This is a genomic window from Aeromicrobium terrae, from assembly GCF_008039565.1.
Lineage (GTDB): Bacteria > Actinomycetota > Actinomycetes > Propionibacteriales > Nocardioidaceae > Aeromicrobium > Aeromicrobium terrae.
This window is the reverse complement of sequence record NZ_VDUX01000001.1, coordinates 560638-618308: the sequence shown is the minus strand read 5'-3', so window position 1 is coordinate 618308 and position 57671 is coordinate 560638. Positions and strand designations below refer to the sequence as shown.

Below are 57671 nucleotides of genomic sequence, written 5' to 3'. Positions count from 1 at the left end.
GGCGCCGACGGACGAGCGCTTCCAGCCGCCGAACGGCTGTCGCTGGACGATGGCCCCGGTGATGCCGCGGTTCACGTAGAGGTTGCCGGCCTCGACCCGCTCGATCCACTCGTTGACCTCGTCCGGGTCGAGGGAGTGGATGCCTGCGGTCAGGCCGAAGTCGGTGGCGTTCTGCCACTCGATCGCCTCGTCGAGGTTCTTGGCGTGCATCAGGCCGAGCACCGGGCCGAAGTACTCGGTCTGGTGGAACGCGCTGCCGGGCCGGACTCCGATGCGGATGCCCGGCGACCAGAGCCGTCCGGACGCGTCCAGCTTGCGCGGCTCCAGCAGCCAGCGGTCCTCCTCGCTCTCGTCGAGGACGGTGAGGGCCTCGAGCAGCTTCCCCTTGGGCGGCTCGATGACCGGTCCCATGGCGACCTCGGGGTCGTCGGGCCACCCGACGACGAGCGAGGACACGGCGTCGAGGAGCTGCCGCTCGAACCGCTCCGACCGGCCGACGGAGCCGACGAGGATGCCGAGGCTGGCGGCCGAGCACTTCTGCCCGGCGTGCCCGAACGCGCTCTTGGCGAGGTCGGCGACGGCGTGGTCGAGGTCGGCGCTCGGGGTGACGACGATGCCGTTCTTGCCGCTGGTCTCGGCGAGCAGCGGAAGGTCGTTGCGCCACGACCGGAACAGCTTGGCCGTCTCCCAGCCGCCGGTGAGGATGACGCGGTCGACGCCCGGGTGCGCGACGAGCGACTGGCTCAGCGCTCCCTCGGGCATGGAGACCAGGCGCAGCACGTCGCGCGGCACGCCGGCGCGCCACAGCGCCTCGATCATCACGGCGGCGCAGCGCGGGCTCTGCGGTGCCGGCTTGATGACGACGCCGCTGCCGGCCGCGAGGGCCGCCAGGACGGAGCCGGCCGGGATGGCGACCGGGAAGTTCCACGGGGGAGTGACGACGGTCAGGTGCGCCGGCTCGAAGACGGCACCGTCGACGACCTCGAGACGTCGGGCCGACTCGGCGTAGTAGTGCGCGAAGTCGATGGCCTCGCTGACCTCGACGTCGGCCTCGGCGATGGTCTTGCCGGTCTCGGCCGCCATGACGGAGACGAGCTCACCGCGCCGAGCGGCGATCGCCGCACCGGCCTGGTGGAGGATCCAGGCGCGGACGTCTGCCCCGCGGGCGGCCCACCGGGCGCCGGCCTCACGGGTCTGCCGGACGAGCGTCTCGAGGCTCGCCGGGCCATAGATGTGGCCCGCGTCGATGGTGTCCAGCCCGAGCTGGGTGTACGTGGACCGGGAGAGTGCGAGGCGGCCCCACTCGCGGTTGCCCTCGGTGGACGGGTCGGTGTCGGGAGTGTTGGCGAAGCCGTCGGTGTGCAGGGAGATGTGCTCGTTGCGACGGTCCTGCACGCGGTTCGGGGTGGGGACGGTGTCGTCGAGCGCCTTCACCGACGCCAGGAAGCGGCTCGCCTCGCGGTCGAACGCCTCCGGGGACTTGCCGAGGTCGAAGGCGACCGACATGAAGTTCTCGCTGCTGGCGTTCTCCTCGAGCCGCCGCACGAGGTAGGAGATCGCGACGTCGAACTCCTCTGGGTGCACGACCGGGGTGTAGAGAAGGAGCTCGCCGACCTCGTCGCGCACGGCCGAGATCGGACCGGAGTCCATGCCCAGGAGCATCTCGAAGTCGATGGCCTCGCGGACGCCGCGGTCGCCGGCGAGCAGCCAGGCGTAGGCGATGTCGAACAGGTTCTGGCCGGCCACGCCGATCCGCACTGCGTCGACGCGCTCAGGGGTGAGGGCCCAGCCGAGCACCCGCTTGTAGTTGGTGTCGGTCTCCTGCTTGGAGCCCCAGGTGGCGAGCGGCCAGCCGTGGACGGCCGCGTCGACGCGCTCCATGGCGAGGTTGGCGCCCTTGACCAGGCGCACCTTGATGGGCGCTCCGCCGCGGGCCCGGCGCTTGGCGGCCCACTCCTGCAGGGTCTGCATCGCGCCGAGCGCGTCGGGCAGATAGGCCTGCAGGACGATGCCGGCCTCGAGGTCGGGGTAGTCCTCGAGGACCCGGGTGAAGACGGCCACCGTCAGGTCGAGGTCGCGGTACTCCTCCATGTCGAGATTGACGAAGCCCCCCTCGTCGGCGGCGAGGGCGTACAGGGGCTGCAGCCGCTTGACCACCCGGTCGACGGTCTCGTCGAACGCCCACATGGACAGCTGGCTGGCGACGGCGGACACCTTGACCGAGACGTAGTCGACGTCGTCGCGTTCGAGCAGCCCGACGGTGCGGTCGCGGCGCCGCGACGCCTCACGCTCGCCGAGGACGGCCTCGCCGAGCAGGTTGATGTTCAGCCGGTCGCCCTTCTTGCGCAGCTTCTGGATGCTGCGGCCGAGCTGGGCCGGGCGGGCGTCGAGGACGAGGTGGCCGACCATGCCGCGCAGCCGCTTGCGTGCCGTGCGCACCACGAGGCCGGGCGTCAGGACGGAGGCGAGGGCGCCGAGCTTGAGCAGGAACCGCTGGCTGACCGGCAGGAACTTCGGCGTGTGCTTGGCGAGCCGGCGCAGGTTGCGGGCCGCGACGCGGTTGTCCTCCGGCCGCACCACCCGGTCGACGAAGCCGATGGTGAAGTCGAGTCCGTGCGGGTCCTGCAGGAGGTGTGCGAGGCGGCGCGCGGCGGGCTCGGTGCGGCGCCGCCCCTTGCGCGAGGGATCCGTCCAGGACCGGACGAGGTCGATGCTTCGTTCGGCGAGGGGAAGATCGGTCATGGCATGCCCCAGGTTAATGGTTGGTCGGCCCGAGCACGACGCTCCGGGCAGGCGGATCGGAGTGGTTGGCGGAGGGCGGGTTCGTGGGCCGGATGGTCCACGAGATCGCGGTGGCAACGAGGCCCGCGACGAGGGGGATCAGGAACGCCGTCGACGCGCCCTCGGCGTCGATGACCCGGCCCGCGACGGCCGCCCCGGGCGCCACGCCGACGGCCAGCCCGAGGGTGGTCCACGCCAGTCCCTCGGTCAGCCGCTGGGCGGGCACGTTGATCTCGACGAGACGCATCGCCTCGATCAGCGTGGGCGAGATCGCCGCGCCGGCGAGGAAGATCCCGACGGCCAGGGTGGCGACGTTCGGCAGGGCCGGCAGGGGAGCGAACAGCAGCCCGAGACCGAGCAGGCACCACCGGAATCGGTGCAGGGGATCGGCCGACCCGGGCAGTGCGCCGACGACGAGGCCGGCCAGGAGGCTGCCTGCCGCCCAGGCTGCCAGCACGAGACCGGTGGCCGAGGTGGCGTCCTTCTCGTCGCAGAACGCGACGACGATGACCTCGGTGGACCCGAACAGCACGCCGATGCCCAGCGTGACCGCGACGAGCGGTCCGACGACGTGCCAGCCCATCGGTGGGCGGCCGGTGCCGTCGTGGGCGACCGTGGGCGGCTCGGTGCGACGCTGCAGCGCCAGGCACCACGAGCCGACGACGGCTGCCGCGGTGGCGGCGGTGAGCCCGGCGACGTCGGCGACGTGGAGCGTCAGGACGGTGACGAGGATCGGGCCGACGATGAACACGACCTCGTCGAGCACCGCCTCGATGGCGAACGCGGTGCTGAGCAGCGAGCGGTCGGGGAGCGCGTGGGCCCACCGGGTGCGCACGAGGTTGCCCGTCTGCGGCGTGACCAGGCCGGCGGCGGCCGCGCACAGGTGCGGCCACGGGACGGCCCAGCCCTGGTGGATGGCGACGATCGTGAGCGTCATGCCGACGGCGTACGCCGCGCCGCCGGCCCAGAGCACCGGGGCCTGCCCGACCCGGTCGACCAGGCGTCCCTGAGCGGGCGCGAAGGCCGCCGCCGCCAGGATGTACGACGCGGACACGAGGCCGGCCCGTCCGTAGGAGCCGGACTGCTCCGCGACGAGGAGCACGATGCCCAAGGCGGTCATCGACAACGGGAGCCGGGCGACCACCGCGGAGGAGCTGAACGCCACGGCTCCGGGCGTGGAGAGAACACGTCGGTACTCGGACACCCCGGATCCCTCCCTGCCTCTCCTGACGGCACCCTACCCACCGCGTGAGACGATGCGCCCATGGATGTCAGCCCGTTCGACGCGCTGCTCCTGGTGTCGTTCGGTGGACCCGAGCATCCCGACCACGTCCTGCCGTTCCTGGAGAACGTCACCGCAGGTCGCGGCATCCCGCGCGAGCGGCTCGAGCAGGTCGGCGAGCACTACCACCTCTTCGGCGGACGATCGCCGATCAACGACCTGAACCGCGAGCTCATCGACGCCATCCGCAAGGACTTCGCCGACCACGGCATCGATCTGCCGATCTACTGGGGCAACCGGAACTGGGACCCGTACCTGCGCGACGCGATGCGGCAGATGGCGAACGACGGCGTGCGCAACGCCGCCTACCTCGTCACCAGTGCCTACTCCTCCTACTCCGGCTGCCGTCAGTACCGCGAGGACCTCTTCGACGCGCACGCCGGCCTCGACGAGGTCGGGCTCACCCGGCTACGCCTCTACTTCAACCACCCCGGCTTCGTGACGCCGTTCGTGGAGGCCACGGCCGCGGCGCTGGCCGAGGCGCCGGCCGGCACCCACGTCGTCTTCGTCACGCACTCGATCCCCACCGCGATGGACGCGGCGAGCGGCGGCCCGGGCGTGCACGCCTACCGGCAGCAGCACGAGGAGGTCGCCCGCCTGGTCGCCGAGGGCGCCGGCGCGCTGCGGTCGAGCCTGGTCTACTGCTCGAGGTCCGGCTCCCCGCACGTCCCGTGGCTCGAGCCCGACATCAACGACGAGCTGCGTGACCTCGCGGCGAGCGGCGTCCGGTCCGTGGTGGTCGTGCCGATCGGGTTCGTCTCCGACCACATGGAGGTCATCTACGACCTCGACACCGAGGCGGCGGCCACGGCCAAGGAGCTCGGCCTGCGGTACGACCGCGTCGACACCCCGGGCACGCACCCGGCGTTCGTCGAGATGGTGCGGGGTCTCGTGCTCGAGCGCGCGGCCGTCGAGCGCGGCGAGGGGCCCCTGCGGTCCGTCGTCGGAGAGATGCCGCCCAACCCGGACGTCTGCCCGATGGACTGCTGCGTCAACCTGCGGGCCCCGTTGCCCACCGTCCCGTGACCCCAGCACCCGACCTGGTCGACGCCGCCCTGCAGTCGCTGGCCCGCGAGGTCGGGCTGGAGGCCGCCCGTTTCGTCGCGGCGAGCCGTCCCGAGGGCCGGGTCCAGGTGGCCGCGACCAAGTCCAGCCCCACGGACGCCGTCACCGAGATCGACCGCGCCTGCGAGGCGCTGGTGCGCGAGCGGATCCTGGCAGCGCGGCCCGACGACGGCTTCGTCGGCGAGGAGGGCGACGACGTCCCCGGCGCGACCGGGGTGGAGTGGGTCGTCGACCCGATCGACGGCACGGTCAACTTCGTCTACGGCATCCCGGAGTACGCGGTGTCCATCGCGGCCCGCCGTGACGGACGCGTGGTGGCCGGGCACGTCGTCAACGTCGTCTCCGGCGAGGAGTGGGGCGCGGTGGCCGGCGCCGGCGCCTGGCGGCACGTCGGCGACGACCGCCGGATGCTGCGCGCGCCCGCGCCGGAGTCCGTCGCCCATGCCCTCGTCGGCACCGGGTTCCACTACCGGCGAGAGCTCCGGGAGAAGCAGGGCCCGGCCGTCGCCCGGCTGCTCCCGCACGTGCGCGACATCCGCCGCACCGGGTCGGCGGCGCTCAACCTCTGCTGGCTCGCCGAGGGCCGTCTCGACGTGTTCGTCGAGCAAGGTCTCGGCCCCTGGGACCTCGCCGCCGGCGGCCTCGTGGCGGCCGAGTCGGGCATGCTGCTCGCCGGCCTGACCGACGGGCCCGACGAGCGCCTCGTCATGGCCGCGCATCCCGCGATAGCAGAGGAATATTTCGCCCTCGTGCGTGCTTGTGGGTTCTGAGTGCCGAGCGCGGCGACCGGGTCCTTGACCCGTGTGGAACAATCGCGCCGGTTGATCCCACGAGTGTCACGAAGCAGGAGGGTCCATGGCGACCGACTACGACGCACCGCGCAAGACCGACGATGAGCAGTCCGAGGACTCCATCGAGGAGCTGAAGGCGCGTCGTCACGAGAAGAGCTCCGGCAAGGTCGACGAGGACGAGGTCGAGGCTGCCGAGAACTTCGAGCTGCCCGGCGCCGACCTGTCGCACGAGGAGCTGGCCGTCCAGGTCGTCCCGAAGAAGTCCGACGAGTTCACCTGCTCGTCATGCTTCCTGGTGCATCACCGCAGCCAGCTGGCGAGCGAGAAGAAGGGCGTGCTCATCTGCCGCGACTGCGCCGGCTGAGCTTCCTTCCAGCCTTCTTCACCGTCTGAGCCGACTCCTCGAGAGTCGGTTCCGTCGTCTTCAGGGGCTTCATGCCCGGGGGCAGGTGTCCGGTGGACTTGACGTAGTACGTGGCCGTGGAGCGACGCACCAGGACGCGGACGAGCTCGGCGAGCGCGCCGCCCACCACGGCCCAGGCAACGGCCTCCTTGACCTCGGTGTCGGGGTGCCGGTCGCTCGTGGGTGGCTTCTTGCCGGTGGCGACGCGCCAGGTGAGGGCGGAGACCTCGCGGGCGAGGAGCCCAGCCGCGATGGTGGAGCCGCGGTCCATCAGCTTCCAGGCGCCCTTGCTGCCGGGACTGCCTTTCACCTTCTTGGCCTTGCCGTCAGCCTTCTTCTTCGCCACGGTGCGCGTCTCCGTTCGTCGTCGATGCGTCTTCAGTGTGTCCCAACGCGTCGACGACCGCCTGTGGTCGGCGGCACGAGACGAGCCAGTAGGGCGTCGGGTCCGCGGGGTCGGTGACCTCGGCCAGGATGCCGCCGTCGACGTAGGGCCGGGTGCGCAGCCAGGCCCGGGCGTCGGCGTCCGGACCGAGGCGGTCACGGAACGCCCGGCGGTCGAGGGCGACGACGGTCCCGAGGTGCTCCGGAGGGAGCCGGGTGCCCGCGACGTCGAGCCCGTCCGGGCCGGCGATGATCGCCACCGAGCCGTAGGCCCAGACCAGTCCGGCGGCGACCGCGGTGCCGACGACCGCGGCCACGATGCCGATCGGCCACGTGGTGGCGACCAGCACGATCCAGCCGCACACGAGGCCGAACACGAGCGCCGTGACCCACCACGACGCCGGGGCCGTCAGCCGCTCCCGATAGGTGCTCACCACCCCAGACTGCCGCATCACCCGGCGGGCGGACCCGCCGGTATCGTCGCGCGCATGGTCGAGGTGAGCATCACGCGTCTGGATCCCGATCTGCCGCTGCCGACGTACGCACGACCCGGCGACGCGGGGGCGGACCTCGTGACCACGATCGACGTCACGCTGGCGCCGGGGGAGCGGGCGCTCGTGCCCACGGGCATCGCGATCGCCCTGCCCGAGGGCTACGCGGCGTTCGTCCACCCGCGCTCCGGGCTCGCCCTGCGCCACGGTCTGTCGGTCGTCAACACGCCGGGCACGATCGACGCCGGGTACCGCGGCGAGATCGCCGTCCTGCTGGTCAACCACGACCTGCACGAGTCGATCTCCTTGTCCCGCGGCGACCGCATCGCCCAGCTCGTCGTGCAACGTGTGGAGCAGGCTGCTTTCGTGGAGGTGGACGCCCTGCCGGAGTCCGTGCGCGGCACCGGCGGCTACGGGTCCACCGGACACACCGCTCACGAGGGGGCATGACCATGCGACGCCGTCGCCAGGACGAGGACAGCACCGACGCGGAGCCGGAGACCCCCCCGGCAGCCCCGTCCACGAACCTGCGAGCCGACGGCCCGTGGGACTCCACCGAGCGGTCCCCGGACGACGACCCCAGCTACCTCGACCTCGGCTCGCTCTGGGTGCGAGGCAACCCCGGCTTCTCCCTGCAGGTGCCCACCGACGACGCGGACGGGACGATGGGCTCGGTCGTGCTGGTCGCGGAGGAGTCGGGGCTGGAGCTGCGCGCGTTCGCCGACGCCCGGTCCGGCGGCCTGTGGGACGACGTCCGCGCGGACCTCGAGCTCGAGGCGATGCGCCTCGACGGCGAGTGCGAGCCGGCGGACGGTCCTTTCGGTCCGGAGCTGCGCGTCCGCATCCCCGTGACGCTGCCGGACGGCGAGGCCGGGTTCCAGCCCAGCCGCATCCTCGGCATCGAGGGGCCCCGCTGGATGCTGCGTGCCACGTTCCTCGGCCGCGAGGCGCTGGATCCCGACGACAACAGCCTGCTCATGCACGCGCTGCGCGACGTCATCGTGGTCCGCGGCGACGAGCCGATGGCCCCGCGAGAGGCCCTTCTGATCACGTTCGGAGAAGGGCTCGATGTGGTGGAGTCCACCCCACAGTGAGCCGTGCCGCGGCCTACACTTGAAGCATGTCAGGACTCTTCAGTCGGACCCTCGAAAAGCTCTCGTTGGAGCACCAGGAGGCCGACGAGCTCCAGGAGGACGCCGCCAAGGCCGGCTGTTCCCTGATCAAGGCGCAGCCCGACCGCTGCATGGCCACGGTGCACGGGACCCTGAGGTCCGTGACGCTGCGCCCGGTGGACGGCGTCACGGCGCTGGAGGCCGAGCTGTACGACGGGTCCGACACCATCACGCTGATCTGGCTGGGTCGCCGCACCATCGAGGGTGTGGACGCCGGACGTCGCCTCACGGCGCACGGCCGCATCGGCCGCCGGGGTTCGGAGCGCGTGCTCTACAACCCGGCGTACGAGCTCGAGGCATGACCTCCGACGACTCGAGTCGTCCCCGGCACCTGGGCCCCGAGTCCCCCGAGAGCATCTTCGACGACGACGAGGCGTCGGCGCATGAGGCGTCCGCCCACGAGACCGGCGGGGGTGCCGGGCCGCGGGCGGCTCATGACACCGTCGAGCACCTGATCCGGACGAAGCTGTCCGAGGCGCTCGGCGGACGGCGCGGCATCGTCGAGGGCGCGGTCCCCACGGTGCTGTTCACGCTCACGTACGTCATCACCCACGAGCTACGACCGTCGCTGATCCTCAGCATCGGCGTCACGGTGGTCCTGCTCGTGATCCGGCTGGTCCAGCGGACCACCGTGCAGTTCGTCCTCAACGCGCTGTTCGGCATCGGCATCGCGGCGGTGTTCGCGTCCCGCTCCGGCGAGGCCCGCGACGTCTTCCTGCCCGGCATCCTCTACAACGGCGCCTACGCGGCCGTGTTCGTGATCTCGATCCTGATCGGCTGGCCGCTGGTCGGCTTCATGATCGGCAGCATCACCGGCGACCCCACGGCGTGGCACCGCGACAAGGCGATGGTGCGCCTGTGCGCCCAGATGACGTGGCTGTTCGCGCTGCCCTGCGTGTTGCGGGTCCTCGTGCAGTACCCGCTCTACCTCGGCGACCACATCGCCCTGCTGGGCACCACCAAGATCGTCCTGGGCTGGCCGCTGCAGCTCGCCGCGTTCGCGGCCATGGCCTGGCTGCTCAGCCGCGACCGGACCCCGCTGGAGTCGGCGCCCTAGTCCTTGGGCGAGAGGAGCTGCCCGAGGTCGTCCTCCGCGTCCTCGGGGGAGACGAACAGCAGCTCGTCGCCGGCCTCGAGCGACCGGTCCTGGTCGGGCGTCTGGATCGCGTTGTCGCGCAGGATCGCGACGAGCACGACGTCCTGCGGCCACGGCACGTCGCGGACGCGCTGGCCGACGAACGGGGAGTGGTCCGGCATCGTCAGCTCGACCAGGTTGGTGTTGCTCTGGCGGAACGTGAACAGGCGGACGAGGTCGCCGACCGTGACCGCCTCCTCCACGAGCGCCGACATCAGGCGCGGCGTGGAGACGGAGACGTCGACGCCCCACGACTCGCTGAACAGCCACTCGTTGCTGGGGTGGTTGACGCGGCCGACGGTGCGGGGCACGGAGAACTCGGTCTTGGCCAGCAGGGAGATGACGAGGTTGGCCTTGTCGTCGCCGGTGGCGGCGATGACGACGTCGCACGTCTCGAGCTGGGCCTCCTCGAGCGACGACAGCTCGCACGCGTCGGCGAGCAGCCACTGCGCCTCCGGCACCGCCTCCGAGCGGATGGACGCCGGGGACTTGTCGATGAGCAGGACCTGGTGGCCGTTGTCGATGAGCTCGAGGGCGACGCTGCGGCCGACGGCGCCGGCTCCGGCGATGGCGACCCGCATCAGTCCTCCTCGGGGCCGGACGCGATCGCGGCGTGCACCCGCTCCGCGTCGGACTCGAGCATGAAGACGCTGAGGTAGTCGCCCTCCTGGATGACGGTGTCGCTGCGGGCGATCATCCCGGAGCCGAGACGGGTGAGGTACGCGACGCGGACGCCGGCCTCCTTCTCGAACCGGGACAGGTCCTGGCCGATCCAGGCGAACGGCGCGTAGATGTTGTCGAGGCGCAGCTGGCCCGACGGGTCGCGCCAGGCCGGCTCCGAGCCGGCCGGCAGAAGCCGCCGGAGCACCTGGTCGGCCGCCCACGGCACGGTGGCGACGGTGGGGACGCCCAGGCGCTCGTAGACCTCGGCGCGGCCGGGGTCGTAGATGCGGGCGACGATGTTGGACACGCCGAACTGCTCGCGCGCCACGCGGGCGGAGATGATGTTGGAGTTGTCGCCGCTGGAGACCGCCGCGAAGCCGTCGGCCTTCGGCAGACCGGCCCGTTCGAGGACGTCGCGGTCGAAGCCCATCCCGGTGACGGTGATGCCCTTGAACGACGGGCCGAGACGCCGGAAGGCGTCGGGATTGGAGTCGATGACGGCGGTGGTGTGACCCCGCTCCTCGAGGCTGCGCGTGAGCGTCGAACCCACCCGGCCGCAGCCCATGATCACGATGTGCACGGTGCGACGCTACACCGCCCCACGGGGCCCCATCAGCGGGTCTACGATCGTCGCCGTGGGCATCGTCGACGTGACCAAGCGTGCGCTCGTCGGGCGTAAGCTCCGCAGCTCCCAGCTGGAGGAGACGCTGCTCCCCAAGCGGGTCGCGCTGCCGGTGTTCGCGAGCGACGCGCTGTCGTCCGTGGCCTACGCGCCGGACGAGATCTTCCTGACCCTGTCGCTCGGCGGGCTGACCGCCTACCAGTTCAACTGGCGCATCGGTCTCGCCGTCGCGCTGGTGCTCCTGACGGTGGTCGCGTCCTACCGGCAGAACGTCCGGGCGTACCCGAGCGGCGGTGGCGACTACGAGGTCGCCACGGTCAACCTGGGCCGGAACGCCGGGCTCACGGTGGGCAGCGCCCTGCTCGTCGACTACGTGCTGACGGTCGCGGTGTCGATCTCGTCGGGCGTGCAGAACGCGACGTCCGCGATCCCCGCCCTCGAGGGGCACGAGGCCGCGGCCGCCTCCGGGCTCGTGATCCTGCTCATGGCGATGAACCTGCGCGGCACCAAGGAGTCCGGCACCGCGTTCGCCGTGCCCACGTACCTGTTCATGATCGCGATCCTTCTGATGGGCGTGTGGGGCTACGCGCGCTATGTCTTCGGCGACCTCCCGCAGACGGAGAGCGCGAAGTTCGACATCGCGGCCGAGTCGCCGTACGACGGCGCCCTCACCGGTATCGCGATGGTGTTCCTGCTGGCGCGCGCGTTCTCGTCGGGCTGCGCCGCCCTCACCGGCGTCGAGGCCATCAGCAACGGCGTGCCGGCGTTCCGGAAGCCGAAGAGCCAGAACGCGGCCACCACGCTGCTGCTGCTCGGCACGCTCGCGATCACGATGCTGATGAGCATGCTGGTGCTCGCCGACCTGATGCACCTGCGCTACGTCGAGGACCCGAGCCAGCTGCTGCTGAACGGCAAGCCGGTGGGCGACGGCTACGAACAGCAGACGGTGATCGGCCAGGTGGCCAAGGCGCTGTACCACGACGTCCCGCCGCTGTTCTACTTCACGATCGCCACCACCGGCGTCATCCTGATCCTCGCGGCGAACACCGCCTTCAACGGCTTCCCAGTGCTCGCCTCGATCCTGGCCCGCGACGGGTACCTGCCGCGCCAGCTCGACACCCGCGGCGACCGGCTCGCCTTCAGCAACGGCATCATCCTGCTGGCCGTCGGCGCCATCGTCCTGATCCAGGCGTTCGACGCCCAGGTCACCCGGCTGATCCAGCTGTACATCGTCGGCGTCTTCGTGTCGTTCGTGTTCAGCCAGGCCGGCATGATCCGCCACTGGAACCGCCTGCTCGCCGTGGAGGAGGACCACGGCGAGCGGCGGCGCATGTTCCGGTCGCGCGGCATCAACGCGTTCGGCCTCGTGATGACCGCCACCGTCCTGGTGATCGTGCTCATCACCAAGTTCCTCGTCGGCGCCTGGATCGCGATCCTGGCCATGGTCGTGATCTTCACGCTGATGAAGGGCATCGAGCGGCACTACCGGCTCATCGCCGAGGAGCTGGCGATCGACGACTCCGACATCATGCTGCCGTCGCGCGTCCACGCGATCGTCCTCGTGGGCAAGGTGCACAAGCCGACGATGCGGGCCCTCGCCTACGCGCGGGTCTCGCGCCCGAACACGCTCGAGGCGCTGTACGTCGAGTTCGACCCGGGGGAGTCGGCGGCGCTGCGGCAGCGCTGGGACGAGCTGGACATCCCGGTCCCGCTGAAGATCGTGTCGTCGCCGTACCGCGAGCTGGTGCGACCGGTGATCCGGTACGTCAAGGAGGTCCGCAAGAGCAGCCCGCGCGACGTGATCACCGTCTACATCCCGGAGTACGTCGTCGGCCGCTGGTGGGAGCAGCTGCTGCACAACCAGACCGCGCTGCGGCTCAAGGGACGCCTGTTGTTCATGCCGGGCGTGATGGTGACGAGCGTCCCGTACCAGCTGCAGTCGGCCGGCCGGGTCAAGCTGCGGCCGGAGCGACCGGCGCCCGGCGACGTCCGACGCGGGGTCCGAGGCCCCCGCAGCGGTGGCTGAGCTGCCGATCGTCGACGTCGGCCCCGTGGCCCATGGCGGCCACTGCGTGGCGCGGCTCGACGGTCAGGTCGTCTTCGTCCGGCACACGCTCCCCGGCGAGCGCGTGCGGATCCGGGTGACGGAGGAGTCGAAGCGGTTCCTGCGGGCCGACGCCGTCGAGGTCATCGAGGCCGCACCCGGTCGCGTCGACCCGCCGTGCCCGTACGCCGGCACCTGCGGCGGCTGCGACTTCCAGCACGTCGACCCGGCGGTGCAGCGCGAGCTGCTGGGCGACGTCGTGCGCGAGCAGCTGGCTCGTCTCGCCGGCATCACCTGGGACGGCGAGGTCGAGCGGGTCGGCGACGAGCTCGGGTGGCGCACCCGCATGACGTACGCGATCGACGGAGAGGGTCGCCCCGGGCTCCGCAAGCACCGGTCGCACGAGGTCGTGCCGGTCGAGCGGTGCCTCATCGCGCATCCCGGACTGCCCGACGTCCTGGACCGGCGCTGGCCCGGTCGAGAAGCCGTCGAGGTGGTGGTGTCGTCCCGTGGCGAGCAGCTGGTCGTGGGGGAGGAGAAGCGCTCCGCGGTCACCGAGGACGTGCACGGCGTGCCGTTCCGGGTCAGCGGGTCCGGGTTCTGGCAGGTCCACCCCGCGGCGGCGCAGACCTTGGTTGACGCCGTGATGCAGGGCGCGGAGGTGCGGCCCGGCGACCGCGTCGTCGACCTGTACGCGGGTGTGGGCCTGTTCACCGCGTTCCTCGCCGAGGCCGCCGGCCCCGACGGCGAGGTCGTCAGCGTCGAGGCCGACCCCGGTGGCTCGCGCGACGCACGACGCAACCTGCACGACCGCCCGACGGTCCGGCTGGTGGGCGAGACGGTGGAGCGGGCGTTCCGCTCCGGCCAGGTCGGGGAGCGCGCCGACGTCGTCGTGCTCGACCCACCGCGCACCGGGGCCAAGCGCGCCGTCGGCGACATCGTCAGCCTCGGCCCGCGCCGCGTCGTCTACGTGGCGTGCGACGCGGCGGCCCTGGCCCGCGACGTCGCCACGTTCGCCGAGTCCGGGTACCGGCTCGACTCGTTGCGGGCCTTCGCCCTGTTCCCCATGACGCACCACGTCGAGTGCGTCGCCGTCCTGACCGCCTATCAGGCCGACGTGGCGCTCTGACGGTCCAGCTGCTCCAGCCAGGTCGTCGTACCCAGCTCAGCCAGGACCGACCGCGCGTGGGAAAGCAGCCGCTCCGCCTCGTCGCTCCGGCCGAGCTGGTGCAGCCACAGGCCGAGGTCGGCCTCCGCCCGCGCCGTGTAGTGGCGTGATCCCCACTCGTCCAGCTCGGCGATCGCCTGACGGAGCAACCCCTCCACCGAGTCCGGGTCGGCGTCCCGGGCGAGCAGCGCCTGGAACCGACGGTGGTGGGCGCGCACCGAGAGCGGGACGGTGGTCCGGGTCGTCGCCGTCTCCACGACGCTCATGAGGTGCGCCAGGGTCTCCGTCGCCCCGAGCTCCATCGCGAGCTCGACCGCGACCGGCCAGGGGTGGACAAAGTCGTCCGCCGTGCCGGACGCGCCGTAGAACATGTCGGCCGACGCGACGGCGCGGTCGAGCGCCTCCTCCGGGCGACCCTGCGACAGGGCGGCCGTGCCCTCGGCGAAGAGCGTCCAGCCCTCGTCGAGGGGGTCGTCGCTCTGCGGGCGGTCGTCGGGGCCCCAGGGGAGCTCGACGGGTGCACCCCGGGCCGCGCCCAGGAAGCCGCGGATGGCGACCTCGATGGCGATCATCACGGCGAGGTGGCTGCCCTCGCGGTCCAGGCGCTCCTCGAGCTCGTCCCATCTACCCGAGGACAGGAGCGCGAGGTAAAGATTCACCAGCGCGAACTCCTTCCAGACCGCGACACCGGCCCGGTCGGCGACGTCCACCGCTTCGGTCCCCGCCTCGATCGCCCGCGGCAGGTTCATCGTCGTGTAGTAGCTGTTGAGGTTGAGCAGGCAGCGCGAGAGCACCCCGGGGATGTGCTCGGAGCGAGCGATGTCGGCGGCGGCGCTGGCCAGCACGGCCGACATCTCTCCGGCACCCAGGATGTTGTACCTGACGCCGAGCGCGTTGAGGACCTCGGCGATCTGCTCGCGGTCGCCGAGCTTGTCGGCGATCTGGAGCCGACGGTCGTACACGTCCGTCCGGTCCTGGCCGATCCGGCCGGCAGCCGACGACAGCACGCGGCCCAGCTCCTGGAGCGCCTCGTCGGCGTCGTTGCGCTCGACCAGCTCGTCCCACCGCGGGCTGACGATCGCGACGGCGGCGGCATTGTCGCCCGTCGTCGACAGCGCCTGTGCGTGGACCGAGGCGGCGACGGCTGCCGACCGCGGGTCGCCCAGGCCGTCGAACGTCTCCGTGGCCGCGATCGCGTGGGGGACGGCGGCCTCGTAGTCGCCCTTGTCCAGCAGCGCCGATGCGGCGGCGGAGTCGAGGCGGGCGCGCGTCGCCGGGTCCCCGGTGTGCTCCAGCGCGAGCAGCAGGTGGTTCGCGGCCTCGGTCATCGCGCCGAGGGAGCGGGCCCGGCTCGCGGCCCGCTCGAGGTGGGTGATCGCGAGGGCCTCCAGCTCGGCGGTGTCGGGCTCGGTGGGCAGCGCCTCGATCGCCTCGAGGTAGTGCTGGGCGATGATCGGCGCGAGCTCGCCGGCGGCGTCGTCGGCCGCCTCGGTCTGCCGGGCGACGGCGAGGTGGGTCGCCCGGCGGTCCCGACGTGACAGCGTTCCGTAGGCGACCTGCCGGATGACCGACTGGACGAACTGGAGCTGGCCGTACTCCGCACTGAAGCGGCTGACCATGCGGCTCAGGATCTGCTGGCGCAGGAGCCCGTCGAGCACGGCGTCGATGTCGTCGATCTCGGGGCAGAGCTCGGCGATCTCGTCTCGGGAGAAGACGTTGCCGATGACGCTCGCGCGGTCGACGAGGCGTCGCTGCTCGGGGTCGAGCGTGTCCAGGCGCGCCGCCACCAGTGCCTGCAGCGAGGCGGGGGCACCGATCGAGTCGAGGTCGAGCCCGTCCGGGTCCGCGAGCACGTACTGCCCGCCCCGTGGCACGACGAGGTCGCGGTCGATCAGCGAGCGGACGGTCTCGACGGCGAACAGCGGGATGCCCTCGGACCGCTCGACCAGCGTGGCGCGCGCGTCGTCAGGCAGCCCGACGACGAGGCCGTCGAGCAGGGCAGCCATGTCGGCGTCGCCCAGCGCCGGCAGGTGGCTGACCGTCGCCGCCCGGTTGGTGGCGAGCGTCGGGTTCGCGTCCAGCAGGCCCGGCCGGCTCAGGAGGACGACGAAGCACGGGAAGGTCCCGGTCGCGAGCAGGTGCTCGATGAACTGGAGGAGTCCGTCGTCGGCGTGGTGGGCGTCGTCGATGACGAGGACGACCGGGTTGCCCTCGCCGACCCGCTCGAGGAAGACGGTCCACGCGGCGAACAGGTCCTCACGCGGGAAGCTGCCGACCGAGCCGATGCCGAGCATGGCGCCGAGACGGGGACCGAGCCAGGCGCGCTCGTCGGCGTCCGGGACGAAGCGGTCGAGGCCCAGCTCCATCAGGTGGGAAGGGTCGAGGGTGGGGGAGTCCGGGTCGTCCTGGTCGGCCTCCGGCGCGAGGCTGCGCAGGCGGGCCCGCATCGCCTCGGCCAGCGCGAAGTAGGCGAGGCCCTCTCCGTAGGCGACGCAGCGGCCGGCGTGCCAGCGCACCGACATGCTCAGCCCGTCGACGTACTTCTCGAACTCCCAGGCGAGGCGCGACTTCCCGACCCCCGGCTCGCCGAGCATCAGGAGCAGGCTCGGCCGGCCGGACTCGTGCACGGCGTGGAACAGCTCCTTGACCAAGCGCAGCTCGCGCTCCCGGCCGACCAGCGGTGCCTCGAGCCCGTCGGCGCGCTGGGACCCGCCGACGCCGGCCACGACCGCACGGACCGACCACAGCGGGACGGGGTCGGCCTTGCCCTTGAGGGCGTGACTGCCGACGTCGAGGTAGCTGATCGCGGACGACGTGAGCAGGCGCGTGGTCTCGTCGACCCACACTTGACCGGCGTCGGCGACGGACTGGACGCGGGCGGCGGTGTTCACGGCGTCGCCGGCGACCATGCCCTGCTGCTCGGCGCCGATCGTGACGGCCACCTCGCCCGTCACGATGCCGACCCGCATGGCCAGGTCCGGGACGCCGATGTCGGCACCCACGGCCGAGACGGCGTTCACCAGCTCCAGGCCGGCGCGGACCGCGCGCTCGGCGTCGTCCTCGTGGGCCGTCGGGACGCCCCAGACGGCCATGACGGCGTCGCCGATGAACTTCTCCACCGTGCCGCCGTAGCGGTCGATGATGCGGCGGCACTCGTCGAAGTAGCGCGAGAGGAGCTCACGGGTCTCCTCCTGGTCGCGGGCCTCCGACAGCGTGGTGAAGCCGACCAGGTCGCCGAACAGCACGCTGGTGACGCGGCGGGAGGCGACGGGGGTCGGCACGGCGGCCGGTGCCGCAGCGGCTCCCTGGGCGGCGCCGCACGCGCTGCAGAACTGCGCACCGGGGACCAGGGTGGTGCCGCAGGACGAGCACGTCGGCTCGGCCAGGGCCGTCCCGCAGCTGAAGCAGAACCGGGCGCCGTCGGGCTGGGCCGCCGAGCAGCTGGGGCACGCGCTCATGGTCGGCCTCAGACCGCCAGCCGGCGGGACACGGTGCTCTCGGCGGCGGACCGGGCCTCGCCGTGGCCGGAGACGGCTGCGAGGAAGTCGTCGCGCGTGATGGTGCGGACGACGGTGTCGTCGACGGCGGTGATCGTGGCCGTCCTGGGCACGTCGCGCAGCAGGGCGATCTCGCCGAAGTACTCGCCCGGGCCCTCGCGCCGCAGCACACGGCCCTCCTGTGTGACCTCCACCAGGCCGGACTCGATGACGAAGAAGTCGTCGCCCGCGTCGCCCTCGCGCATGAGGACGGCCCCTGCGGAGAACTGCTGCTCGACCGCCCCACGCGCCAGCGAGTCCTGCGCGGCCGGCGACAGGGGAGCGAAGATGTCGACGCCTCGGATGAGCTCGAGCGCCGCCGGTGCGCGGAGCCTGACGTCGAGGGCGAGCAGCTTCGGAAGCATCAGCAGGGTCACGACGGCGACCGGCACGGAGATGACCATCAGGGCCCACTCGAGGCCCAGCCACTCGAGCAGTCCTGGCATCACGACCGCGCCGAGCGCCATCGCGGCGATGGCGGCGGACTCGAGGGCTCCGAACACCCGGCCGAGCACCTCGTCGGGCGCGAGGCGCTGCATGATCGTGTCGAGGTTGACGTCGACCATCGGGTTGCCGATGCCGACGAGCGCGATCGCGATGTAGCACGCAGCCGGGACAGACCAGGCCGAGACGAGCAGCAAGGGGAGCGACCAGAGCAGCACGCCCACCGCGAGGTCGCCGGCGAGGCGTTCCTTGGACGCTCGGCTGATCGCGTAGAAGCCGCCGAGGATGCAGCCGATCCCGAAGACCGAGTTGAGGTAGCCCACCCCGCTCTCGCCGGAGTCCAGCACCTCGGCGGCCATGGCCACCAGGATCACCATCAGGGCGCCGGCGACGATCGTCTGGACGCAGACGGCGATCGTCACCAGGAGCAGGCCGGAGTCGGAGCCGATCGTGCGGAACCCGGCCGCGGTCTCGCTCAGGAAGCTCGGTTCGTCGGCCTCCGGTTCCTCGGGCGAGGCCTCGGGCGCGTCGGCCTCCGGCGCGGCCGGCACCCGGACGCCGGCGACGAGCGCCATCGACCACAGGAACGTGGCGACCTCGACCAGGAACACACCTTGGACGGTGGTGAACTCGAGCAGCAGGCCGCCGAGCGCGGGTCCGGCGAAGAAGGCGAGCGAGTCGATCGTGCTGGCGGTGCCGTTGGCGGCCGTCAGCTCCTCGGGCCGCTCGGCCAGGCTCGGCAGGATGGCGCGCTGGGCCACGAGGAACGGCGACGCGAGCAACGACGTGAGGGTCGCCAGGACGTAGACGGGGGCGGCCGGGGCGTCGGCGTAAAGGAGGATCGCCGACCCGGTCACGAGCACCGCGCGGATCAGGTCCGCGAGGATCATCACGCGCTTGCGCGGCCACCGGTCGGCGAGCAGGGCGCCGAAGGGCGCGGTGACCGCCATCAACGTGTAGCGGATGGCCATCCAGATGCCGACCGCCGTGGCGCCGCCGGCCTGGTAGGCGAAGATCGCCACCGCGATGGCGTAGGCACCGTCGCCGATCGCCGAGCCGACGAACGCGAGCTGGATGCGGCGGATGTTGCGGTTCCGGAGGACGTGCCCGAGGGACGTCCGCAAGCCACCGGCGGCCTCGCCGGCCGCCGCGGAGGTCTCCTCCGCAGGTACGTCGTCGGTCACGCCGGCCATGGAGCAACCGTCCCGTCTCTCGTAGAGCCAGTCCGACGATATGCCCGGCCGCCAGCGGGTGTACCCCGAATCGCGGAGATGGGCGGCGCGGCCGCTTGTGTCCGGCTGACCCGCGCGACACAGTGAGGCATGCCCGGCTTCAGGACCGTCCGCGAGCTCCGTCGTGCGGCGCTGGGCCAGGACGCGCTGCTGTTCTGCCTGGCGTTCACGGTGGGCGCCGTCGCGTACGCCGTGGTGCGGGCCGTCTCCGAGGCCGTGGGCGACGGCGACCGGAGCGACTACTGGTCCATCAGCATGTCCGACGGCCTGATCCTCAGCGGGCTGGCCGTCGGCGAGCTGTTCGTGCTCTGGAACAACGGCTACCGGCAGGGAGTGCGTGGCCACAGCATCGGGAAGCACCGCTGCGGCATCGCGGTCGTCGACGTCGGTGACGGCGCCCCGACCGGTCCCGTCCGCGGACTGCTCCGTGGCCTGGTGATGGTGCTCCTGCTCGACCTCGCCGCGGCCGCCATCCCGATCGGCCTGCCCACCGTCCTGCGCGAGGGCACACCGGAGAGCTGGCACGTCGGGGGAGCGGCGTACGTCGCGCTCCTGGTGCTGGTCGTCCCGCTCCTGCTGCCCACCGACCGCGGGGTCGCGGACCGGCTCCTGCGCACCTCCGTGGTCCGGGCGGAAGGGCTCGACGCCACGACCCGTCCGGAGCGGCGTCGCGCGCTGGTCGTGCTCGATGCGCTCGGCGTCGCCGGCGTGCTCACCGTCGCCGCCACCTACGTCGCGTTCTACTGGCCGTTGCTCTGGCAGTTCCCGGACCTGATCTGACGCGATTCCTCTCGACATCATGTATCTTGATGTCAAGAGACTTTCCCGGCCACCGGTAAGGCGGACCTGATCTGGCGCGGAACATCGCCGCTCGGCAGGATGGGTCCGACAGCGCGAAGGAGATCCAGATGCCCGTCGACAGCTTCAACGCCAAGGACACCCTGCAGGTCGGGGACGACTCGTTCGACTTCTATCGGCTCGACAAGGTTACCGGCGACGGACTCGACGTCGACTCGCTCCCGTACAGCCTGAAGGTCCTGCTGGAGTGCCTGCTGCGCACCGAGGACGGCGCCGACATCACCAAGGCCGACATCGAGGCCCTCGCCGGCTGGGACGCGAACGCGGAGCCGAGCAAGGAGATCCAGTTCACGCCGGCGCGCGTGATCATGCAGGACTTCACCGGCGTGCCCTGCGTCGTCGACCTCGCCACGATGCGGGAGGCCATGGCAGACCTCGGCGGCGACGCGACCAAGATCAACCCGCTCGCGCCGGCCGAGATGGTCATCGACCACTCGGTCATCGCCGACGTGTTCGGCTCGCCCGAAGCGTTCCAGCGCAACGTCGAGATCGAGTACGAGCGCAACCACGAGCGCTACCAGTTCCTGCGCTGGGGCCAGGGCGCGTTCGACGACTTCAAGGTCGTGCCGCCCGGAACGGGCATCGTCCACCAGGTCAACATCGAGCACCTCGCCCGCGTCGTGTTCACCCGCGAGGCCGACCCTTCGACAGGCTCAGGCACCGAAAAGAGACTGGTCGCCTACCCGGACTCCTGCGTCGGCACCGACTCGCACACGACGATGGTCAACGGCCTGGGCGTCGTCGGCTGGGGCGTCGGCGGCATCGAGGCCGAGGCCGCGATGCTCGGCCAGCCGATCAGCATGCTGATCCCGCGGGTCGTGGGCTTCAAGCTGAGCGGCGAGCTGCCCGAGGGCGCCACCGCCACCGACCTCGTCCTGACGATCACCGAGATGCTCCGCGAGCACGGCGTCGTCGGCAAGTTCGTCGAGTTCTACGGCGACGGCGTGAGCGCCGTGCCGCTGGCCAACCGCGCCACGATCGGCAACATGAGCCCGGAGTACGGCTCCACCATCGCGGTCTTCCCGATCGACGAGGAGACCACCAAGTACATGAAGTTCACCGGCCGCAGCGAGGAGCAGATCGCGCTCGTCGAGGCCTACGCCAAGGCCCAGGGCCTGTGGCACGACCCGAGCCGCGAGCCGCGCTTCTCCGAGTACCTCGAGCTCGACCTCGGCCAGGTCGTCCCGTCCATCGCCGGCCCCAAGCGCCCGCAGGACCGTGTCTCGCTGTCCGACGCGAAGCAGTCGTTCCGCGGCGCGCTCACCAACTACGTCGAGCACGCCAACGAGCCGGTCTCCGGCGCCTACGACGAGGCCCTGGAGGAGTCGTTCCCCGCGTCCGACGCCCCGGCGGCCCACGACGGTGTCCACGGCCAGACGCCGGCGGTCGACTACCTCTCCTGCGCCCCCAAGGACGGCGGGCGCGCCAGCAACCCGCAGCACGTCACGCTCGAGGACGGCACGGAGTTCGAGCTCGACCACGGCGCCGTGACCATCGCGGCCATCACGTCGTGCACGAACACGTCGAACCCGTCGGTGATGATCGGCGCCGCCCTGCTGGCGAAGAACGCGGTCGAGAAGGGCCTCACCCGCAAGCCGTGGGTCAAGACCACGCTGGCGCCCGGCTCGAAGGTCGTCTCCGACTACTACGAGAAGTCCGGCCTGACGCCGTACCTCGACAAGCTCGGCTTCAACCTCGTCGGCTACGGCTGCACCACGTGCATCGGGAACTCCGGCCCGCTGATCCCCGAGGTCAGCGCGGCGGTCAACGAGGGCGACCTCGCCGTGGTGTCGGTGCTCTCCGGCAACCGCAACTTCGAGGGCCGCATCAACCCGGACATCAAGATGAACTACCTGGCGTCGCCGCCACTGGTCGTCGCGTACGCCCTCGCCGGCTCGATGGACGTCGACCTGCTGAACGAGCCGCTCGGCCAGGACCAGGACGGCAACGACGTCTTCATGAAGGACATCTGGCCGTCGCCGGCGGAGGTCGAGGACGTCATCGCCGCGTCGATGGACCCGGAGACGTTCACCAAGGAGTACGCCGACGTGTTCGCCGGCGGCGAGCAGTGGCAGGCGCTCGAGACGCCCGAGGGCGACACGTTCGCCTGGGACGAGAGCTCCACCTACGTCCGCAAGGCGCCGTACTTCGACGGCATGCAGCACGAGCCGGCGCCGGTCGAGGACGTCACCGGAGCCCGCGTGCTGCTGAAGCTGGGCGACTCCGTCACCACCGACCACATCTCCCCGGCCGGCGCCATCAAGAAGGACAGCCCGGCCGGCAAGTACCTCAGCGAGCACGGCGTCGAGTCGCGTGACTTCAACTCCTACGGCTCGCGCCGCGGCAACCACGAGGTGATGATCCGCGGCACGTTCGCCAACATCCGTCTGCGCAACCAGCTGGCCGAGGGCACTGAGGGCGGGTTCACCCGCGACCTCCTGGGTGACGGCGAGGTGACCACGGTGTTCGAGGCCTCGGAGAAGTACCTCGAGGCCGGTGTCCCGCTGGTCGTCCTGGCCGGCAAGGAGTACGGCTCCGGCTCGTCCCGCGACTGGGCCGCCAAGGGCACCGCGCTGCTGGGCGTCAAGGTCGTCATCGCCGAGTCGTACGAGCGCATCCACCGCTCGAACCTGATCGGCATGGGCGTGCTGCCGCTGCAGTTCCCCGAGGGCGAGAACGCCGAGTCGCTGGGCCTCACCGGCGAGGAGACGTTCGACGTCACGGGCATCACGGCGCTGAACGACGGCGAGACCCCGCGGACGGTGCACGTGAAGGCCGGCGACGTCGAGTTCGACGCGGTCGTCCGCATCGACACCCCCGGCGAGGCGAACTACTACCGCAACGGCGGCATCATGCCGTACGTGCTCCGCTCGCTGCTCTGAGCATCAGGCCGGTGGCGGCTGCGGCGCCGGCGGCACGACCGGGTCGGTCGGCGGGATCGTGAGGTCCGCCGACACCTCGGTGATGCCGTTCGCCGTGGGCGTGAGCGACGGCTCCACCCAACGGACGGCGATGATCGCCACGCCGACGAGGGAGGCGAGCAGGAGGCCGATCCAGGCCGACGCGAGGTGGTGGCCGACGAGGAAACCGGCCACGGGCGGCCCCGCGACGGACGCGAGCTGGAAGCCGGCCGACGTGACGGCGTTGTAGCGGCCGCGCAGGTGGTCCGGGGCCATGTCGTTGACCATGGCCGGGATGGTGGGCTGCAGCAGCGTCTCGCCGAGCGCGAACACGCCCGCCGCGGCCGACAGGAGCAGTGCGGCCAGGATCGTGCCGGGCACCAGCGACGTGCTGGCCAGGACCAGCCAGCACACGCCCCAGACCGCGCTCATGACGAGCACGACCCGCGTGCGGCGGTGGCCCTCGATGCGCTGCAGCACGACGAGCTGCAGGAGCACGATCACGAGCGTGTTGGTGGCGAACGACCACCCGAGCGCCCGCGTGGAGACCTCGCTGACGGCGCGCGCGTAGGCCGGGAGCCCGGCGTTGAGCTGTGCATACCCGACGAACGCGGACGCGAACGACAGGACCACGAGCGGCAGCACCGCGCGGTGGCGGAGCAGCGCGAGGTAGGACACGGAGGGCGTCGCGTGGTCGTGGTGGACGGTCACGGGGGCGCCCGCGTGGCGCAGCGGCCCGAGCATCAGCACCAGCGCCGGCAGGTAGCTGGCGGCCTCGACGACGTACATCGTCTGGAACGTGCTCACGCGGTCGACGTCGGCGAACAGTCCGCCGATGATGCCGCCGATGCCGATCCCGAGGTTCAGCAGGGCGAAGTTCATGCCGAAGTACCGCTGCCGGATGCCTGACGGCACCACGGACGCGACCATCGACTGCGACGCGGGCCAGGTGAGCCCGAAGCTCGCCCCGACGAGGGACAGACCGACGGCCGAGACGGGCACGGTGGTGGCGAACGCCATCACCAGCTCGCCGACGCACGCCATGGACAGGCAGAGCATCAGGGCGCGCCGCGGCCCGAACCGGTCGATCAGGATGCCTCCGGGCACGGTGATGAGGAACCCGGCGAGCGGCAGCAGCGACATCAGCAGGCCGACGGTGTCCAGCGCGAAGCCGCGGACCTCGTGCAGGTAGACCACCCAGAACGGCAGCACGAGGCCGGTGCCGATGCACTGCACGCCGACGACGGAGAGCAGGTACTTGCCCTCGCGCGGCAGATCGGTCCAGAACTCGCGCAGCGCGGGACGGTCGGTCGTGCTCACCGGACCATCTTCACGGGCGGCACCGACACATCCGTGGGCAGACCCACCCATGTCGCCGGGGCCCAGGATGGGTGGATCGCCCGATGTCGGGCGGGCGGCACCGTTCCTAGCGTCAGTGGCCTCATCCTCTGGAGGTCATCATGTCCGTCGAGCACGTCGAAACCCTGATCATCGGAGCCGGCCACGCAGGCCTGGCCACCGCGCACCACCTGCAGAAGAGCTCCCGCTCCTGCCTCGTCGTCGATGCGCACGAGCGCATCGGCGACGGCTGGCGTCACCAGTGGGACACGCTCAAGCTCTACAGCCCGGCGAAGTACGACGGGCTGCCCGGGATGCCGTTCCCGGCGCCGCCGTGGTCCTTCCCCGGCAAGGACGAGGTCGCTGCCTACCTGGAGGCGTACGCGCACCAGCTCGACGTCCCGGTGCGGCTCGGCACGCGGGTGGACCGGGTCGCCGCCCACGGCGACGGCTACGTCACGACCTGCGGGGACGACACGATCTTCTCCGACAACGTCGTCGTCGCGACAGGAACACTCGGCGGCACGCCGGCGATCCCCGACTTCGCCGACGAGCTCGACCCGATGATCATGCAGCTGCACTCCAGCACGTACCGCCGTCCGGCCCAGCTGCAGGACGGGCCGGTCCTCGTGGTCGGCGGGTCGCACTCCGGCGCCGACATCGCCTATGAGGTCGCGACGGACCATCGGACCATCCTGTGCGGTCGTGACCCCGGGCAGATCCCCGTGCGACTCGAGTCGCCGATGTTCAAGGTGGTCTTCCCGGCGCTGCTTTTCATGTTCGGGCACGTGCTGAGCCGCAGGACGCCGATCGGCCGCAAGGAGATGGACGAGGTCCGTCACCACGGGGGCCCGATGCTGCGCGTGAAGCGGTCGGACCTGCTCGACCGCGGGGTCGAGCGCGTGCACGAGCGCGTCGTGGGGGTCGAGGACGGGAAGCCGGTGCTCGCCGACGGCCGAGTCCTCGACGTCGCCAACGTCATCTGGTGCACGGGGTTCCGGCACGACCTCTCCTGGCTCGAGCCCGACGTCCTGCAGCCTGATGGCTGGCCCAGGGAGCTGCGCGGCGTCGTCGACGAGGCGCCCGGGCTCTACTTCTGCGGACTCGCGTTCCAGAGCTCGGGAGCTTCGATGTTCATCGCGGGCAAGGATCGCGACACCGGCTACGTGGCGAAGCGGATCGTCCAGCGGATGGCTGGGTCGCGCTCCGCGGCCAGGGTCGGTTGAGGCCGTTTCGGGCGTAACCTTCGCTCAGGAGGTTGCGGTGAACGTCGTCGACCAGCTCATCCGGGGACGGGAGGCCTACGGCCGCCAGGAGTGGCAGTCGGCCCGTGACCGGCTCGCCGCACCCGACCTCGGCGAGCTGGAGACGGACGACCTCAGGGCCCTGGCCACCGCGGCGTTCCTCGTCGGCGACACGGAGACGAGCATGCGTGCCCTCGAGCGCGCGTTCCATCGGCACGAGGAGGGGGACGAGCCTCTGGCCGCCGCACGGGACGCCCTGCTGCTGACGATGATCCTGGACGTGTCCGGCCACGCGGCTGCGAGCGGCGGATGGATGGCGCGGGCCACCCGGCTGCTCGAGGGGGAGCCGGACTGCGCCGAGCATGGCTTCCTCCAGATGAACGAGATGCTCCAGCACGTCTTCGGTGGTCGCCCCGCCGAGGCCGTCGAGCTGGCCGCGACGGTCGTGGAAGCCGGCCGCCGACACCGCGAGCCGGACCTCGTCGCGATGGGGCTCGTCGTCCAGGGGCGCATGGCGATCTACCAGAGCCGCGTCAAGGAGGGCCTCGCGCTGCTGGACGAGGCGATGCTCGGCGTGGTGTCGGGCGACGTCTCGCCGATCATGTCGGGACGCATCTACTGCACGATGATCGACGCGTGCCAGGAGCTCGACGACGTCCGGCGCATGACGGACTGGACACGTCTGCTCTCCACCTGGTGCGAGGCGCAGGAGGGCCTGGTGCCGTTCACCGGCCAGGCAGCCGTGCATCGCGCCCAGATCATGCGGTCGCAGGGTGCGTGGGAGGACGCCCTGGACGAGCTGGCCCTCGCCGAGGAGCGGTACACGGTGCAGGGGTTGGGCGGGTCGGCGCTCGGCGAGGTCGAGCTCGAGCGTGCCGGCCTGCTGCGGCTGCGCGGGGACCTCGACGACGCCGCCGCTGCGTACGCGGCCGCGGACGAGCTCGGCCACGACCCACAGCCCGGCCTGACGCTGCTGTGGCTCGCGCAGGGGCGCGTCGACGCCACGGTGGCAGCGGCCCGGCGGATGCTCGACGACTACCAAAACCCGGTGCGACGGAGCCAGGTGCTGCCCGTCGTCGTCCAGGTGTTCCTCGCGGCAGGTGACGTGGACGCAGCGTCGTCGGCCGCGGAGGAGCTCGAGCAGATCGCAGCGGCCTTCGGCTCGCCGATCGTCACGGCGTCCGCGGCGTACGCCAGGGGGTCCGTGTGTCTCGCCCAAGGGTCGGCACCGGACGGGCTGCCCCACCTCCGTGCTGCATGGCGGACCTGGCTGGACCTGGGCGCTCGGTACGAGGCGGCGTGGGCCCGCACGCGAATCGCGCAGGCCTTCCGGGCCATGGACGACGAGGACTCGGCCGCGGCCGAGCTCACCGTGGCCGGACGGATCTTCACCGAGCTGGGGGCCGAGCCAGCGCGACGCGAGGTGGAGCGCCTGCTCGGGACCACGCGGCCGGACGGCCTCACCGCACGGGAGATCGAGGTGCTGCGGCTGGTCGCGTCCGGCCGCTCGAACCCGCAGATCGCAGCGGAGCTGTTCCTCAGCGAGAAGACGGTCGCCCGGCACCTCAGCAACATCTTCGGAAAGACCGACGTCAAGTCGCGCACCGAGGCGGCGGCCTATGCGTTCCAGCACCAGCTCGTCTGAGGCCAGACCCCCGGCGCACCGACGTGAGCATCCCTACGCAGCCGCACGAGGCGGAAGATGGGTCGTCCTCCCGATGAGAGGACCGGTCTATCCTCCCTAGCGTCGACGCATGATGACGTCAGCACCGACCGTGGCCGGTTCGCTCGCGACCGTGGTGTTCGCGAGCGCGACCCTGCCGATGCTCCTGAAGGCCTACCGGAGCCGGGACCTGTCCTCGTACAGCACCGGCAACCTCGTGCTGGCGAACGTCGGCAACGCGCTCTACGCCGTCTACGTCTTCCACCTGCCGCCCGGCCCGCTGTGGGCGCTGCACGCGTTCAACGTCACGACGACCGGCCTGATGCTCTACTGGCGCCGGCGGTACGCGCGGCGGCCGGGCGAGCGGCCTCCGGAGCTCGTCCTCGTACGCTGAGTGTGTGACCATCCACTCCGAGCATCCGTTCGTGCCGCCGGAGGGCGACCGCGACCCGGTGCGGCGGCTCCGCGGCCGGCTGCCGGCCCCGGTCACGGTCTGGGCGGCCGGCACGGGCCGCGAGCGCCGCGGGCTCACGGTCTCGTCGGTCATCGTCGCCGCGGGGGATCCCGCGCGCGTGCTCGGGCTGGTCGACGAGGAGTCGCCGCTGTGGGACCCGCCGCCGACGACGGTCACCGTGAACGTCCTCGCCGCGGGGCACGAGTACCTGGCTGACGCGTTCGCCGGCACCGTCCCGTCGCCGGGCGGGCCGTTCACGCAGGGAGAGTGGAGCGACTCTGAGTGGGGTCCCGTGCTTGCCGGGTCCGCCGGGTGGATCGGCGTCCGGCTTGACCCCGAGCCGCCGCGCCACGTCGGCTGGGGACTTCTCCTCGAGGGCACGGTGGAGCACGTCGAGCCCGGGGGCGAGGAGGCCTTGGTGCACGTCCGCGGCAGGTACAAGCCCGGCCGTTAGACTGACGTGATGGGCGTGCTCGACTCGATCTCAGGACCCGCTGACCTGCGGCGGATGTCCGACGAGGAGCTGACCCAGCTCGCAGCGGAGATCCGTGAGCTGCTGATCTGCTCGGTGGCGGCCAACGGCGGCCACCTCGGCCCCAACCTCGGCGTCGTCGAGCTGGGCATCGCGATCCACCGCATCTTCGACTCCCCGCGCGACCGCATCGTCTGGGACACCGGGCACCAGGCCTACGTGCACAAGATGCTCACCGGGCGCGCCAACGACTTCGGCTCGCTCCGCAAGGAGGGCGGCCTCTCCGGCTACCCGAGCCGCGCGGAGTCCGAGCACGACTGGGTCGAGAACTCGCACGCGTCCACGAGCCTGTCGTACGCCGACGGCATGGCGAAGGCCAACCAGATCCTCGGCCGCGACGACCACGTCGTGGCGGTCATCGGCGACGGCGCACTCACCGGCGGCATGGCCTGGGAGGCGCTCAACAACATCGCCATGGGCGGCGACCGCCGTCTCGTCGTGATCGTGAACGACAACGGCCGGTCGTACACGCCCACCGTCGGGGGCCTCGCCAACCGGCTCACCGAGATCCGCACGAACCCCAAGTACGAGCCCGCCCTCAACGCCATCAAGGAGCGGCTGCAGCGGGGGCGCTTCGCCGGCCCGGCGGCGTACGACGCGCTGCACGCCATCAAGAAGGGCGTCAAGGACGCGCTGGCGCCGCAGGGCATGTTCGAGGACCTCGGCCTGAAGTACATCGGCCCGGTCGACGGCCACGACCGCCAGGCCATGGAGCACGCGCTCACCCAGGCGAAGCGGTTCGGAGGTCCGGTGCTGGTCCACGCCCTCACCACCAAGGGTCAGGGCTACGACATCGCCGTCGCCAACGAGAACGACCAGATGCACCAGGCCAACCCGTTCGACCGCGAGACCGGCGAGGCCACCAGCGTCGCGCCGGCCGGCTGGACGTCGGTCTTCCGCGACGAGATCGTGCGCATCGCCGACGAGCGGCCCGACGTCGTCGGCATCACCGCCGCCATGCTCTACCCGGTCGGGCTCGACGCGTTCGCCGACAAGTTCCCCGACCGCGTCTTCGACGTCGGCATCGCCGAGCAGCACGCCGTCACCAGCGCGGCCGGCATGGCGCTCGCCGGCCTGCACCCGGTCGTCGCCGTCTACGCCACGTTCCTCAACCGCGCCTTCGACCAGGTGCTCCTCGACGTCGCCCTGCACCGCTGCGGCGTCACGTTCGTGCTCGACCGCGCGGGCGTCACCGGCGACGACGGCCCCAGCCACAACGGCATGTGGGACATGTCGATGCTGCAGCTGGTCCCCGGCCTCCGGCTCGCCGCTCCGCGCGACGGCGCTCAGCTGCGTGAGCTGCTGCGCGAGGCGGTCGCGGTCGACGACGCGCCCACGGTCGTCCGGTTCGCGAAGGGCGCCGTCCCGGACGACGTCCCGGCGCTCGAGCGGCTGGGCGTCGCCGACGTGCTGTCCCGCGACGACGACTCCGACGTCTTCGTGCTGGCGGCCGGCTCGCTCGTCCGCGTGGCTCTCGAGGCCGCCGACATCGCTCGTCAGTCCGGCGCGCGCGTCACCGTGGTCGATCCCCGCTGGGTCAAGCCGTTCGACCCCGCCGTCGTCGAGCTCGCTGCCCGGCACCAGCTCGTCGTCACCGTCGAGGACAACGGCCGTCAGGGCGGGGTGGGAGCCGCGTTCACCCAGGCCCTGCGCGACGCGGGCAGCGACGTCCTCGTGAGCGTGCACGGCGTCGAGCAGGAGTTCCTCGACCACGCCAAGCGCGACGTGATCCTCGACCGTCTCGGTCTCACGCCGCAGGCGATCGCGGACGACATCGTCGCGCGGAGTGCACGGAACAAACCCGGCACGGCACGGCGTTGACCAGAATGTGAAGTGGCCATCACGACGTGAACGGGAGGAGCGGCCCATGAGCCAGAGCCCGGCCCAGGAGCTCGTGCTCATCCATGCCCTCGACGGCTTCCTCACCGCTGGTGCTGCACCCCGCCTCGCCGCCACGCAGCTCCGCAGCGGCCACGGCACCGTGATCAAGTCGTTCGACCTCGACGGTCTGTACGACTACCGCGCCCGCCGCCCGTTCATCACGTTCCAGAGCGACCACTACCAGGACTACGAGGAGCCGAAGCTCGACATCGTGCTCGAGAAGGACAACGCCGGCACCTCGTTCCTGCTCCTGGCCGGCCCCGAGCCCGACTTCGGGTGGGAGGGCTTCATCGACGAGGTCCAGGAGGTCGTGGAGGACCAGGGCGTGACCCTGACCCTCGGCCTCGGCGCCGTGCCGATGGGCGTACCGCACACCCGTCCGGCCATGATCACTACTCACGCCACGCGCCCGGAGCTCATCGACCGGAAGAACCTGTGGTCCGCCGAGGTCCGCGTGCCGTCCTCGGTGCAGTCGCTCCTGGAGTACCGGTTCGCCCAGCGCGGACTCGACGCCGCCGGCTACGTCGTGCACGTCCCGCACTACCTGGCCGCCGTCGACTACCCCACGGCCGCGGTCGCGCTGCTCGACGCCGTCGTCGACCGGCTCGGCCTGCAGCTCGACTACGAGCTGCTCCGCGAGTCCCAGGGCGAGGCACTCGCCGAGATCGAGCAGCAGATCGCCGCGCAGGACGGCGAGGGCGTCCTCTCCGGTCTCGAGGAGCAGTACGACGCCTTCACCCGCGGCGCCGCCCAGTCGCTGCTCGCCGACGACGACTCGATCCCCACGGGCGAGGAGCTCGCCGACCAGTTCGAGCAGTTCCTTGCGCGCCAGCGCAAGAACGACGACGGCTGACGAGAGAGTTCCGGCGCGCTGACGAGAGAGTTCCGGCGCGCTGACGAGAGAGTTCCGGCGCGCTGACGAGAGAGTTCCGGCGGCCCGACACGTCGGCACCCTCTCCTCACGCAGCCGGAATCCTCTCCTCGCCGGGCCGGAACTCTCTCCTCGCCGGGCCGGAACTCTCTCGTCAGCGTCGGTAGGGTGTGGGCGTGCCCGCGAACCTGACCGAGCTCGTCGACCTGCTGGACCTGGAGATGCTCGACGACGGGCTGTTCCGGGGTCGCCAGCCCGAGAACACCGGCTTCGTCCGCGTCTTCGGCGGCCAGGTGGCCGCGCAGGCTCTGGTGGCGGCTCAGCGCACGGTGCCCGAGGAGCGGCACGTGCACTCGCTGCACAGCTACTTCCTGCTCGGCGGCGACCTGAGCATCCCGATCATCTACGACGTCGAGAACGTCCGCGACGGTGGTTCCTTCACGACGCGACGGGTGGCCGCCCGCCAGCACGGCGCGATCATCTTCTACATGACCGTCTCGTTCCAGAAGGTCGAGGAGGGCTTCGAGCACCAGGACCCGATGCCCGACGTCCCGAGACCGGACGAGTGCGAGCCGATGGTCGACGTCATCCGGCGGCGCAGCGCCGAGGCGGCCGACTGGTGGGAGAAGGAGTGGTCGGCCATCGATGCGCGGATGACGCCGTCGGACGACCCGGCCACCCAACGCATCTGGTTTCGCCTCGTCGAGGGCCTGCCCGAGGATCGGCGCCTGCGCAACGCGGTGCTCACGTACTTCTCCGACCTCACGCTGCTCGGTCCGACGATGCGGCCGCACGACAAGGCCGTCGGATCACCCGACCTCCAGGTGGCGTCGCTCGACCACACCATCTGGTTCCATCGCCCGCCCGGCGAGGGGGAGTGGTTCCTCTACGACCAGCACTCCCCGTCGGCGTCGCGAGCCCGCGGCCTGGCGATCGGGCGCGTGTTCGGGGAGAACGGCGAGCTCGCCGCGACCATCGCCCAGGAGGGCCTGATCCGGCCGATCTCGCCGCAGTCCTAGGGGAGCGTGGGCAAAGTCAGCTCCGACGGGTACTGCGCCGACGTGTGGACCTTCATCACCGTCAGCGAGCCCAGCGCGAGCTTGAGGTTCGGCAGCAGGTGCGGGACGTCGAACGCCTGCACCGCGAGCCGCAGCCGGTGGCCCGGCCGGATGGTCGCCGCGGTGGGGAACACCTCGACGTCGATCGGGGCGACCTCACCACGGGCGAGCTTCTCCTGGGCGTCCCGGGTGAACGGATGGAACGGCTGGATGATCTTGCCGTTCAGGTAGCGGGTCCTCGACTCGTCCAACGCACGGTGCGAGATGACCTGCCAGCCACCGGTGAGGCGGCTCACCGTGCCGTCGGGCGCCACGTCCTCCACCGCGACCGACAGCATCCCGTCGCCGCTGTTGCTGGACGTGAACAGGTGCGCGTTGATCGGGCCCTGGATCTTCACGGGGGAGGTGACCGGCTCGGTCTCGAAGACGACGCCGAGCTTGTCGTTGACCTTGTTGTCCTTGAAGCAGGGGTTCCCGGGCGGGCCGAACTGCTTGAGGATGCCGGCGGTCCACTGGTTCAGGGAGCGCGTGCAGAGGCCCGCGACCGGGATCGGCAGAACGTTCGAGACGCCGTCCTGGGCCGCGCCCGTGGTGAGGGCGGCCGGCTTCGCGTTCGTCGCCGACCCGGAGAGCCGGAAGCTGGTGGCCTGCTGGTCGGTGATCCAGCCGGACGAGTGGCGCCACGTGTCGGGGCCCTGGTCGAAGTACGTGAGGTTGGGGATGTCGGAGTCGAGCGCCGGGTCGGGCACGCCCTTGATCCAGTGGTCGAACCAGCGCAGCTGGAGCTCGCTGAGCGTGCCGTAGCCGGCCTTCGCGATCTCCTTGCCGGCCGACGCCTGCAGGTGGTCCCACGGGCCGATGATCAGCTTGGCCGGGACGCCGCGCTGGCGGAGGTTCTCGAAGAGCAGGGGAGTGCCGCGCTGGAACAGGTCGTACTCGCCGCTGACGAAGAACGCCGGGACGTCGACCTGGTCGATGACGTTGATGAGGGAGCGCTCCGCGTAGAACGGGCCGTCGTAGTTCGGGTCGCCACCGACGACGGCGCGCAGGAGCAGTGGGAGGGTGAACGTGCCAGCCGAGCCGAGGTGGTCGAGCAGGGCGCCGAGCGCCGCGGCCGGGTCGGTCGGGGCGAACGCGGGCGGGATCAGGCCGGTGGCCGTGACGAGGCCGAGCCAGAGCGGGATGAACCCCACGTCGAGCTGGCCACCGGAGGCGACGACGTCGCGGTAGACGTCGGCGCCGGGCACCTGCGGGAAGATCGCCTTCAGCCCGGCCGGCTTGGCCGAGGCGGCCCAGAGCTGGCTGATGCCCATGTACGACGGGCCGGTCATACCGGTGAGGCCGTTGCTCCAGGGCTGGGAGTGCGCCCACTCCATGATCTCGCCGGCGTCCTGGTTCTCGCGGGCGCCGAAGGCCTTCCACTGCCCGCGCGAGGAACCGGTGCCGCGGGCGTCGACGTCGACCTGGATGTAGCCGCGCTTGACCAGGTAGCTCGGGCTTGCTCCGGCGAGGCCGCCGCCGCCCGTGGCGAGGACGGTCTTGTTGTACGCCGTGATGGTCACCAGGACCGGGAGCTTGGTCTCGATCGCCTTGCCGGACGCGTCGGCGGGCCGCTTGACGTCGGCTCGCAGCACGACGCCGTCGGACATCCGGATCGGGACGTCCTTCTGCGTGACGGTGCCGGGGTACTGCTCCGGACGCGGGGTCCACGTGGTCTCGGCGGTCGCCGGCGACGGGCCGACGAAGGCGAGCCCGCCGACCAGCAGGGCGAAGGCGAGCAGACGGGTCAGGTGGTGGCGCAGGTGCATGTCATCCCTCCACCGTCTGTAACGAGGAGTTACACGACCGGGTTACGCGCCGGGAGTGATACGGCCCACCAGGTGGACCCGCTCGCCGGACGTGACGCCGACGGTGGTGACGCCGCCGTTGGTGCGGCTGCCGAACGTCACCGTGCCGGGCAGCAGGATCGGCTTCTTGAACTCGACGTCGATCGTGAACGCCTTGGGCAGCCGGTTCTGCAGCGCGGCCAGCACGTGGGCCTTGGTCCACATGCCGTGGGCGATGTTGCGCGGGAACCCGAACGCCTTCGCGGTGAGCGGGTGGAGGTGGATCGGGTTCCGGTCGCCCGAGACGGCGCCGTAGCGACGGCCGAGGTCGCCGCCGAGCTTCCACTGGGCCGCGCCGCTGGGTGCCTCGACGCCCCCCAGGGGCGCTGGGGTCCGCTCGTCAGCACCACCCTTGCCCCGGGCGAGCAGCGTGGTGGTCTCCTCCCAGACGACCTCGCCGCCGACGGTGACCGTCGTGAGCAGGTCGACGAGCCGGCCCTTGGGGTGCGGGCGCAGGTCGGCGGCACGCACCGAGACGTCGAACGTCTCACCGACGCCGATCGGGCGGTGCTGGGTGATGCTGTTGCGCAGGTGCACGAGGCCCATCGGCGCGAACGGGAACGCGGTGTCGGTCATCAGCGCCATGTGCAGCGGGAACGCCGACATGTGCGGGTAGGTGGCCGGCAGCGTGTCCGAGTCGCTGAAGCCGCACACCCGGTTGTACTTCGCCAGGTGTGCGGGGTCGACCGTGACGCCCGAGCGCTCGAGCACGAGGTCCGGGACGTCCTTGGCCGCGTGCTTGACGCCGGGCAGCCCGCCGATGACCGGCAGCGCCGGGAGGACGGCCTTGAGCATCATCGGCGCCGTGGACGGCGCCTTGTCGAACGTGCGGGTGGTCACGACGCACCCAGCAGCATCTGGCCGTTGACGCCGACCACGTTGCCGCTCACCGCCGCGGAGCCCGGGCTGGAGAGCCAGGCGATGGCCTCGGCGACGTCGACCGGCTGGCCGCCCTGCGACATCGAGTTCATGCGCCGGCCGGCCTCGCGGATGCCGAGCGGGATGGTCTTGACCATCTCGGTCTCCATGAAGCCGGGGGCCACGACGTTGGCCGTGATGCCACGGTCGGCGACGCGCGGCGCGAGCGCCTGGATCCAGCCGATGACGCCGGCCTTGGCGGACGCGTAGTTGGTCTGGCCGTTGTTGCCCGCGATGCCGGCGATCGAGGCGATGCCGACGACGCGGCCGCCCTCGTTGATCAGGCCCTCGTCGAGCAGGTGGTCGGTGATGCGCTGCGGGGCGCCGACGGAGATGTCGACGACGAGCTGCCAGTTCTCGGCCTTCATGTTGCGCAGGCGCTTGTCGCGGGTGATGCCGGCGTTGTGGACGATGATGTCGACGCCGCCGTGGTGCTTGCGCACGTAGTCGGCGATCAGGGCCGGCGCGTCGTCCGCGGTGATGTCGCCGACGATGAAGCCGCCGCCGAGCTCCTCGGCGAGGGTCTTGAGGTCCTCCTGCAGCGGCGGGACGTCGAGACCGATGACGGTGGCGCCGTCGCGGGCCAGCGTGCGCATGTCGGCGGCACCGAGTCCGCGCGAGGCGCCCGTGACGAGCGCGACCTTGCCGGCCAGCGGCTTCTCGATGTCCTTGACCGCGGGTGCTTCGGTGATGCCGGTGGCGCCGAGCCGGACGACCTGGCCGGACACGTAGGCCGACTTGGGGGAGAGGAAGAAGCCGAGCGTGGACGCCAGCGCGCCCTCGCTGCCCTCGGCGAGGTAGACGAGGTTGGCCGAGCTGCCGTTGCCGACCTCCTTGGCCAGCGAGCGGGTGAAGCCCTCCAGGGCGCGCTGCGCGATGGCGGCACCCTCGGTGTCGGCCTCGGCCGGGAGCGAGCCGATGACGACGACGCGGCCGCAGCCTTGCAGCTGGCGCAGCACGGGGGTGAAGAACTCCTGCAGCGCGACCAGGCCGGCGGCGGAGTCGATGCCCGTGGCGTCGAAGACGAGGCCCTTGTACTTCATGCTGTCGGCGCGGACGCCCGTCGCCTCGATGCGGTTGGCCTTGAGAGCAGTGGTCACGGCCTTGGAGACCGGACCGTTCGTGGCCGAGCCGGTGAGCACGGTGCCCTTCACGAGAGGGCCGCCTTCGTAGCGCTCGAGGTACGGCGGGTTGGGGAGTCCGAGGTTCTTGACCAGGAACTTGCCGATCGGGTTGTGGGCCAGGTCCTGGTAACGATCCGTCATGACCGGGTGTGTCCTATCTCTCGCATACCAACGGTATCTGAACGATTCTTGAACTGTAGCCTTGCAGTGAGGCGCCGGTCCACCGGGGGTGGCGAGGCGCACACCTGACCATCATCGAGGAGTACCCCAATGGCAGAGCAACAGAACGCGGGCGCCGGGAGCACCGGTCGCCGGGTCGCCGTGATCGGCGGCAACCGCATCCCGTTCGCGCGCTCCAACACGGTCTACACCGGCGTCTCGAACCAGGAGATGCTCACGGCGGCGCTCGACGGACTCGTCGAGCGGTACGGCCTCGAGGGGGAGCGCGCCGGCGAGTTCGTCGCCGGAGCCGTGCTGAAGCACAGCCGCGACTTCAACCTCGCCCGCGAGACCGTCCTCGGCTCGCGTCTCTCGCCCGAGACGCCTGCCATCGACATCCAGCAGGCGTGCGACACCGGCATCCAGGCCACCATCCAGGTCGCCAACAAGATCGCGCTCGGCAAGATCGAGTTCGGCATCGCCGGCGGCACCGACACCACGTCGGACGCCCCGCTGGCCGTCGGCGACAAGCTGCGCAAGATCCTGCTCGAGGCGAACGCGGCCAAGGACACGAAGGGCCGTCTCGCCGCCATCGCGAAGATCCGCCCGGCGCACCTGGTCCCGGACCAGCCGCGCAACGCCGAGCCGCGCACCGGCCTGTCGATGGGCGACAGCCAGGCGATCACCACCAAGGAGTGGGGCATCACCCGCGAGGCGCAGGACGAGCTCGCCGTGGCGTCGCACCGCAACCTCGCCGCCTCGTACGAGGAGGGCTGGCAGGACGACCTGGTCACGCCGTTCCGTGGCGTCGAGCGCGACAACAACCTGCGCGCCGACTCCTCCATGGAGAAGCTCGCGAAGCTCAAGCCGGTGTTCGGCAAGGGTGAAGGCGCCACGATGACGGCCGCCAACTCCACGCCGCTGTCCGACGGCGCCTCCACCGTGCTGCTCTCCTCCGAGGAGGAGGCCGAGAAGCGCGGCTGGACCCCGCTCGCGTACCTCGTCGACTACGAGACCGCGGCCGTCGACTACGTGAGCGGCGCCGAGGGCCTGCTGATGGCTCCGGCCTACGCCGTGCCGCGCATGCTCGCCCGCCAGGGCCTGACGCTCCAGGACTTCGACTTCTACGAGATCCACGAGGCGTTCGCGAGCCAGGTGCTCACGACGCTCGCCGCGTGGGAGGACGCCGAGTTCTGCAAGACCCGCCTGGGTCTCGACGAGCCGCTCGGCGCGATCGACCGGAGCAAGCTCAACGTCAAGGGCTCCTCGCTGGCCACGGCCCACCCGTTCGCGGCCACCGGCGCGCGCATCACCGCCAACCTGGCCAAGCTGCTGCACGAGAAGGGCTCAGGCCGCGGCCTGATCTCCATCTGTGCGGCCGGCGGCCAGGGCGTCGTCGCGATCCTCGAGGCCTGAGTCCGCGCTGGGCGTGACGTTTTCGCCGTTGAATCCCGATATTCAGGGCGAAAACGTCACGCTCAGCGCGTTCAGGTGGCGCGAGCCGGGCCCTGCGCCATGGCCAGGGCGGTCCGGACGACGTACGTCTTGACCTCCTCGAACGGCACCGGGTCGAAGCCCGGGTGGCCCGGCACGCGCTCCCGGACCGACATCTGCAGCGTCGCGAGGTTCAGGACGCCGAGCGCCTGCGTGTAGAAGATGTTGGCCAGCAGCACCGGGTCGTGGACGTCGAAGTCGCCGTTCTTGGTGCCGTCCTCGATCACGTCGATCAGGTGCGCCATGCAGGAGGTCATCGAGCTGCCGAGCTGGACCATGACGTCCTGGCTGACCTCCTCGAGCAGCTCGTCGCCGCGACGACGCAGCAACGTCTGCGCGCAGTCGACGAACGCCGGGTGCCGCTCGCCGTACTCCAGGAACGCCCGCACGATCGCCTCAAGGCGCTGCGGCGGCTGGACCGAGCTGGCGGCTGCGGCGCCGAGGGCCTGCTCCACCTCGCGGAGGTAGCCGACCAGCGTCATCGCGAACAGCTCCTCCTTGCCGGAGAAGTGCCGGTAGATGATGGCGCGGTTGATCCCGACGGCGCGGGCGATGTCCTCGATCTGGGCGTCGCGGACTCCGCGTTCGTCGAAGAGGCGACGAGTGGCCGCAAGGATCTCCTGCGTCCGGGCCGCCCGACGGTCGGTCGTCGGCATGCCACCAGCCTAGTGGAACCTGTTTCCGGTTCTTCGGCGCTGCGGAGTGTCGGAACCGGACCGTACGCTGGAAGGATCATGCGACCGATCTCCGAGCTCAATCGTCAGGTGGCGCCGTTCGAGGTCGTCTCCGAGTACCAGCCCGCCGGCGACCAGCCCGCGGCCATCGCGGAGCTCGACCGCCGGATCAGCGGCGGCGTCCAGGACGTCGTCCTCATGGGCGCCACCGGCACCGGCAAGACCGCCACCACCGCCTGGCTGGCCGAGCGCCTGCAGCGCCCGATGCTGGTGATGCTGCCCAACAAGACCCTGGCGGCCCAGTTCGCCAACGAGCTCCGCGAGCTGCTCCCGAACAACGCGGTCGAGTACTTCGTCTCGTACTACGACTACTACCAGCCTGAGGCGTACGTCCCGCAGACGGACACGTACATCGAGAAGGACTCCTCGGTGAACGACGAGGTCGAACGTCTCCGGCACTCGGCCACGTGGTCCCTGCTCACCCGGCGCGACGTCATCGTGGTCGCCACCGTCTCGTGCATCTACGGCCTGGGCTCCGCCCAGGAGTACCTGGACCGCATGATCGGCTTCCGCGTCGGCGAGGAGATGTCGCGCGACCACCTGCTCCGGACGCTCGTGCAGGGCCAGTACGTCCGCAACGACGTCACGTCCACGCGCGGCACGTTCCGGGTGAAGGGCGACACCGTCGAGATCTTCCCCGTCTACCAGGAGCTGGCGGTCCGGATCGAGTTCTTCGGCGACGAGATCGAGCGGCTGATGACGCTGCACCCGCTCACCGGCGAGGTGCTGAGCGAGGACACCGAGCTGTACGTCGGCGCCGCCACGCACTACTCGGCGGGTGCGGAGACCATGGCGCGCGCGATCGACACCATCCAGGACGAGCTGGCCGAGCGGCTGGCGGAGCTGGAGCGCGAGGGCAAGCTGCTGGAGGCGCAGCGGCTGCGCATGCGCACCACCTACGACCTGGAGATGATGCAGCAGGTCGGCACGTGCGCCGGCATCGAGAACTACTCGCGACACATGGACGGCCGCGCGCCCGGCTCGGCGCCCAACTGCCTCCTCGACTACTTCCCCGAGGACTTCGTGCTGGTCGTCGACGAGTCGCACGTGACCATCCCGCAGATCGGCGCGATGTACGAAGGCGACATGTCCCGCAAGCGCACGTTGGTCGAGCACGGCTTCCGGCTGCCGAGCGCCATGGACAACCGGCCGCTCACGTGGAGCGAGTTCCTGGACCGGATCGGCCAGACGGTCTACCTCTCCGCCACGCCCGGTCCGTACGAGATGGGCAAGGTCGAGGGCGACGTCGTCGAGCAGATCATCCGCCCCACCGGGCTCATCGACCCCGAGGTCGTGGTCAAGCCCACCAAGGGGCAGATCGACGACCTCATCGCGCAGATCCGCGCTCGCACGGAGAAGAACGAGCGCGTCCTCGTCACCACGCTCACCAAGAAGATGTCCGAGGACCTCACGGACTACCTCCTCGAGGCCGGCATCCGCACCCGGTACCTGCACAGCGAGGTCGACACGTTGCGCCGCGTCGAGCTGCTGCGCGAGCTGCGGATGGGGGAGTACGACGTCCTCGTCGGCATCAACCTGCTCCGCGAGGGTCTCGACCTTCCCGAGGTGAGCCTGGTGGCCATCCTCGACGCCGACAAGGAGGGCTTCCTGCGCTCCGGCCGGTCGCTGATCCAGACCATCGGCCGCGCGGCGCGCAACGTCTCCGGCCAGGTGATCATGTACGCCGACACCGTCACCGACTCCATGGCGTCGGCCATCGACGAGACCAACCGACGCCGCGAGAAGCAGCTGGCCTACAACCTCGAGCACGGCATCGACCCCACCCCGCTGCGCAAGAAGATCGGCGACATCACCGACCTCCTGGCCCGCGAGGACGCCGACACGTCCAAGCTGCTGGCCGCCACCGGCGACCGCCGCCGCAAGGGCGCGCCGGTCCCGCTGGGCCAGCACACCAAAGACCTCGCCGACCTCCCGTCCGGCGAGCTGGCCGACCTCATCGACACGCTCAGCGACCAGATGCACGCCGCGGCCGCCGAGCTGCAGTTCGAGGTCGCGGCCCGGCTGCGCGACGAGATCGGCGACCTCAAGAAGGAGCTGCGATCCATGATCGAGGCAGGCGTCTGACGTGAGGTCGCCCGAGGCCGACGCGCTGCACCACTACCTGCAGCAGTGCCGTGAGGCGCTGCTGTGGAAGCTCGAGGGTCTCACCGAGAGCCAGGTGCGCCGGCCGATGACGCCCACCGGCACCAACCTGCTCGGCCTGGTCAAGCATGCGGCGTTCACCGAGTCCGGCTACCTGGGCGAGATCTGGGGCCGCCCGTTCCCGGCGCTCGCGTGGACGGACGAGCAGCTGGAGGAGGAGCCGAACTTCGACTTCTTCGCCACCGAGGACGAGTCGATGGCCGACGTCGTCGACCTCTACCGCCAGGCCTGGGCGCACGACGACGCCACGCTGGACGAGCTCCCGCTCGACGCGGTCGCCGAGGTCCCGTGGTGGCCCGCCGAGCGACGGAGCGTCACCCTGCACCGCATCACGCTGCACACGATCGTCGACCTCAGCCGGCACGCCGGCCACGCCGACATCGTGCGCGAGACCGTTGACGGGGCCATCGGCCTCACCGTCACCAACGACAACATCCCCACCGTCGACTGGGCGGCGTACCGCCAGCGGCTGGACGCCATCGCGTCGTCCTTCGACTGATCTGACAGGATGGTCCGCGGAGGGGAGTATTCCTTCGCCACGGTGTCGTCATCACGTCGGTCCCATCGACCGTCCGGTGCCATGGGCTGCTGAGGCAGCGGAAGAGACCTCCGGAGTCATTCACGACCCGGAGGATCCTTCATGGACGTTTCCCAGCTCGAGTGGGCCATCACCCTCGGCGTCACCATCGCGGTGCTGCTGTTCGACGTGGTGGTCGTGGCTCGCAGGCCGCACGAGCCCACGATGCGCGAGTGCGCCATCGCGCTCTCCGTCTACGTGGGCCTCGCCGTCGCGTTCGGCATCTGGGTGTGGAACTTCCACGGCCACGACTACGGCATCGAGTTCTACGCCGGGTGGCTGACCGAGTACTCCCTGTCGGTCGACAACCTGTTCATCTTCATCATCATCATGGCCAGCTTCAACGTGCCCAGGAAGTACCAGCAGGAGGCCCTGCTGGTGGGCATCGTCCTGGCGCTGATCTTCCGCGGCATCTTCATCGCCCTGGGCGCCGTGGCGATCGAGCAGTTCTCCTGGATCTTCTACATCTTCGGCGCGTTCCTCGTGTACACCGCCTGGACGCTGGGCCGGGACACCGACCACGACGACGACGGCGACAACGCGGTGGTCCGCTTCGCCCGCACGTACCTGAACACCACCGACCGCTGGGCCGGGCTGAAGCTGTACGTCAAGGAGGGCAGCAAGCGCCTGATGACGCCGATGTTCCTGGTGATCCTGGCGCTCGGCACCACCGACCTGATCTTCGCGCTCGACTCCATCCCGGCGATCTACGGCCTCACGAAGGAGCCGTACCTGGTGTTCACCGCGAACGTCTTCGCCCTGATGGGCCTGCGGCAGCTGTACTTCCTGCTCGGTGACCTGATGAAGCGCCTCGTCTACCTCTCGCAGGGCCTGGCGTTCATCCTGCTGTTCATCGGCGTCAAGCTCGTCCTCCACGCGCTGCACGAGAACGAGGTCCCGTTCATCAACGGCGGCGAGCACGTCCCGGTCTGGGAGATCCCGACGCTGCTGAGCCTCGGCGTGATCGTGGTGACGCTGGTGATCACGGCGGGGGCGAGCCTCTACAAGACGCGCGTCGCCGAGACCGACTGACCCGTCAGGACAGCGCGTCGGGCTCGCTGATGCCCACCTCTTCGCCGTGCTTGCGGCGGAGCAGGTAGACGGGCACGGAGAGGACGACGCCGAGCAGGAGCAGGAGCCCGGCGATCTCGTACTGCTCCGCGTCGCGGCCGGACAACGGCGTGACGAGGTAGAGGCACGCGACCGCTCCCGCCACGGCGATGGCGGTGTGGGTGCGGAAGTGGTCGCGGTCGACCCGCTCGCGCCGGAGCACCAGCACCGCGCCGTTCACGACGGCGAAGACGGCCAGCAGGAGCAGCGCCGTGGTGCCGCCGAGGACCTCGACCGCGTCGGCGCTCGCGTAGGAGACGTAGACGATCAGCGCGAAGGCCAGGCCCGTGGTGAACAGGATGGCCGCCCACGGCGTGCGCCGCTGCTCGTGCACCTTCGCGAGCGCGTGCGGCAGGACGCCCTGGTTGGCCATGCCGTAGAGCAGCCGGCTCGCCATCAGCATGTTGATCAGCGCCGAGTTGGCGACGGCGAACATCGAGATGAACGGCAGGATCCGGTCGAACGGGAGGTCCGGCGCGCCACGCTCGACGACGAGGGTGAGCGGGGTGTCGCTGCCCGCGAGGTCGCCGACCGGCACCAGGGCCACGGCGCAGATCGAGACGAGGACGTAGATCGCGCCCGTGATCCCCAGGCCGGTGAGCATCATCCGCGGAAAGATCTTGCGCGGCTCCTGCGTCTCCTCGGCCATGTTGACCGAGTCCTCGAAGCCGACCATCGCGAAGAACGCCAGCGACGTCGCGGTGGTGATGGCGACGAAGACGTTCTTGTCGCCCGGGGTGTCGAACGCGGTGACGCGGGAGAAGTCGGCGTCGCCCCCGCCGATCGCCCAGAACCCGATCAGGATGACGATCACCAGACCGGACAGCTCGATCAGGGTGAGCACCACGTTGGCCTTGACGCTCTCGCTGACGCCGCGCAGGTTGATCGCCATCGCGAGAGTCATGAACGCCAGCGCCATCAGCATGATCGACGTCTTGGACGCCTCCCACTCGACGCCCGCCGCCAGGTTCGCGGCGAACGCCTGCGACGCGGTCGCCGCGGACGTGATGCCGGAGCACATCACGGCGAACGCGACGATGAAGGTGAAGAAGTGCACGCCGAACGCCTTGTGCACGTAGAGCGCGGCGCCGGCGGCCTTCGGGTACTTGGTGACCAGCTCCAGGTACGACAGCGCCGTCAACGTCGCGATGACGAACGCGATGAGGAACGGCAGCCACGCCGCGCCGCCCACCTCGCCGGCCACCTGCCCGGTGAGGGCGTAGACGCCGGTGCCGAGGATGTCGCCGACGATGAACAGGAGCAGCAGCCCCGGTCCCATCACCCGTCGCAGCTCCGTGGTCTCCGGCTCGCTCGTGCTGGTGCTCATGGGCGTCCTTCCGTGGCAGGGCGGTCGGGCTGTCAACACCCTGCTCCGTGCGTCGGGACCCTGCAACCGGACGTGTATTTTCTATGTGGTGCTGGACATGAGAACACGCGTCGCCCGCTGGATCGGACGAGTCGCGATGCGTCGGCTGCAGCGCAAGGGCGGCATCGACCTGGCGCGCATCACGTTCATCCCGGAGCCCACGAAGGTCCCCCTCCAGCGCCAGGGCACCGATCCTGTCCCGCGCATGGCCGAGCTCCGGCGCACCGCGCCGCTGTCGCTCCTGCCCATGCCGTTCGACTTCCGGGTGTGGCTGGTCAGCGGGTACGAGGAGTCGCGCGCGATCCTGACCGACCGCGACAGCTACAGCAACGACATCCGTCACCTGTTCACCGGCGACGGCCCGGCCACGTCCGACGACATCGGCGGCCTCGGCTTCACCGACCCGCCGCTGCACACGCGCCTGCGGCGCATCGTCACGCCGGAGTTCACCATGCGTCGCCTCGCCCGGCTGGAGCCGGACGTCGCCGAGATCGTCGACGCGGGCCTCGACGCCATGGAGGCCGCCGGCTCTCCTGTCGACCTCGCCAAGCACCTCGCCTTCCCAGTGCCGTTCCAGACCATCTGCCACCTCCTCGGCCTCAGCGACTTCGAGTCCGAGGCGTTCGAGAAGCTCGGCAGCGCGCGGTTCGACATCACCGGGGGAGCGGCGGCGTTCGGCGCCGTCTCGGAGCAGCGCGAGTTCCTGTTCGAGGCGGTCGCCCGCCAGCGTGAGGACCCGGGCGCCGGCCTGATCGGCCAGATCATCCGCGACGAGGGCGAGGAGATCAGTGACGTCGACCTCGCCGGCCTCGCCGACGGCATCTTCACCGGCGGGTTCGAGACCACCGCCGGGATGATCGCGCTCGGCACGATCGTGCTGATGCGGAACCCGGAGCACGTCGCGCTCGTCCGGGACGGCTCGCCGGAGGACGTCGACCGTGTCGTCGAGGAGCTGTTGCGCTACCTCGCCGTCGTCCAGGTCGCGTTCCCGCGATTCGCCAAGGAGGACATGGAGCTCTTCGGTCAGACGATCCGCAAGGGCGACGTCCTGATCGCGTCGCTGTCGAGCGCCAACCGCGACGAGGTCTCGGCCGGCCCGGACGGCGAGTCGTTCGACCCGCTGCGGGTCCCGGCCAGCAGCCACCTGGCGTTCGGGCACGGCATCCACCGCTGCATCGGCGCCGAGCTGGCCCGCATGGAGCTGCGCATCCTCTTCCCGCGGCTGTTCCAGCGGTTCCCGGACCTCGCGCTCGCCAAGCCGGAGGAGGAGCTGAGCTTCCGGCAGCTCAGCTTCGTGTACGGCGTCGACGAGCTGCCGGTCCGGTTCTGACCGATCCCTGCAGAAACCCTCGCGACACCTCTTGCCGGTCTAGGTTTCGACCACCCGACGCGTTCGCCGCCACGCGAACCTTCCTGTCCGAGAGCATGGGCCTGGGGGAACCCATGCTCGAGATGGAGGGCTGGAGCCTCTTCGGCATGCCGAACGGCTCGATCATCGACATCTTCCAGCGAGGCGGCCGAGGGCATGTGCCCGTGGGGCCTGAATGACGGCGTCGTCTTCGGGTTCCGGGTCGACGACATCGAGGCCGCGTCCGCCGAGCTCGAGGCATCGGGCTGCGAGCTGCTGGGTGACGTCAACTTCGTCGAGCCGCTGAACTACTCGTGGCGTCACTTCCGCGGACCTGACGGGCGGACGTACGGGATCAAACAGCAGCACTGAGGACTACCAGCCGCGCTCGCGCCACTCCTTCAGGTGGGGGCGCTCGGCGCCGAGCGTCGAGTCGTTGCCGTGGCCCGGGTAGAACCAGGTGTCGTCGGGGAACCGGCCGAACAGCTTGGTCTCCACGTCGTCGATGAGCCGGGCGAAGTCCTCCGGCGACCACGTCTTGCCGACGCCGCCGGGGAACAGCGAGTCGCCGGTGAAGAGGTGGACGACGCCGTCGGGGTCGTCGTAGGCGAGGGCGATCGAGCCGTCGGTGTGGCCGGTGAGGTGGATGACCTCGAGCTCGCACGACCCGACGCGGACGCGGGCACCGTCGCTCACCGGTGCGGTCGTCGGCACCGGGATGTGCTCGGCGTCGATCCCGCTGGCCACGGTCTCGGCGCCGGTGGCGTCGACGACGTCGGCCAGGGCCTGCCAGTGGTCCGGGTGCCAGTGCGTCGTGACGACCCGGGCGATGCCGCCACCACCGATCAGCTCGAGCAGACGGTCCGGCTCGGCCGCGGCGTCGATGAGTGCCTGCTCGTCGGTGAGCGCGCACCGCAGCAGGTAGGCGTTGTTGGACATCTCGCCGACCGCGACCTTGGTGATGACCAGGTCGCCGGCCTCCTGGGTGTCGGCCGGACCGCCGACCTCGACCTCTCCGGTGTACGTCATGGGTCAAGCGTGCCGCATCGTCTGGCGGGGGTGCCGGGCCGTGGGCGGCAGATGTGCTCGGAATGTTTCTGTCGGAGCCCCTGGCTACGATTGACACGGGCCGATCCCTGGCCCCGTCCCGCCCGAAACCGACCGCCAGAGCAGGGGATTCAGTGACCGACCGCCTCGTCGTGCGCGGCGCCCGCGAGCACAACCTCAAGGACGTCTCGATCGACCTCCCGCGCGACTCGCTCATCGTCTTCACCGGGCTGTCCGGGTCCGGCAAGTCGTCCCTGGCGTTCGACACGATCTTCGCCGAGGGCCAGCGCCGCTACGTCGAGTCGCTGTCCGCCTACGCGCGCCAGTTCCTCGGCCAGATGGACAAGCCCGACGTCGACTTCATCGAGGGCCTGTCGCCCGCGGTCTCGATCGACCAGAAGTCCACGTCCCGCAACCCGCGGTCCACGGTCGGCACCATCACCGAGGTCTACGACTACCTCCGCCTGCTCTACGCCCGCGCCGGCCGCGCCCACTGCCCGGTCTGCGGCGAGCCCATCACCCGGCAGACGCCGCAGCAGATCGTCGACCGCATCCTCACCATGCCCGAGGGCGCCCGCTTCCAGGTGCTGGCGCCGGTCATCCGCGGCCGCAAGGGCGAGTACGGCGAGCTGTTTCGTCAGCTGCAGTCGCAGGGCTTCAGCCGTGCGCTCGTCGACGGCGAGGCGCACAACCTTGCCGACGAGCCGCCGAAGCTGGCCAAGCAGAAGAAGCACACCATCGACGTCGTCGTCGACCGCCTCCAGGTCAAGGAGTCGATGAAGCAGCGGCTCACCGAGTCCGTCGAGACCGCGCTCAACCTGGCCGACGGCCTGGTCATCGCCGACTTCGTCGACCTCCCCGACGACGACCCGCAGCGCACGCGCCGGTTCTCCGAGAAGCTGGCCTGCCCCAACGACCATCCGCTGGCCGTCGACGAGCTCGAGCCGCGCTCGTTCTCGTTCAACGCCCCGTTCGGCGCCTGCCCGGAGTGCCACGGTCTCGGCACGCGCATGGAGGTCGACCCCGAGCTGGTCGTCCCCGACCCGTCCAAGTCGCTCAACGAGGGCGCCATCACGCCGTGGGCGTCGGCGCACGTCTCGGACTACTTCTCCCGGCTGATCGAGGCGCTCGGCGACGAGCTCGGCTTCAGTGCCGACCAGCCGTACGAGTCGTTGTCCGAGGACGTCCGGACCGCCCTGATGCACGGGCACCCCACCAAGGTCCACGTCCGCTACAAGAACCGCTACGGCCGCCTGCGCTCGTACTACACGATGTTCGATGGCGCCGTGAGCTACCTCGAGCGCCGTCACACCGAGACCGAGTCCGAGACGAGCCGTGAGCGGCTCGAGGGCTTCATGCGCGAGGTCCCGTGCCCGGTGTGCAACGGCACGCGCCTCAAGCCGGTCATCCTCGCCGTCCAGCTCAACAACGAGCGGCTCGGCGCCAAGAACATCGCCGAGGTGGCTGCCCTGTCCATCGCGGAGGCGGCCGACTACCTCTCCGACCTGGAGATGACCGATCGCGAGCGCCAGATCGGCGAGCGGGTGCTCAAGGAGATCCACGAGCGCCTGCGCTTCCTGCTCGACGTCGGCCTCGACTACCTCAGCCTCGACCGCGCGGCCGGCTCCCTGTCCGGCGGCGAGGCCCAGCGCATCCGCCTGGCCACGCAGATCGGCGCCGGACTCGTCGGCGTCCTCTACGTCCTCGACGAGCCGTCCATCGGCCTGCACCAGCGCGACAACCACCGGCTCATCGAGACGCTGGTCCGCCTGCGCGACCTCGGCAACACCCTGATCGTCGTCGAGCACGACGAGGACACCATCCGCACCAGCGACTGGGTCGTCGACATCGGCCCGGGCGCAGGTGAGCACGGCGGCCAGGTCATCGTGTCCGGCCCGGTCGACGAGCTGCTGAGCAGCGACGACTCTCTCACCGGCCGCTACCTGTCCGGCCGCGAGTCCATCCCGGTGCCCGCCGTGCGGCGTCCGCGGGAGAAGGGTCGCGAGGTCACGGTGCACGGGGCCCGCGAGCACAACCTGCAGAACATCGACGTCACGTTCCCGCTCGGCCAGTTCGTCGCCGTCACAGGCGTGTCCGGCTCCGGCAAGTCCACGCTGGTCAACGACATCCTCTACACGTCCTTGGCGCGGCAGATCTACGGCGCCCGCACCATCCCCGGCCGCCATCGCAGCCTGAGCGGCGTGGAGGAGGTCGACAAGGTCATCCACGTCGACCAGTCGCCGATCGGCCGCACCCCGCGGTCCAACCCGGCCACGTACACCGGCGTCTGGGACCACGTGCGCAAGCTGTTCGCGCAGACCCCCGAGGCCAAGATGCGCGGCTACCAGCAGGGCCGGTTCTCGTTCAACGTCAAGGGCGGTCGCTGCGAGGCGTGCGCCGGCGACGGCACGATCAAGATCGAGATGAACTTCCTGCCGGACGTCTACGTCCCGTGCGAGGTCTGCCACGGCACGCGCTACAACCGCGAGACGCTCGAGGTCCACTACAAGGGCAAGACGGTCGCCGACGTCCTCGACATGCCGATCGAGGAGGCCGTCGACTTCTTCGCGGCCATCCCGGCCATCGCCCGTCACCTCAAGACGCTCGTGGAGGTCGGCCTCGGCTACGTCCGGCTCGGCCAGCCGGCGCCCACGCTGTCCGGCGGCGAGGCGCAGCGCGTCAAGCTCGCGTCGGAGCTGCAGAAGCGGTCCACCGGCCGCACGGTCTACGTGCTCGACGAGCCCACCACCGGCCTGCACTTCGAGGACATCCGCAAGCTGCTCGGCGTGCTCGGCCGCCTGGTCGACACCGGCAACACCGTGATCGTCATCGAGCACAACCTCGACGTCATCAAGACGGCCGACTGGGTCATCGACATGGGACCTGAGGGCGGCAGCGGAGGAGGCCTGCTGGTGGCCGAGGGCACGCCCGAGGACATCGCCACCCATCCCACGAGCCACACCGGGCGGTTCCTCGCTCCTGTCCTGGCCGGGGAACTGGTCACCTCGTAGAGTCGTTGAACCGGTAACGATCCTCCCGAGGGAAGGGACCAGCATGGCCGGCTCCATCACTGACCAGACCACTCGTCGTGCCGTGATCGGAGGTGCCGCAGCCGTGGGGGCAGGGGCGGTCCTGGCCGCCTGCGGGGCCGGATCCGACAGCGGCTCCACGTCGGACCCGACCGACGCGGGCTCGACCGGCGGCGACACTGGCGGTAGCGCCGGCGACGCGCTCGCCAAGACGTCGGACATCCCGGTCGGCGGCGGCAAGATCTTCCCCAACCAGAAGGTCGTCGTCACCCAGCCCGCCGAGGGCGAGTTCAAGGCGTTCAGCGCCGTGTGCACCCACCAGGGCTGCATCGTCGCGGCCGTCGTGAAGGACACCATCGAGTGCAACTGCCACGGCAGCCGCTACTCCGCCGAGGACGGCTCCGTGAAGAAGGGACCGGCGCCGGCACCGCTGGCGCCCAAGAAGGTCACGGTCGAGGGCACCGAGATCGTCCTCGGCTGATCACTCCACGGTGCGCGCCGTCTGCGCGAGCTCCTCGGGATCCGTGTGCCTCTGGCGTCCGGGGAGCAGCACGGCACACACCAGGCCCGCCACCAGGGCCCCGATGAAGACGGCCATGAGGCTGCGGTGCTCGGAGACGACGTCCGACCGGCTCCCGCCGACGTCGAGCAGCAGGCTCATGACCGCGACGCCGACGATGCCGCCCAGGTAGCGCATCGTGGAGCTCACGCCCGCGGCCATGCCCGCCAGAGCGGGCTCGACGGCGTTCATCGACGCCGTCTGCGCCGGCGGTGACGTGAGCCCGAGGCCGATGCCGAGCAGGATCATCGGGATCCGCAGCTGGTCCGACGACGTGAGATCGATCCGGGCGAGGTCGGCGACGCCGAGCAGGCCCACCACCGAACCGGCGATCGCGACGGCCTTCGGCCCCACCCGGTCCGCGAGACGGCCGGCGACGGGGGAGACCACGACCATCGCCAGCATCATCGAGACCAGCAGCCGGCCGGTCTCGCGCGCGTCGAGGTCGAACAGGTCCCCGGCGACGAGCGGCAGCTCGAAGATCAGGGCGTACATCGCCAGGTTCTGCAGCGCGATGAGGAACGCGCCGGCGGCGAAGGGGACCGAGCGGAACAGCGAGAAGGCGATGACCGGGTCGGGGACACGGCGCTCCCACAGCACGAACGGGACGAGCAGCGCGACGCCGATGGCGACGAGGACCGCGAGGTGACCGCCGTCCGGCCGGAGCCCGAGGATGATCGCCGACAGGCCACCCGCCAGGAGCGCGGTGCCGACCCAGTCGTACCGAGCCTCCGAGCCGCGCTCCGGGACGGCCGGGGTGCCGGCGAGCACACTCAGGCCCACGGAGATCGCCAGGACGGGCAGGTTGGCGGCGAACACGCTGGGCCACTCGAACCACTCGACGAGCTCGCCACCCACGACGGGCCCCAGCGCCGCGCTCAGGGCCATCGTCGCCCCGAACAGGCCGAAGGCCCGGCCCCGGCGCTCCGGCGGCAGGGCGTGCCGCATCAGCGCCATCGTCGACGGGACCAGGGTCGCACTGCCCGCCCCCATCAGGATCCGCGCGACGATCAGCATCCACACGCCTGTCGCGAGGAAGCCGACGAGCGCGCCGATCGCGACGAGCAGCTGCCCGGCCATCACCATCCGGGCGTGCCCGATGCGGTCACCGAGCTTGCCGGCCGGGCTCTGGAGCACGACGGCGGCGATCAGGTAGCTGGTCACGAGGCCCTGGGTCACCAGCGCGGGGTCGCGGTGGAACTCGTCGCTGATGTCCGGCAGCGCGACCGCGATCATGGTCGAGTTCAGCGGCATGAGCGTCGCCGCCAGCCCGGCCGCGACCAGCCGCATGCCCGCCTTGGGGTCGGTCGCCTGGTCAGGCACGGGTGATCGGACGTCGTTGCAGGAGGTACAGGTCGTCGCCGCGGAAGGCGAACTCGATGTCGTGGTCGGTGGAGCCGAAGACCTCGTCGCACGTGGTCGCGAGAGCGTCGAGGGCCGCGAGGCGGGCCTCGTCCAGGCAGAAGACGTCCACCAGGTCCGCGCGCACCGGGACCTCCTCGGTGGGCTCTGGCCCGGTGCGGGTGGGCCGGACGGCGATGTCCTTGTCGCCCAGCGTCCGCTCGAGCTCCTGGCCGCCGCGCGCGACGCGATAGCTGTCCGGCGTGACCAGGCCCGAGACGACGGCCTCGCCCAGCCCCCACGTCGCCTCGATCACGCGCTCGTCGGCGCCGGTGACGGGGTTGCGCGTGAAGAGCACGCCGGCGGCGTCCGCGTCGATCAGCGACTGAAGGACGACGGCCATCCGGGCGGTGAGGTCGAGCCCCATCTGGGCGCGGTAGCTCACGGCGCCGGCGTTCTGGCCGGACCGCCGGACGGCGCAGATCGCCGCGACGATCGCCTCAGGCCCCTGCACGCCGAGCACGCTCAGGTGGGCGCCGGCGAAGCTGGCGTCGGCGGAGTCCTCGTCGAGCGCGCTCGAGCGCACGGCGGACCGGCCGACCTCGGCGGCCGCCGCGGCGATCTCCGCGAGCGCTGCAGCGTCCTCGCTGACGACGGCCTCGACGGCGTCGGACGAGAGGGCGTACCCACCCGGCACCGGCAGTCCGGCGCGGATGGCGGCACCGAGCTGTGCGGCCTTTCCCCCGTAGACCTCGGCGTCGGTCGCCTCGGCGAGCTTCGTGATCATCGACGTCAGGACGTCCCGAGGAGGTGGACCTCGCCGGTCGCGCCGTCGACACGCACGCGGGCTCCGTCCGGGATGGTGGTGGTGGCGTCGCGGGTCCCGACCACCCCGGGGATCCCGTACTCGCGGGCCACGATGGCGGCGTGGCTCAGCTGGCCGCCGCGGTCGGTGACGATCGCGCCGAGCAGCGGGAGCACGACGTTGAAGTACGGCGACGTGTTGCGGGTGACCAGCACGTCGCCCTGCTGGATCTTCCCGAACTCCGCGGAGCCGGTGACGAGACGCGCGGTGCCCTCGTACGTGCCGTCGTTGACCGACAGACCGTGGAGGACGGTCTCGCTGTTCGCCTCCTCGGACGTCGCGAACAGCGTCATCAGCATGATGTTCGTCGCGTTCGCCGCTCGCCGCGCCTTCGCCGGCAGGAGATCGACCGGCGGCGGCTCCGGAGGCATGGCGTTCAGGAACGGCGGGGCGTCGGCGACCGTCTTGGTGGTGCGCCACTCGTGGTGCGCCGCTGCCTCGTCGGCCGAGGGTCCGGTGCCGTCGCGGAGCAGCGAGACGAGCTCGTCGTACGTCAGGTCGGGAGCGTGCTCCGGCGTCCGGAGCAGACCGCGCTCCGCCAGCCGTCGGCCGACCTCGAGGACGGCGCGGCGCGCGATACCGGTGGCCCAGCCGTCGGAGAACACGCCTCGCTCGTCCCGGATCCGGTTTGTGAAGCGCGCCTCGGCGAGCAGCTCGTCGAACTGCGCCTGGTGCTCGGCCGGGACCTTGGCGCGAAGCGCCGCCACCGCCGCATCGTCCAGGGTGGACGCCGTCGGGCCCGCGGCTGCCGCGAGCATGGCCCCGGCGAGCAGCTCCGGCATCTCGCCGGCGTTCACGTCGCCGACGTCGTAGCCGACCGATCGGTGCTGCACCGCCTCGACGTAGGCGCGGACGGCCGACCCGACGTCGGGGTCCTCCGACAGAGTCGCGATCGCCTCGGCCGGCGGGCCGGAACGCAGCCGCTCGGCGGCCTGCGGGTTGGCGGCGAGCGCCTCGCCGACCTTGCCCAGCTCTTCAGCGGCGAAGCCGTTCGAGATCGGCGAGGATCCCTGGAGCAGCCGGCACACCTCGCCCGGGTGGGCCCCGGTCCACGCGACGGTGTGCGCCAGGAAGTCGCCGATGGGGACGATGGCCGTGGCGGTGTACTTGTGGTGCTGGCCCACCATCGCGATGGCGTGGTCCCGGCACTCGGCCAGGTGGTCCACCAGGGCGTCGTCGGACAGCGCGGTGACGTCGATCATCTGGAGCGCGAGGTGCTTCTCGATCGCCGCCGGCTTGTCGACGGTGTCCCAGGTCTCGAGGTCCTTGCGCCACTGCTTCTCCGCGAACGCACGGTCCGACTGAGCGATCCGCGCTCGCATCTTCGGGTGCAGGCGGGTGAGCAGCCAGAGGACGGGGGCGGGCGGGGGCTTCATGGCGCCCTCGGGCGCCATGAAGGGCGCCGGCTGCATGTAGATGAAGTCGTGCGAGATGGCGGGCTTGAGGTGGTCGAGCAGCAGGCCGTACCGGGCGGTGCCGGACGAGAACCCCTTCACGAAACCGTCGGCGTAGGTCTCCCCGGCGAACCGGGAGACCGGACGTGAGAAGTGCGTGGTCTCGAGCTCCCACGGACCCTTGCCGGGCGCAACAAACTCCGGATTCATCAATGCTCCGTTCGTCCCCCGTTCACCGTAGGTCTCGGTGGCGGCGCACGTCCACAGAACGAGGACTTCGGTGTCCGACATCACCCGTAGGCTGGAACGGTGGCAGATCCCTCGACGTACCGGCCGGCTCCGGGGGAGATCCCTACCGGTCCGGGGGTCTACCGCTTCCGTGACGCCGCCGGGCGCGTCATCTACGTCGGCAAGGCCAAGTCGCTGCGCAGCCGGCTGAACTCCTACTTCGCCGATCCCGCCGGTCTGCACCCCCGCACCCACCAGATGGTCATGTCGGCCGCCCGGGTCGACTGGACGGTCGTCGACACCGAGGTCGAGGCCCTCCAGCTCGAGTACACCTGGATCAAGGAGTTCGACCCGCGGTTCAACATCAAGTACCGCGACGACAAGTCGTATCCCTGGCTCGCCGTCACCGTCGGCGAGGAGTACCCGCGGGTCATGGTCATGCGCGGGGCACAGCGCAAGGGCGTGCGGTACTTCGGCCCGTACGGCCACGCGTGGGCCATCCGCGACACCGTCGACACGTTGCTCCGCGTCTTCCCGATGCGGTCGTGCAGCGCCGGGGTCTTCCGCCGGTCCAAGGCCATCGGCCGGCCCTGTCTGCTCGGCGACATCGGCAAGTGCGCAGCCCCGTGCGTCGGGCGGGTGTCCGCCGAGGAGCACCGCGAGATCGTCGACGACTTCCTGGCGTTCATGGGTGGGCAGACGGCCGGGTTCACCAAGCGCATCCAGCAGCGCATGAAGGAGGCGTCCGACGCGCAGGAGTACGAGCTCGCCGCCAAGCTGCGCGACGACCTCGGCGCCCTGAACCGGGTGCTGGAGAAGCAGACGGTCGTCCTCGGCGACGGCACCGACGCCGACGTCTTCGGATTCGAGATCGACCCGCTCGAGGTGGCGGTGCAGATCTTCTCGGTGCGGGGCGGGCGCATTCGTGGCCAGCGCGGCTGGGTGGCCGACCGCGCCGACGACGCCGACGTCCCCGAGCTGGTGCAGCGCGCCCTCATCACGCTCTACGGCGAGTCCGCGCCTCAGGCGGTGCCGCGGCAGGTCCTGGTGCCGGAGCTGCCCGCCGACGTCGGCGCCGTCACCGAGCTGCTCTCGGAGCTGCACGACGGGCCGGTGACCATCCGGGTGCCGAAGCGCGGCGACAAGCGCCGGCTGCTGGAGACGGTCAGCTCCAACGCGCACCAGGTCATGGCCCGGCACAAGCTCAAGCGCGCCGGCGACCTCACGGCACGGAGCCAGGCGCTGGAGGAGCTGCAGGTGGCGCTCGACCTGCCCGAGGCGCCGCTGCGCATCGAGTGCTACGACGTCTCCAACCTCCAGGGCACCGAGATCGTCGCGTCGATGGTGGTCTTCGAGGACGGCCTGCCGCGCAAGTCCGAGTACCGCCGCTTCACCATCCGCCATGAGGGCCAGAGCGACGTCGCGGCCATGCACGAGGTCATCACCCGACGGCTCGAGCGGCTGCTGAAGGCGCGCGCCGAGGGTGCGGACGAGATGGGTGTGGACCCCGAGACCGGCAAGCCCAAGAAGTTCGCGTACGCGCCGTCGTTGATCGTCGTCGACGGCGGACCCCCGCAGGTCGCTGCGGCCCAGCAGGCCATGGACGAGCTGGGCGTCAAGGACATCGCCCTCTGCGGCCTGGCCAAGCGGCTCGAAGAGGTGTGGGTGCCCGACGACGTCGACCCCGTCATCCTGCCGCGCACCAGCGAGGGTCTGTACCTCCTGCAGCGCGTCCGCGACGAGGCGCACCGGTTCGCCATCGCGCACCACCGCCAACGGCGGGCCAAGGCCATGACCGGCAGCGCGCTCGACGACATCGCCGGCCTCGGCCCCACCCGCCGCCGCGCGCTGCTCAAGACGTTCGGCTCGGTGAAGAAGCTGCGAGCCGCTACGGCCGAGGAGATCGCCACCGTGCACGGAGTGGGCCCCGCTACGGCAGAATCCATCGTGGCGGCGCTGGCCGGCGACGCCCCGGCGCCGGCGGTGAACACGGCCACCGGAGAGATCTTGGAGGACTGAATGGCAGAGCTGACCCGGCTCGTCCTGGTCACCGGCATGACGGGGGCCGGCCGTGGCACGGCGGCCAAGGGCCTGGAGAAGCTCGGCTACTACGTCATCGACAACCTGCCGCCGGAGCTGCTCGTCTCCACCGTCGACACCGTGGAGCGGTTCGGCAGCACCGACAAGCTCGCCGTCGTCGTCGACGCCCGCTCCGGTCCGTTCTTCGCCGTCCTCGTCGACGTCCTGGAGAAGCTGCGGTCGCTCGGGAAGCACGCACAGATCCTCTTCCTGGAGGCGGCCGACGACGTCCTCGTCCGGCGACAGGAGGCCGCCCGGCGGCCGCACCCGCTCAGCCGCGAGGGCCGCCTGATGGACGGCTTCACGCGTGAGCGCGACCTCCTGCGCACCCTCCGCGGCCGCGCCGACATCGTCATCGACACCACCAACCTCAACGTCCACCAGCTCGGGCAGCAGGTGCAGGCGGCCTTCGAGGACGCCGACAGCGAGGGCCTGCGCGCGTCGGTGATGTCGTTCGGGTTCAAGTACGGCATCCCCATCGACGCCGACATGGTGGCCGACCTGCGCTTCCTGCCCAACCCACACTGGGTCGACGACCTGCGCCCGCTCAGCGGCCTGGACGAGCCGGTCCGCGACTACGTGCGCAAGCAGCCGCGGGCCGAGGAGTTCCTGGACCGCTACGAGGGTCTCGTCGCGCTGCTCACGGACGGCTTCCTCCACGAGGACAAGCACTTCCTCACCATCGCCCTGGGGTGCACGGGCGGTCGCCACCGCAGCGTCGCGATGGCCGAGGCGTTCGCCGAGCGTCTGCGGGCCCACGACGTCCGGACGCTGGTCGTCCACCGCGACTTGGGCAAGGAGTAGCGGTGAGCGTGAAGGTGGCGGCTCTCGGGGGCGGCCACGGGCTCGCCGCCAGCCTCTCGGCCCTCCGGCTCCTGGAGACCGACCTCACCGGCATCGTCACGGTGGCGGACAACGGCGGCTCGTCCGGCCGGCTGCGCGAGGAGCTCGGCATCCTGCCGCCGGGCGACCTCCGCATGGCCCTGGCGGCGCTGTGCTCCGACGACGACTGGGGCCGCACCTGGGCGCGCGTGCTGCAGCACCGCTTCGTCGGCGGGGGGTCGCTGCACGACCACGCGGCCGGCAACCTGCTCATCGCCGCGATCTGGGACCTGCTCGGCGACCACGTCGAGGGCCTCGACCTGGTCGGCGAGCTGCTCGGCGCGCGCGGGCGCGTGCTGCCGATGGCGGCCGTGCCGCTCGACATCGAGGCCGACGTCCACCTGCGCTCCGCGCCGGACCGCATCTCCGTCGTCCGCGGCCAGGTGCAGGTCGCCGGCGTCGACGGCCAGGTGGTGGCCGTGCGCCTCGACCCGCTCGACCCACCCGCGTGCCCGGAGGCCGTCGAGGCCGTGCTCGACGCCGACTGGGTGGTGATCGGCCCGGGCTCCTGGTTCACCAGCATCATGCCTACGCTCCTGGTGCCGCAGCTGCGCGACGCCCTGATCAGCACCAGGGCCCGACGCGCTCTCGTCCTCAACCTCCAGGAGCAGGTGGGTGAGACCGAGGGGCTATCGCCCACGGATCATCTCGAGGTGCTGTCGGCCCACGCGCCGGCGCTGAACATCGACGTGGTGGTCGCCGACACGTCGGTGACCGACTCGCGGGGTACTCTCGCCGGCGTCGCCCGGGAGCTCGGTGCGCGGCTGGTGACGGCCGACGTCGCCACCGGCCCCGGGTCCGACCAGCACGACCCGCGCCGTCTGGCGGACGCGTTCCGGCCTATTCTCGACAGCACCTTGTGAGGTGGCCATACAGTGACACTGAGCACCGCACGACCGTTCGAGGAGCACCGCTGATGGCCATGACGGCACAGGTCAAGTCCGAGCTGTCGAGCACGGTCATCACCAAGTCGTGCTGCCGCAAGGCCGAGGTCTCCTCGATCCTGCGGTTCGCCGGGGGACTGCACATCGTCGCCGGCAAGATCGTCGTCGAGGCCGAGCTCGACACCGGCGCCGCCGCCCGTCGGCTCCGCAAGGACATCGCCGAGGTCTACGGCCACGAGAGCGAGGTCGTCGTCATGCAGGGCAGCGGCCTGCGCAAGGGCACGCACTACGTCGTCCGCGTCGCGCGCGACGGCGAGGCCCTCGCCCGCCAGACCGGTCTCGTCGACTCCGGCGGTCGTCCCGTGCGTGGCCTGCCGCCACAAGTCGTCTCCGGTGCGTCGTGCGACGCGGTGGCGGCCTGGCGCGGCACCTTCCTGGCTCACGGCTCGCTCACCGAGCCCGGCCGGTCCTC

48 protein-coding genes (2 of these 48 only partly in view) are annotated in these 57671 nt (G+C 70.9%); 30 read left to right on the top strand and 18 right to left on the bottom strand.

What is annotated here, in order from left to right:
• A protein-coding gene (locus FHP06_RS03020; RefSeq protein WP_147683614.1) for a proline dehydrogenase family protein crosses the window boundary here: on the bottom strand, positions 1-2742 show its 5' portion. The gene continues 651 nt to the left of window position 1, outside the view; 2742 of the gene's 3393 nt are visible here — the first part of the coding sequence; its start codon is at positions 2740-2742; its stop codon lies beyond the left edge, outside the window.
• Between the two features lie 13 nt (positions 2743-2755).
• A complete protein-coding gene (locus FHP06_RS03015) occupies positions 2756-3985 on the bottom strand; it encodes an MFS transporter (protein WP_147683612.1) in 1230 nt (409 codons plus the stop codon).
• Between the two features lie 60 nt (positions 3986-4045).
• Between FHP06_RS03015 and FHP06_RS03010 the strand changes: the two genes are divergently transcribed.
• The 3 genes from FHP06_RS03010 (at position 4046) to FHP06_RS03000 (ending at position 6283) form a co-directional block, all read left to right on the top strand.
• Positions 4046-5089: a ferrochelatase gene (locus FHP06_RS03010; RefSeq protein WP_147683610.1), complete on the top strand. Its 1044-nt coding sequence runs from the start codon at positions 4046-4048 to the stop codon at positions 5087-5089.
• Positions 5086-5898 carry an inositol monophosphatase family protein gene (locus tag FHP06_RS03005; protein WP_147683608.1) on the top strand — a complete coding sequence of 271 codons (813 nt, stop codon included), beginning with the start codon at positions 5086-5088 and terminating at the stop codon, positions 5896-5898. Before FHP06_RS03010 ends, FHP06_RS03005 begins: the two co-directional genes overlap by 4 nt.
• An 85-nt stretch (positions 5899-5983) precedes the next feature.
• The gene (locus tag FHP06_RS03000; protein WP_147683606.1) at positions 5984-6283 is read left to right on the top strand and encodes a DUF4193 domain-containing protein; all 300 of its coding nucleotides are present in this window, start codon (positions 5984-5986) and stop codon (positions 6281-6283) included.
• Here FHP06_RS03000 and FHP06_RS02995 read toward each other — a convergent pair.
• Together FHP06_RS02995 and FHP06_RS02990 are read right to left on the bottom strand one after the other, a co-directional pair.
• Complete coding sequence (locus FHP06_RS02995; RefSeq protein WP_147683605.1) at positions 6258-6668, bottom strand: DUF4235 domain-containing protein; 411 nt, start codon at positions 6666-6668, stop codon at positions 6258-6260. The two genes, FHP06_RS03000 and FHP06_RS02995, sit on opposite strands and share 26 nt — an antisense overlap.
• On the bottom strand, positions 6649-7140 hold the full coding sequence (locus FHP06_RS02990; RefSeq protein ID WP_187271750.1) for a DUF3093 domain-containing protein: 492 nt from the start codon (positions 7138-7140) through the stop codon (positions 6649-6651). The genes FHP06_RS02995 and FHP06_RS02990 overlap by 20 nt, the downstream gene beginning before the upstream one ends.
• Before the next feature lie 54 nt (positions 7141-7194).
• Between FHP06_RS02990 and dut the strand changes: the two genes are divergently transcribed.
• From dut to FHP06_RS02970, 4 genes are read left to right on the top strand one after another with little or no spacing between them, the layout of a single operon-like run.
• Positions 7195-7647 carry a dUTP diphosphatase gene (gene dut / locus FHP06_RS02985; RefSeq protein WP_147683601.1) on the top strand — a complete coding sequence of 151 codons (453 nt, stop codon included), beginning with the start codon at positions 7195-7197 and terminating at the stop codon, positions 7645-7647.
• Positions 7644-8291: a DUF3710 domain-containing protein gene (locus tag FHP06_RS02980; protein WP_147683599.1), complete on the top strand. Its 648-nt coding sequence runs from the start codon at positions 7644-7646 to the stop codon at positions 8289-8291. The genes dut and FHP06_RS02980 overlap by 4 nt, the downstream gene beginning before the upstream one ends.
• A 26-nt stretch (positions 8292-8317) precedes the next feature.
• The gene (locus FHP06_RS02975) at positions 8318-8671 is read left to right on the top strand and encodes an OB-fold nucleic acid binding domain-containing protein (RefSeq protein ID WP_147683598.1); all 354 of its coding nucleotides are present in this window, start codon (positions 8318-8320) and stop codon (positions 8669-8671) included.
• Positions 8668-9426, top strand: coding sequence for a DUF3159 domain-containing protein (locus FHP06_RS02970; RefSeq protein WP_147683596.1), 759 nt, complete (start codon positions 8668-8670; stop codon positions 9424-9426). Before FHP06_RS02975 ends, FHP06_RS02970 begins: the two co-directional genes overlap by 4 nt.
• On the opposite strand, the gene FHP06_RS02965 is transcribed toward FHP06_RS02970, so the two are convergent.
• Both FHP06_RS02965 and FHP06_RS02960 read right to left on the bottom strand, forming a co-directional pair.
• Positions 9423-10085 carry a potassium channel family protein gene (locus tag FHP06_RS02965; protein WP_147683594.1) on the bottom strand — a complete coding sequence of 221 codons (663 nt, stop codon included), beginning with the start codon at positions 10083-10085 and terminating at the stop codon, positions 9423-9425. The genes FHP06_RS02970 and FHP06_RS02965 overlap by 4 nt on opposite strands.
• Positions 10085-10747: a potassium channel family protein gene (locus FHP06_RS02960; RefSeq protein ID WP_147683592.1), complete on the bottom strand. Its 663-nt coding sequence runs from the start codon at positions 10745-10747 to the stop codon at positions 10085-10087. Before FHP06_RS02960 ends, FHP06_RS02965 begins: the two co-directional genes overlap by 1 nt.
• Before the next feature lie 55 nt (positions 10748-10802).
• Here FHP06_RS02960 and FHP06_RS02955 point away from each other — a divergent pair, with 55 nt between their 5' ends.
• Positions 10803-12815: an APC family permease gene (locus FHP06_RS02955; protein WP_230973385.1), complete on the top strand. Its 2013-nt coding sequence runs from the start codon at positions 10803-10805 to the stop codon at positions 12813-12815.
• Positions 12808-13962, top strand: coding sequence for a class I SAM-dependent RNA methyltransferase (locus FHP06_RS02950; protein WP_147683590.1), 1155 nt, complete (start codon positions 12808-12810; stop codon positions 13960-13962). The genes FHP06_RS02955 and FHP06_RS02950 overlap by 8 nt, the downstream gene beginning before the upstream one ends.
• On the opposite strand, the gene FHP06_RS02945 is transcribed toward FHP06_RS02950, so the two are convergent.
• Positions 13941-17459: an adenylate/guanylate cyclase domain-containing protein gene (locus FHP06_RS02945; protein ID WP_147683588.1), complete on the bottom strand. Its 3519-nt coding sequence runs from the start codon at positions 17457-17459 to the stop codon at positions 13941-13943. The genes FHP06_RS02950 and FHP06_RS02945 overlap by 22 nt on opposite strands.
• A gap of 8 nt (positions 17460-17467) precedes the next feature.
• Entirely contained in the window at positions 17468-19174 is a 1707-nt protein-coding gene (locus tag FHP06_RS02940; protein WP_147683586.1) for an MFS transporter, read from the bottom strand.
• Positions 19175-19303: 129 nt separating this feature from the next.
• Here FHP06_RS02940 and FHP06_RS02935 point away from each other — a divergent pair, with 129 nt between their 5' ends.
• Together FHP06_RS02935 and FHP06_RS02930 are read left to right on the top strand one after the other, a co-directional pair.
• Positions 19304-19993 carry an RDD family protein gene (locus FHP06_RS02935; RefSeq protein ID WP_147683584.1) on the top strand — a complete coding sequence of 230 codons (690 nt, stop codon included), beginning with the start codon at positions 19304-19306 and terminating at the stop codon, positions 19991-19993.
• A gap of 128 nt (positions 19994-20121) precedes the next feature.
• Positions 20122-22953 carry an aconitate hydratase gene (locus tag FHP06_RS02930; RefSeq protein ID WP_147683583.1) on the top strand — a complete coding sequence of 944 codons (2832 nt, stop codon included), beginning with the start codon at positions 20122-20124 and terminating at the stop codon, positions 22951-22953.
• A gap of 3 nt (positions 22954-22956) precedes the next feature.
• Here FHP06_RS02930 and FHP06_RS02925 read toward each other — a convergent pair whose 3' ends face one another.
• Positions 22957-24291 carry an MFS transporter gene (locus FHP06_RS02925; RefSeq protein ID WP_147683580.1) on the bottom strand — a complete coding sequence of 445 codons (1335 nt, stop codon included), beginning with the start codon at positions 24289-24291 and terminating at the stop codon, positions 22957-22959.
• 140 nt (positions 24292-24431) lie between these two features.
• Between FHP06_RS02925 and FHP06_RS02920 the strand changes: the two genes are divergently transcribed.
• The 7 genes from FHP06_RS02920 (at position 24432) to FHP06_RS02890 (ending at position 31973) form a co-directional block, all read left to right on the top strand.
• Entirely contained in the window at positions 24432-25535 is a 1104-nt protein-coding gene (locus FHP06_RS02920; protein ID WP_147683578.1) for a flavin-containing monooxygenase, read from the top strand.
• 37 nt (positions 25536-25572) lie between these two features.
• Complete coding sequence (locus FHP06_RS02915; protein WP_147683577.1) at positions 25573-27198, top strand: helix-turn-helix transcriptional regulator; 1626 nt, start codon at positions 25573-25575, stop codon at positions 27196-27198.
• A 109-nt stretch (positions 27199-27307) separates the two neighbouring features.
• The gene (locus FHP06_RS02910; protein ID WP_187271749.1) at positions 27308-27610 is read left to right on the top strand and encodes a hypothetical protein; all 303 of its coding nucleotides are present in this window, start codon (positions 27308-27310) and stop codon (positions 27608-27610) included.
• A gap of 4 nt (positions 27611-27614) precedes the next feature.
• Positions 27615-28124 carry a flavin reductase family protein gene (locus tag FHP06_RS02905; RefSeq protein ID WP_147683575.1) on the top strand — a complete coding sequence of 170 codons (510 nt, stop codon included), beginning with the start codon at positions 27615-27617 and terminating at the stop codon, positions 28122-28124.
• A 9-nt stretch (positions 28125-28133) separates the two neighbouring features.
• A complete protein-coding gene (gene dxs / locus FHP06_RS02900) occupies positions 28134-30023 on the top strand; it encodes a 1-deoxy-D-xylulose-5-phosphate synthase (protein ID WP_147683573.1) in 1890 nt (629 codons plus the stop codon).
• A gap of 46 nt (positions 30024-30069) precedes the next feature.
• Positions 30070-30936 carry a PAC2 family protein gene (locus tag FHP06_RS02895; protein ID WP_147683571.1) on the top strand — a complete coding sequence of 289 codons (867 nt, stop codon included), beginning with the start codon at positions 30070-30072 and terminating at the stop codon, positions 30934-30936.
• A 194-nt stretch (positions 30937-31130) separates the two neighbouring features.
• A complete protein-coding gene (locus FHP06_RS02890; protein ID WP_147683569.1) occupies positions 31131-31973 on the top strand; it encodes an acyl-CoA thioesterase in 843 nt (280 codons plus the stop codon).
• On the opposite strand, the gene FHP06_RS02885 is transcribed toward FHP06_RS02890, so the two are convergent.
• From FHP06_RS02885 to FHP06_RS02875, 3 genes are read right to left on the bottom strand one after another with little or no spacing between them, the layout of a single operon-like run.
• The gene (locus tag FHP06_RS02885; RefSeq protein ID WP_147683567.1) at positions 31970-33820 is read right to left on the bottom strand and encodes a CocE/NonD family hydrolase; all 1851 of its coding nucleotides are present in this window, start codon (positions 33818-33820) and stop codon (positions 31970-31972) included. The two genes, FHP06_RS02890 and FHP06_RS02885, sit on opposite strands and share 4 nt — an antisense overlap.
• A 42-nt stretch (positions 33821-33862) precedes the next feature.
• Entirely contained in the window at positions 33863-34738 is an 876-nt protein-coding gene (locus FHP06_RS02880) for a MaoC/PaaZ C-terminal domain-containing protein (RefSeq protein WP_222706327.1), read from the bottom strand.
• Positions 34735-36081: a 3-oxoacyl-ACP reductase gene (locus FHP06_RS02875; protein ID WP_147683565.1), complete on the bottom strand. Its 1347-nt coding sequence runs from the start codon at positions 36079-36081 to the stop codon at positions 34735-34737. The genes FHP06_RS02880 and FHP06_RS02875 overlap by 4 nt, the downstream gene beginning before the upstream one ends.
• 129 nt (positions 36082-36210) lie before the next feature.
• Between FHP06_RS02875 and FHP06_RS02870 the strand changes: the two genes are divergently transcribed.
• Complete coding sequence (locus FHP06_RS02870) at positions 36211-37515, top strand: acetyl-CoA C-acetyltransferase (protein ID WP_147683563.1); 1305 nt, start codon at positions 36211-36213, stop codon at positions 37513-37515.
• A gap of 71 nt (positions 37516-37586) precedes the next feature.
• Here FHP06_RS02870 and FHP06_RS02865 read toward each other — a convergent pair whose 3' ends face one another.
• Positions 37587-38249: a TetR/AcrR family transcriptional regulator gene (locus FHP06_RS02865; RefSeq protein WP_147683561.1), complete on the bottom strand. Its 663-nt coding sequence runs from the start codon at positions 38247-38249 to the stop codon at positions 37587-37589.
• A gap of 78 nt (positions 38250-38327) precedes the next feature.
• Between FHP06_RS02865 and uvrB the strand changes: the two genes are divergently transcribed.
• The 3 genes from uvrB to FHP06_RS02850 all read left to right on the top strand — a co-directional run bounded on the left by uvrB (position 38328) and on the right by FHP06_RS02850 (position 42099).
• The gene (gene uvrB, locus FHP06_RS02860) at positions 38328-40412 is read left to right on the top strand and encodes an excinuclease ABC subunit UvrB (RefSeq protein WP_147683559.1); all 2085 of its coding nucleotides are present in this window, start codon (positions 38328-38330) and stop codon (positions 40410-40412) included.
• Between the two features lies 1 nt (position 40413).
• Positions 40414-40989 carry a DinB family protein gene (locus tag FHP06_RS02855; RefSeq protein WP_147683557.1) on the top strand — a complete coding sequence of 192 codons (576 nt, stop codon included), beginning with the start codon at positions 40414-40416 and terminating at the stop codon, positions 40987-40989.
• Positions 40990-41130: 141 nt separating this feature from the next.
• Positions 41131-42099: a TerC family protein gene (locus FHP06_RS02850; protein WP_147683555.1), complete on the top strand. Its 969-nt coding sequence runs from the start codon at positions 41131-41133 to the stop codon at positions 42097-42099.
• Positions 42100-42103: 4 nt separating this feature from the next.
• On the opposite strand, the gene FHP06_RS02845 is transcribed toward FHP06_RS02850, so the two are convergent.
• Positions 42104-43504, bottom strand: coding sequence for an APC family permease (locus FHP06_RS02845; protein WP_147683553.1), 1401 nt, complete (start codon positions 43502-43504; stop codon positions 42104-42106).
• 97 nt (positions 43505-43601) lie between these two features.
• On the opposite strand from FHP06_RS02845, the gene FHP06_RS02840 reads away from it, so the two are divergent.
• Together FHP06_RS02840 and FHP06_RS02835 are read left to right on the top strand one after the other, a co-directional pair.
• Positions 43602-44873 (top strand): cytochrome P450, encoded by a 1272-nt coding sequence (locus FHP06_RS02840; protein ID WP_147683552.1) that lies wholly within the window; start codon positions 43602-43604, stop codon positions 44871-44873.
• Between the two features lie 195 nt (positions 44874-45068).
• Positions 45069-45263: a VOC family protein gene (locus FHP06_RS02835; protein ID WP_147683550.1), complete on the top strand. Its 195-nt coding sequence runs from the start codon at positions 45069-45071 to the stop codon at positions 45261-45263.
• A gap of 3 nt (positions 45264-45266) precedes the next feature.
• Here the strand turns inward: FHP06_RS02835 and FHP06_RS02830 are convergent, their stop codons facing one another.
• A complete protein-coding gene (locus FHP06_RS02830) occupies positions 45267-45920 on the bottom strand; it encodes an MBL fold metallo-hydrolase (protein WP_147683548.1) in 654 nt (217 codons plus the stop codon).
• Between the two features lie 152 nt (positions 45921-46072).
• Between FHP06_RS02830 and uvrA the strand changes: the two genes are divergently transcribed.
• Positions 46073-48949 (top strand): excinuclease ABC subunit UvrA, encoded by a 2877-nt coding sequence (uvrA, locus tag FHP06_RS02825; RefSeq protein ID WP_147683546.1) that lies wholly within the window; start codon positions 46073-46075, stop codon positions 48947-48949.
• Between the two features lie 43 nt (positions 48950-48992).
• On the top strand, positions 48993-49448 hold the full coding sequence (locus tag FHP06_RS02820) for a Rieske (2Fe-2S) protein (protein ID WP_147683544.1): 456 nt from the start codon (positions 48993-48995) through the stop codon (positions 49446-49448).
• On the opposite strand, the gene FHP06_RS02815 is transcribed toward FHP06_RS02820, so the two are convergent.
• Genes FHP06_RS02815 through FHP06_RS02805 form a run of 3 tightly spaced genes read right to left on the bottom strand, consistent with a single transcriptional unit; the run spans position 49449 to position 53336 of the window.
• Positions 49449-50849 (bottom strand): MFS transporter, encoded by a 1401-nt coding sequence (locus tag FHP06_RS02815; protein WP_147683542.1) that lies wholly within the window; start codon positions 50847-50849, stop codon positions 49449-49451.
• Positions 50842-51654: a PEP/pyruvate-binding domain-containing protein gene (locus FHP06_RS02810; RefSeq protein ID WP_147683540.1), complete on the bottom strand. Its 813-nt coding sequence runs from the start codon at positions 51652-51654 to the stop codon at positions 50842-50844. Before FHP06_RS02810 ends, FHP06_RS02815 begins: the two co-directional genes overlap by 8 nt.
• A gap of 5 nt (positions 51655-51659) precedes the next feature.
• Entirely contained in the window at positions 51660-53336 is a 1677-nt protein-coding gene (locus FHP06_RS02805; RefSeq protein WP_187271748.1) for a PEP-utilizing enzyme, read from the bottom strand.
• 99 nt (positions 53337-53435) lie between these two features.
• On the opposite strand from FHP06_RS02805, the gene uvrC reads away from it, so the two are divergent.
• The 4 genes in view from uvrC to whiA are tightly spaced (at most 53 nt apart) and all read left to right on the top strand, a layout consistent with a single transcriptional unit that may run on beyond the window.
• On the top strand, positions 53436-55373 hold the full coding sequence (uvrC, locus tag FHP06_RS02800) for an excinuclease ABC subunit UvrC (protein WP_147683536.1): 1938 nt from the start codon (positions 53436-53438) through the stop codon (positions 55371-55373).
• Entirely contained in the window at positions 55374-56237 is an 864-nt protein-coding gene (gene rapZ, locus FHP06_RS02795; protein WP_147683535.1) for an RNase adapter RapZ, read from the top strand.
• Between the two features lie 2 nt (positions 56238-56239).
• Positions 56240-57178 carry a gluconeogenesis factor YvcK family protein gene (locus FHP06_RS02790; RefSeq protein WP_147683533.1) on the top strand — a complete coding sequence of 313 codons (939 nt, stop codon included), beginning with the start codon at positions 56240-56242 and terminating at the stop codon, positions 57176-57178.
• A gap of 53 nt (positions 57179-57231) precedes the next feature.
• Positions 57232-57671: the beginning of a DNA-binding protein WhiA gene (gene whiA / locus FHP06_RS02785; protein WP_147683531.1), read on the top strand. 568 nt of this gene lie beyond the right edge of the window; only the first 440 of its 1008 coding nucleotides appear in the window; it begins with the start codon at positions 57232-57234; its stop codon lies beyond the right edge, outside the window.

Coding starts and splice junctions, on each gene's coding strand:
- FHP06_RS02875 (WP_147683565.1), bottom strand. CDS start 36,081: ATGACGGATCGTTACCAGGACCTGGCCCACAACCCGATCGGCAAGTTC.
- FHP06_RS02840 (WP_147683552.1), top strand. CDS start 43,602: ATGAGAACACGCGTCGCCCGCTGGATCGGACGAGTCGCGATGCGTCGG.
- FHP06_RS02885 (WP_147683567.1), bottom strand. CDS start 33,820: ATGCACCTGCGCCACCACCTGACCCGTCTGCTCGCCTTCGCCCTGCTG.
- FHP06_RS02910 (WP_187271749.1), top strand. CDS start 27,308: ATGATGACGTCAGCACCGACCGTGGCCGGTTCGCTCGCGACCGTGGTG.
- FHP06_RS03000 (WP_147683606.1), top strand. CDS start 5,984: ATGGCGACCGACTACGACGCACCGCGCAAGACCGACGATGAGCAGTCC.
- FHP06_RS02810 (WP_147683540.1), bottom strand. CDS start 51,654: ATGATCACGAAGCTCGCCGAGGCGACCGACGCCGAGGTCTACGGGGGA.
- FHP06_RS02870 (WP_147683563.1), top strand. CDS start 36,211: ATGGCAGAGCAACAGAACGCGGGCGCCGGGAGCACCGGTCGCCGGGTC.
- FHP06_RS02920 (WP_147683578.1), top strand. CDS start 24,432: ATGTCCGTCGAGCACGTCGAAACCCTGATCATCGGAGCCGGCCACGCA.
- FHP06_RS02940 (WP_147683586.1), bottom strand. CDS start 19,174: ATGGCCGGCGTGACCGACGACGTACCTGCGGAGGAGACCTCCGCGGCG.
- dxs (WP_147683573.1), top strand. CDS start 28,134: ATGGGCGTGCTCGACTCGATCTCAGGACCCGCTGACCTGCGGCGGATG.
- FHP06_RS02935 (WP_147683584.1), top strand. CDS start 19,304: ATGCCCGGCTTCAGGACCGTCCGCGAGCTCCGTCGTGCGGCGCTGGGC.
- FHP06_RS02930 (WP_147683583.1), top strand. CDS start 20,122: ATGCCCGTCGACAGCTTCAACGCCAAGGACACCCTGCAGGTCGGGGAC.
- FHP06_RS03010 (WP_147683610.1), top strand. CDS start 4,046: ATGGATGTCAGCCCGTTCGACGCGCTGCTCCTGGTGTCGTTCGGTGGA.
- FHP06_RS02820 (WP_147683544.1), top strand. CDS start 48,993: ATGGCCGGCTCCATCACTGACCAGACCACTCGTCGTGCCGTGATCGGA.
- FHP06_RS02980 (WP_147683599.1), top strand. CDS start 7,644: ATGACCATGCGACGCCGTCGCCAGGACGAGGACAGCACCGACGCGGAG.
- FHP06_RS02970 (WP_147683596.1), top strand. CDS start 8,668: ATGACCTCCGACGACTCGAGTCGTCCCCGGCACCTGGGCCCCGAGTCC.
- FHP06_RS02835 (WP_147683550.1), top strand. CDS start 45,069: ATGTGCCCGTGGGGCCTGAATGACGGCGTCGTCTTCGGGTTCCGGGTC.
- FHP06_RS02895 (WP_147683571.1), top strand. CDS start 30,070: ATGAGCCAGAGCCCGGCCCAGGAGCTCGTGCTCATCCATGCCCTCGAC.
- FHP06_RS02965 (WP_147683594.1), bottom strand. CDS start 10,085: ATGCGGGTCGCCATCGCCGGAGCCGGCGCCGTCGGCCGCAGCGTCGCC.
- FHP06_RS02845 (WP_147683553.1), bottom strand. CDS start 43,504: ATGAGCACCAGCACGAGCGAGCCGGAGACCACGGAGCTGCGACGGGTG.
- FHP06_RS02865 (WP_147683561.1), bottom strand. CDS start 38,249: ATGCCGACGACCGACCGTCGGGCGGCCCGGACGCAGGAGATCCTTGCG.
- FHP06_RS02805 (WP_187271748.1), bottom strand. CDS start 53,336: ATGAATCCGGAGTTTGTTGCGCCCGGCAAGGGTCCGTGGGAGCTCGAG.
- FHP06_RS02975 (WP_147683598.1), top strand. CDS start 8,318: ATGTCAGGACTCTTCAGTCGGACCCTCGAAAAGCTCTCGTTGGAGCAC.
- FHP06_RS02830 (WP_147683548.1), bottom strand. CDS start 45,920: ATGACGTACACCGGAGAGGTCGAGGTCGGCGGTCCGGCCGACACCCAG.
- uvrB (WP_147683559.1), top strand. CDS start 38,328: ATGCGACCGATCTCCGAGCTCAATCGTCAGGTGGCGCCGTTCGAGGTC.
- FHP06_RS02850 (WP_147683555.1), top strand. CDS start 41,131: ATGGACGTTTCCCAGCTCGAGTGGGCCATCACCCTCGGCGTCACCATC.
- rapZ (WP_147683535.1), top strand. CDS start 55,374: ATGGCAGAGCTGACCCGGCTCGTCCTGGTCACCGGCATGACGGGGGCC.
- FHP06_RS02945 (WP_147683588.1), bottom strand. CDS start 17,459: ATGAGCGCGTGCCCCAGCTGCTCGGCGGCCCAGCCCGACGGCGCCCGG.
- dut (WP_147683601.1), top strand. CDS start 7,195: ATGGTCGAGGTGAGCATCACGCGTCTGGATCCCGATCTGCCGCTGCCG.